The 57,671-nt window shown below is 58.2% G+C and carries 37 protein-coding genes (2 of these 37 running past the window's edge); 16 read left to right on the plus strand and 21 right to left on the minus strand.

Features of this window, described 5'->3' with window-relative positions:
• Positions 1-2,433: the 5' portion of a choice-of-anchor D domain-containing protein gene (locus tag ETAA8_RS34030; protein WP_202921442.1), read on the minus strand. Its footprint begins 306 nt before the window's first position; 2,433 of the gene's 2,739 nt are visible here — the first part of the coding sequence; its start codon is at positions 2,431-2,433; its stop codon lies beyond the left edge, outside the window.
• 458 nt (positions 2,434-2,891) lie between these two features.
• On the opposite strand from ETAA8_RS34030, the gene ETAA8_RS35120 reads away from it, so the two are divergent.
• On the plus strand, positions 2,892-4,229 hold the full coding sequence (locus ETAA8_RS35120; RefSeq protein ID WP_202921443.1) for a 3-keto-disaccharide hydrolase: 1,338 nt from the start codon (positions 2,892-2,894) through the stop codon (positions 4,227-4,229).
• A gap of 23 nt (positions 4,230-4,252) precedes the next feature.
• On the opposite strand, the gene xerD is transcribed toward ETAA8_RS35120, so the two are convergent.
• Positions 4,253-5,194, minus strand: coding sequence for a site-specific tyrosine recombinase XerD (gene xerD, locus ETAA8_RS34040; RefSeq protein ID WP_145099909.1), 942 nt, complete (start codon positions 5,192-5,194; stop codon positions 4,253-4,255).
• A 275-nt stretch (positions 5,195-5,469) separates the two neighbouring features.
• On the opposite strand from xerD, the gene galE reads away from it, so the two are divergent.
• Entirely contained in the window at positions 5,470-6,450 is a 981-nt protein-coding gene (galE, locus tag ETAA8_RS34045; RefSeq protein ID WP_145099912.1) for a UDP-glucose 4-epimerase GalE, read from the plus strand.
• Positions 6,451-6,523: 73 nt separating this feature from the next.
• Positions 6,524-7,792, plus strand: a complete 1,269-nt coding sequence (locus ETAA8_RS34050; protein ID WP_145099916.1) for a 1-acyl-sn-glycerol-3-phosphate acyltransferase — start codon at positions 6,524-6,526, stop codon at positions 7,790-7,792.
• 38 nt (positions 7,793-7,830) lie between these two features.
• Here ETAA8_RS34050 and ETAA8_RS34055 read toward each other — a convergent pair whose 3' ends face one another.
• The 8 genes from ETAA8_RS34055 to ETAA8_RS34090 all read right to left on the minus strand — a co-directional run bounded on the left by ETAA8_RS34055 (position 7,831) and on the right by ETAA8_RS34090 (position 20,169).
• Positions 7,831-10,254, minus strand: a complete 2,424-nt coding sequence (locus ETAA8_RS34055; protein ID WP_145099919.1) for an ATP-binding protein — start codon at positions 10,252-10,254, stop codon at positions 7,831-7,833.
• A gap of 216 nt (positions 10,255-10,470) precedes the next feature.
• The gene (locus ETAA8_RS34060) at positions 10,471-11,079 is read right to left on the minus strand and encodes a superoxide dismutase (protein WP_145099922.1); all 609 of its coding nucleotides are present in this window, start codon (positions 11,077-11,079) and stop codon (positions 10,471-10,473) included.
• A 304-nt stretch (positions 11,080-11,383) separates the two neighbouring features.
• Positions 11,384-15,133 (minus strand): cytochrome c biogenesis protein, encoded by a 3,750-nt coding sequence (gene ccsA / locus ETAA8_RS34065; protein ID WP_145099925.1) that lies wholly within the window; start codon positions 15,131-15,133, stop codon positions 11,384-11,386.
• A gap of 97 nt (positions 15,134-15,230) precedes the next feature.
• Complete coding sequence (locus tag ETAA8_RS34070; RefSeq protein ID WP_145099928.1) at positions 15,231-15,860, minus strand: hypothetical protein; 630 nt, start codon at positions 15,858-15,860, stop codon at positions 15,231-15,233.
• Positions 15,861-16,128: 268 nt separating this feature from the next.
• Positions 16,129-16,686 carry a hypothetical protein gene (locus ETAA8_RS34075; RefSeq protein ID WP_145099930.1) on the minus strand — a complete coding sequence of 186 codons (558 nt, stop codon included), beginning with the start codon at positions 16,684-16,686 and terminating at the stop codon, positions 16,129-16,131.
• A gap of 60 nt (positions 16,687-16,746) precedes the next feature.
• Positions 16,747-17,520, minus strand: a complete 774-nt coding sequence (gene surE, locus ETAA8_RS34080) for a 5'/3'-nucleotidase SurE (RefSeq protein ID WP_145099933.1) — start codon at positions 17,518-17,520, stop codon at positions 16,747-16,749.
• A gap of 36 nt (positions 17,521-17,556) precedes the next feature.
• Entirely contained in the window at positions 17,557-19,167 is a 1,611-nt protein-coding gene (locus tag ETAA8_RS34085; protein ID WP_145099936.1) for a hypothetical protein, read from the minus strand.
• Between the two features lie 33 nt (positions 19,168-19,200).
• Positions 19,201-20,169 (minus strand): glycosyltransferase family 2 protein, encoded by a 969-nt coding sequence (locus tag ETAA8_RS34090; protein ID WP_145099939.1) that lies wholly within the window; start codon positions 20,167-20,169, stop codon positions 19,201-19,203.
• A gap of 143 nt (positions 20,170-20,312) precedes the next feature.
• Here ETAA8_RS34090 and ETAA8_RS34095 point away from each other — a divergent pair, with 143 nt between their 5' ends.
• A complete protein-coding gene (locus ETAA8_RS34095; protein ID WP_145099942.1) occupies positions 20,313-21,446 on the plus strand; it encodes a serine hydrolase domain-containing protein in 1,134 nt (377 codons plus the stop codon).
• A gap of 33 nt (positions 21,447-21,479) precedes the next feature.
• Here the strand turns inward: ETAA8_RS34095 and ETAA8_RS34100 are convergent, their stop codons facing one another.
• From ETAA8_RS34100 to ETAA8_RS34115, 5 genes are all read right to left on the minus strand, one after another.
• The gene (locus ETAA8_RS34100) at positions 21,480-22,124 is read right to left on the minus strand and encodes a Uma2 family endonuclease (protein ID WP_145099944.1); all 645 of its coding nucleotides are present in this window, start codon (positions 22,122-22,124) and stop codon (positions 21,480-21,482) included.
• An 83-nt stretch (positions 22,125-22,207) separates the two neighbouring features.
• The gene (locus ETAA8_RS34105; protein ID WP_145099948.1) at positions 22,208-22,579 is read right to left on the minus strand and encodes a (deoxy)nucleoside triphosphate pyrophosphohydrolase; all 372 of its coding nucleotides are present in this window, start codon (positions 22,577-22,579) and stop codon (positions 22,208-22,210) included.
• Between the two features lie 19 nt (positions 22,580-22,598).
• On the minus strand, positions 22,599-24,974 hold the full coding sequence (locus ETAA8_RS34110; RefSeq protein ID WP_145099951.1) for a hypothetical protein: 2,376 nt from the start codon (positions 24,972-24,974) through the stop codon (positions 22,599-22,601).
• A 292-nt stretch (positions 24,975-25,266) separates the two neighbouring features.
• On the minus strand, positions 25,267-25,434 hold the full coding sequence (locus ETAA8_RS35125) for a hypothetical protein (protein ID WP_202921444.1): 168 nt from the start codon (positions 25,432-25,434) through the stop codon (positions 25,267-25,269).
• A gap of 560 nt (positions 25,435-25,994) precedes the next feature.
• On the minus strand, positions 25,995-27,026 hold the full coding sequence (locus tag ETAA8_RS34115; RefSeq protein ID WP_145099954.1) for a hypothetical protein: 1,032 nt from the start codon (positions 27,024-27,026) through the stop codon (positions 25,995-25,997).
• Positions 27,027-27,928: 902 nt separating this feature from the next.
• On the opposite strand from ETAA8_RS34115, the gene ETAA8_RS34120 reads away from it, so the two are divergent.
• On the plus strand, positions 27,929-28,534 hold the full coding sequence (locus ETAA8_RS34120) for a hypothetical protein (RefSeq protein ID WP_145099957.1): 606 nt from the start codon (positions 27,929-27,931) through the stop codon (positions 28,532-28,534).
• Between the two features lie 378 nt (positions 28,535-28,912).
• Positions 28,913-36,682, plus strand: a complete 7,770-nt coding sequence (locus tag ETAA8_RS34125; protein ID WP_145099959.1) for an Ig-like domain-containing protein — start codon at positions 28,913-28,915, stop codon at positions 36,680-36,682.
• A 12-nt stretch (positions 36,683-36,694) separates the two neighbouring features.
• On the opposite strand, the gene rnr is transcribed toward ETAA8_RS34125, so the two are convergent.
• Together rnr and ETAA8_RS34135 are read right to left on the minus strand one after the other, a co-directional pair.
• Positions 36,695-39,268 carry a ribonuclease R gene (gene rnr / locus ETAA8_RS34130; RefSeq protein WP_238397638.1) on the minus strand — a complete coding sequence of 858 codons (2,574 nt, stop codon included), beginning with the start codon at positions 39,266-39,268 and terminating at the stop codon, positions 36,695-36,697.
• Positions 39,269-40,339: 1,071 nt separating this feature from the next.
• A complete protein-coding gene (locus tag ETAA8_RS34135) occupies positions 40,340-43,396 on the minus strand; it encodes an LPS-assembly protein LptD (protein ID WP_145099962.1) in 3,057 nt (1,018 codons plus the stop codon).
• Between the two features lie 746 nt (positions 43,397-44,142).
• Between ETAA8_RS34135 and ETAA8_RS34140 the strand changes: the two genes are divergently transcribed.
• The 3 genes from ETAA8_RS34140 (at position 44,143) to ETAA8_RS34150 (ending at position 49,880) form a co-directional block, all read left to right on the plus strand.
• Complete coding sequence (locus ETAA8_RS34140) at positions 44,143-44,865, plus strand: ABC transporter ATP-binding protein (RefSeq protein WP_145099965.1); 723 nt, start codon at positions 44,143-44,145, stop codon at positions 44,863-44,865.
• Between the two features lie 78 nt (positions 44,866-44,943).
• A complete protein-coding gene (locus tag ETAA8_RS34145; RefSeq protein ID WP_145099968.1) occupies positions 44,944-48,063 on the plus strand; it encodes a Gldg family protein in 3,120 nt (1,039 codons plus the stop codon).
• Positions 48,064-48,134: 71 nt separating this feature from the next.
• Positions 48,135-49,880 (plus strand): DUF4340 domain-containing protein, encoded by a 1,746-nt coding sequence (locus ETAA8_RS34150; protein WP_145099971.1) that lies wholly within the window; start codon positions 48,135-48,137, stop codon positions 49,878-49,880.
• A gap of 83 nt (positions 49,881-49,963) precedes the next feature.
• Here ETAA8_RS34150 and ETAA8_RS34155 read toward each other — a convergent pair whose 3' ends face one another.
• The 3 genes from ETAA8_RS34155 to ETAA8_RS34165 form a co-directional block, all read right to left on the minus strand.
• Positions 49,964-50,365, minus strand: a complete 402-nt coding sequence (locus tag ETAA8_RS34155) for a RidA family protein (protein WP_145099974.1) — start codon at positions 50,363-50,365, stop codon at positions 49,964-49,966.
• A 112-nt stretch (positions 50,366-50,477) separates the two neighbouring features.
• Positions 50,478-50,945 (minus strand): hypothetical protein, encoded by a 468-nt coding sequence (locus tag ETAA8_RS34160; protein WP_145099977.1) that lies wholly within the window; start codon positions 50,943-50,945, stop codon positions 50,478-50,480.
• Positions 50,946-50,964: 19 nt separating this feature from the next.
• A complete protein-coding gene (locus ETAA8_RS34165) occupies positions 50,965-51,411 on the minus strand; it encodes a hypothetical protein (protein ID WP_145099980.1) in 447 nt (148 codons plus the stop codon).
• 631 nt (positions 51,412-52,042) lie between these two features.
• On the opposite strand from ETAA8_RS34165, the gene ETAA8_RS35520 reads away from it, so the two are divergent.
• The 7 genes from ETAA8_RS35520 to ETAA8_RS34200 all read left to right on the plus strand — a co-directional run bounded on the left by ETAA8_RS35520 (position 52,043) and on the right by ETAA8_RS34200 (position 57,001).
• Positions 52,043-52,312, plus strand: a complete 270-nt coding sequence (locus ETAA8_RS35520) for a hypothetical protein (RefSeq protein WP_145099983.1) — start codon at positions 52,043-52,045, stop codon at positions 52,310-52,312.
• A gap of 79 nt (positions 52,313-52,391) precedes the next feature.
• Entirely contained in the window at positions 52,392-52,583 is a 192-nt protein-coding gene (locus ETAA8_RS34175) for a hypothetical protein (protein ID WP_145099985.1), read from the plus strand.
• Positions 52,584-52,817: 234 nt separating this feature from the next.
• Positions 52,818-54,767, plus strand: a complete 1,950-nt coding sequence (acs, locus tag ETAA8_RS34180) for an acetate--CoA ligase (protein WP_145099988.1) — start codon at positions 52,818-52,820, stop codon at positions 54,765-54,767.
• Positions 54,768-54,798: 31 nt separating this feature from the next.
• Positions 54,799-55,491: a CPBP family intramembrane glutamic endopeptidase gene (locus ETAA8_RS34185; protein ID WP_145099991.1), complete on the plus strand. Its 693-nt coding sequence runs from the start codon at positions 54,799-54,801 to the stop codon at positions 55,489-55,491.
• Between the two features lie 93 nt (positions 55,492-55,584).
• Complete coding sequence (locus ETAA8_RS34190; protein ID WP_145099994.1) at positions 55,585-56,406, plus strand: 3-keto-disaccharide hydrolase; 822 nt, start codon at positions 55,585-55,587, stop codon at positions 56,404-56,406.
• A gap of 54 nt (positions 56,407-56,460) precedes the next feature.
• Entirely contained in the window at positions 56,461-56,685 is a 225-nt protein-coding gene (locus ETAA8_RS34195; protein WP_145099997.1) for a DUF433 domain-containing protein, read from the plus strand.
• Entirely contained in the window at positions 56,669-57,001 is a 333-nt protein-coding gene (locus tag ETAA8_RS34200; protein WP_145100000.1) for a hypothetical protein, read from the plus strand. Before ETAA8_RS34195 ends, ETAA8_RS34200 begins: the two co-directional genes overlap by 17 nt.
• A gap of 8 nt (positions 57,002-57,009) precedes the next feature.
• Here the strand turns inward: ETAA8_RS34200 and ETAA8_RS34205 are convergent, their stop codons facing one another.
• Positions 57,010-57,671, minus strand: the 3' end of a protein-coding gene (locus ETAA8_RS34205) for an ArnT family glycosyltransferase (protein WP_145100003.1). 1,243 nt of this gene lie beyond the right edge of the window; the window shows 662 of its 1,905 coding nt (coding positions 1,244-1,905); its start codon lies off the right edge, out of view; it ends in the stop codon at positions 57,010-57,012.

The following is a 57,671-nucleotide window of genomic DNA, read 5'->3' on the forward strand; positions in this document are numbered from 1 at the left end:
CGTGCTCTCAAACGAACTGTGGAATGAGGTTGTAGCCGAAGAGTCGACGACCGGAAGGCCGTGGAGTTCGCTCGCGGCCGCAGCAGCACCCTCAGCTTCGGGAAGATCACCGATCCGTTCGATCCGAACGGCGTCGGCCAACACGCGATCGTTGGCTGCATTAGTGAGCGTGACGCGGACCGTATCGCCCGTGATCGTGAACGTGCCGAGATTGCTCCAGGCAGTGCCGCCCCACGTGAGCCCACTTGAAGCCCGCTCTTGATTCACGCGGACGGTGCTGAGTTCAGTGGCACCATCGAAAATCGTGAACGGAGCGTTCGTCGCATAAGCCGAACTCTGAGTCCAACTGGCATGCACACGATAAATGCCGGGTGGCATGTTCGTGAAGGTCCAGGTCGCGGTGGTCGTGCCGGTTCCTTTGAGCGCCGTTTGAATGTCTTTTTCGCGTCCGACGGTCGTCGAGCGCGTCCACGTGCCTGTACTTGTGAAGCCGGTGGCACCGTTGTCGATGGCACGAATCACCGGGGCGGGCGTTGCAGTGCCATTGAGATTGATGACAAATGAACTTTCGTCAGCGTCATTCGAGAAGAGTGTGATCGACTCACTAACACTGCCGACGGCTGAAGGTGTGAAGCGAACGGTGAAGGTCGTCGACTGATTTTTCGCCAACACGGTCTTCGCCAGATTCGTGACGATGGTAAATCCGGGTGGCATCTCGGCCGCGACCAGTTTTTGCAGCGTGAGGCTCGCCGGCCCCGTGTTTTTGATCGTGATCGTCTTATTGACGTACTGACCAACTTGCAGGCTGCCGAAATTGATCGTGCCGCCCGTTTGCACAGCGGTCGTGCCGATGGCCACATTGATTTCAGGCTGTGGGGCAGGTGTGGCGGTGCCAACGAGTTGTAGCGAAAACGCACTTTCGTCAGCATCGTTCGAACCGATGTTGAGCGTTTGACTCACCGCGCCGGCAGTGGTCGGCGCAAAGCGAATGGTAAAGCTCGTCGACTGATTCGATGCCAACGTCAGGCTGCCAAAGTTACTCACCAACGTAAAGCCCGGTGGCAGGGTGCCAACGAGCGATTCGAGATTGAGCACTCCAGGTCCGGTGTTCTTGACCGTAATGACCTTGTTGACAAACTTGCCCACCTGCAAACTGCCGAAACTGATTGTGCCGCCCGATTGCACGGCGACTGTTCCGTTGAGGACGTTAATTTCGGGCTGTGGGCCGGAAGTATCTTCGCCGCCGCTCCCACCACCGCCGCCGACCGAACCACTCACGGGAACAGAGCCGGCCAGCGTGTATTGTCCCACGTTGCCATAGCCACCGGTGCTGCGAACCACGACGAAGTACGTGCCGGAGGCCAGCGTCGAAGTAAGAGTCGCGCTGAGAGAATTCGTCGGATTAGCTGTGACAAGCAGCGTGCCCGTCGCGTCGCGCAGCTCGAGGACACTATCGAGGTTCGCGCCGAACTGCGCGACGTTCAGGGTCAGGTTGAGTGCGCCCCCGGTCGTCGTGAACGAGAACCAGTCCTGGTCGGTGTTGGAGCCAATTCGCCCGGCAAAGTTTACGCTTCCCGCATTCGAGGCGAGTGCCGAGGCCTGCGCCAGCGTGCTGCCAAAATCATCGGCCCGGTAACCAAACCCGTTCGACGCATTGGCGAGAATCGCCATGTCGTCCTGATAGGCAGTTGGGCTGCTATCGGTCGCTCCGTTGTGCCAGGTCGTTCGCTGCGAGTAATAGCCCACGCCCATAATGGGAGCCCAGGCGGCATTCCCTTGCGAATACGAACTGACCAGCGTGTTGCCGTTCCACTCGCTCTGATGATAAAGGCCGAACAAGTGTCCCGCTTCGTGCGAAGCTGCTTCAGCAACAAACCGCGGCGCACCATTGCCCAGCGCATCTTCAAAGACATAGCCCACGTTGGGCGCGCCGTTATAGAAGCCACCGATGTAGGCCACACCACCGGCCGAGTGGCCGAACCAATCGGAGTAGTTACCGCCGATGGCAACCCGTGCGACGACGCGATCAGCTGAACTGCCAGGATCGATCGTGGTGACATCGATATTGAACGCGGCATAGTCTTCAGCGACACGGGCCCAGATCTCTTGAATGGAATTCAACTCGCCCGCGCTGAACGTGGTGCGATCGCCATCCTGATCGTATACGGGGGTAATGACATTCGTGTAACTTCCCCACGATGCTTGCGTATGGCCGTTGAAATCGAGAAACAACTTGGCCGTCGCGCCGGAATTGCTGCTCAGCAGCGGAATCGAACTGAGCGGACTTGTAGTGGCCAGCGTGCCGGTACCGGTGGTCGTTGTGGTGGCCGTACCAGCAAAGATTTGATTCAGCCCCTGACCGGTGCAAACGGAGCAACTGCAACCGCCGTGGCTGAGCAGGTCTTGCCAATCGCCAGTGGGCGTGGCGGTCATCAAGTATCGTGGTTCAAGGCATTCAAGGTGCGGCTTGCGGCGTTCACTCTCACCGTTGCGACGGTCCTCCGCGCGGCGAGTATGCTGCGATAACGCCTGAACCAGACTAGTGGTTCGGCGACAGGGGAATGGGCCGTCGTGATTGGCGCGCAGCATGACACAACCTTGCAGCAAGACGCTGAACCGGCGCGAACGAACTGTTCGCCACGAATGTGTTCGCCGGTAACTGGCAGAATCCGCCCCCGAGAGGCCGGTGCCATCTGAAATCTAGGTCAGGAATCGGCCAAGTCAAATCTTGCCCCAAGCTTCGCTCGTTGCGCATCAGAATGGCATCCAGCTATTCGCCGCATTACACTGACGGCGCAGCGGAGTTTGTTTTCTGCGGAATATTCCGCGGAAGCAGGGCGGCAATCACATTCGACTGGTCAATCAGCTGGCAACAGCTGCGGAGTTTTGCGATGAATATGTCAGTTGGAAGTGCACGGTTGGTGGCCTGCGGAATGATGCTCGCATGCGCGGCAATTGTCACAGCTGCCGATGAGGAAAAGTTCACGCCCCTCTTCAACGGCAAAGATCTGACGGGCTGGAAGATCGTGAACGTCGCTCCCGATACGTTCACGGTGAAGGACGGCATCATCGTCAGCACTGGCAAACCCACGGGAACGATCCGAACCGACCGGATGTACGAGAACTTCATTCTGGAACTGGAATGGCGGCATCTGAAAGCGGGCGGCAACGCCGGCGTATTCGTGTGGGGCGATCCGCTGACTGCAGTCGGAACTCCCTTCTCGCGCGGCATCGAAGTGCAAGTGCTCGATGGTCGCGAAACCGAAAGCTACACCAGTCACGGCGACGTCTTCAGCATTTGGGGGGCGAGTATGAAGCCCGATCGGCCCCATCCGAAGGGTTCACAGCGCTGCTTGCCGAGCGAGAAGCGATGCAAGCCATCGCCCGAGTGGAATCACTATCGTGTCGTTTGCAACGACGGCATCATCAAGTTGCACGTCAACGGCAAAGAGGTTTCCGGCGGCACGGAGTGCAATCCGCGCAAGGGCTATATCTGCCTGGAGTCAGAAGGTTCGGAATGTCACTTCCGCAATATTCAGATTCGCGAACTCCCTTCCACCAACGCACCACCTTCAGCAACTGCGAATGCCGCGCAAGGATTCGTCCCGCTGCTGGCCGATCCTGAACTAAGCGCTTGGCGCAAAGTCGAGGGCAACGAAGGGCATTGGAAATGGAACGACGGCCGGCTCGATTACGACGGCAAGAGCGAAGCCAAAACTCCCTACGATCAACATCTGTGGACCAAGCAAGAATTTGGCGACTTCGAACTCGTGGTTGATTGGAGATTGCCGAACAAGCCGCAGAAAAAAGAGTGGCCACTCGTGCTTCCTAGTGGCGAGGACGCCGTCGATGAAAATGGCAAGCCCAAACTGGTGGCGGTGGACGATGCTGGCAACAGCGGCATCTTGATGCGCGGCTACGAACACGCGCAGGCCAACATCTGCTGCCGCCCGGTGGGCAGTGGTGAAATCACCGAGTTCCGCACGAACAAAAAGTATTCCGCCGAAGTGCGTGCAGGAGTGACACCCAAGAAGCGGGCCGATAAGCCCAACGGGCAGTGGAATCGCTTCATCATTACGATGCAGGGGGACCGCGTGAGCGTGGTCCTCAACGGTGAACTGATTATCGACAAAGCCCAACTCCCCGATGTGCCGCAGCGCGGACCCATCGGGTTGCAGCATCATGGCGAAGCCATGCAGTTTGGGAACATCTTTGTGCGGGAACTGTAGTCGCGTGGGAAGCGAACGATAAACTAGGCCCGCGGATGATACTGCTGATGAACTTTCTTCAGGCGCGTTTGGTCGACATGGGTGTAGATCTGGGTCGTGGCAATGCTGGCGTGGCCGAGCAATTCTTGCACCTGACGCAGGTCCGCGCCGCCCGAGAGCAGGTGAGTCGCGAATGAGTGCCGCATTGTGTGCGGGCTGGCGGACGCAGGGCCGCCGACGCGCGCGACGTACCGCTTAATTAGTTCCCAGATGGCTTCGCGGCGAAGTTGTTTGCCCCGCCGCGAGAGCAATACCCAGTTCGGCGGCGTGCGAGCGGCGGCTACGAACAGGGGCCGCTCGGTTGCGAGATAGTCGCGCAGCGTATTGAGCGCACCTTCGCCGAGTGGAACAAGGCGCTGCTTGCTCCCTTTGCCATGGACCAGGCAATGACGCTCTTCCAGATGGAGGTCGCGCATTTGCAGCGACGAGACTTCGGACACGCGGCAGCCTGTGGCATATAGCAGTTCGAGCAGCGCGCGGTCGCGGCGCGGAAACGGATCGTAAGGCTGCGGCGCGCCGACCAATTCCTTCACCAGCTTGGCGGAGAGGACATCGGGCACTCGTTGCCACTGCTTTTGCGTGGCGAGTAACTCGGCCGGGTTCTCCTTCAGCACTCCTTCGACTTGCAAGAAGCGGAAGAACACCTTGAGTGCTGCCATGTGCCGGCTGATGCTCGTCGGTGCTAACTTTTTCTGCTGCAGCCAAGCCAGGTAATTGCTCAGATCGCGGACAGTCAAATTCGGCACCGCGCGATCGCCGAGCCATTCTTGCAGCCGCTTCAGGTCGCGGGTGTAGGCCGAGATGCTATTGGCCGCGAGGTGGCACTCCGTCCGCAGATAGTCGAGGCAAAGCGTGACCCAGCGCGCCGTTTGTCCCCCGGCAGCGGGTGCAGCTTGAACGACCTTGAGTGTCTTCCGCGGCGGCATGATAACAGTCGTAGCGAGTATGCGGTGCCAAAGTGAAGTTTGTGTACGGCCAGCCGCACTTGGGCCGAGTGCGGTGTATCTTTGTTGTCGGCGCTGGCTACCCGAGTTCTGCGACATTCGGGCAGCCGGCAGATTGTTCGCTACAACCGCGCGAGGGGTCAGCTCGGCGGCCGCTTTGCGGAAAAGTATCCCTTTCCGTTCAGGACTGCCGCGCTAAGATGTCAGCGAACGTCTCTGCGTGATGACACACTGACTACTTTGAAGATGGGCCGGGCATGAGAATTCTGGTAACTGGCGGTGCAGGCTACGTTGGTTCGCATGCCGTGCGTCACTTGCGGCACGCGGGACATCAGGTCTGGATCTACGACAATCTCTCCTGCGGGCATGCAGCGGCCGCGCTCGATACGCCGCTGATTCTGGGTGAACTCAGCGATACGCAAAAGTTGGTCGACTTGCTGCGCTCGCAGCAAGTCGAAGCGGTCATGCACTTCGCCGCGTTTGCGCTGGTCGGTGAATCGGTCACTAATCCCAGTAAGTACTACGAGAACAATGTCGTCGGCAGCTTGCGGTTGTTGCAGGCGATGCATGGGGCCGACGTGCGCAAGATCGTCTTCTCGAGTACGACGGCCACCTATGGCGAACCTGCGAAGTCGCCGATTGCTGAAACGACACTGCAGCAGCCCATCAATCCCTACGGCTTCAGCAAGTTGATGGTCGAACAGATCCTCGACGATTTTGCCGCAGCCTATGGCTTTGGCTTTGCCGCGCTCCGTTATTTCAACGCCTCGGGGGCAGCCGCCGATGGTCTTATTGGCGAGGATCATCGTCCTGAGTCCCACTTGATTCCGATCGTTCTGCAAGTCGCTCTGGGTCAGCGCGACCGAGTGACGATTTTCGGCGACGACTATCCCACACCCGATGGCACCTGCATTCGCGACTACATTCACGTCGACGATCTGGCGGAGGCACACCTGCGGGCGCTCGATCGGTTGCAGCCGGGTAAGGGTCTCAAACTGAATCTTGGCAGCGGCACGGGCTATAGCGTGCAGCAAGTGATTGACGTCTGCCGCCAAGTGACCGGCCATCCCATTCCCGCGATGATGGGGGCTCGACGCGCTGGTGATCCGCCGGCGCTGGTGGCCGATTCGTCCCTGGCCCAACGCACGCTCGACTGGCAATGCCGCTATTCGGACCTGCCAACCATTGTCGCCTCAGCCTGGAACTGGCATCAGGCTCATCCGCGGGGATATGCCTAGGACCTCTGTCGCATCACATGAGGATTCAGCCAGCCGTCAACGACGAACTGCTGCTGTGCTATAACTGCTGGCCATGCAGAAGATCATTGTCGAAAAACCCTACCGCTTTACCCCCGCTTTTCACAGCTGGGTGTTTCCCTGGTTCTTTCAGCTTATTCGCCTGCCGTACAACTACCTGCGGTGGAAAGAAGGGGTAGTGGAGCACGAGATTCGCGGCGTCGAATTCCTGCAGGCATCACTGGCCGCGAAGCATGCAATTTTGATCACGCCCAACCATCCGCGCACTGCCGATCCGGTGGCGATGGGCTTTTTATCAAAAGCCGCCCATTGCGAACTGTATGCGATGGCCAGCTGGCATTTGTTCCAGCACGGGTGGTTGAACTCGACGATCATCCGGATGATGGGCGCGTTCAGCGTCAATCGCGAAGGAGTCGACCGACAAGCGATCAATACCGCCATCGACTTACTAAGCAGCGGCAGAAGGCCGCTGGTGATCTTTCCCGAAGGGGCAACCAGCCGGACTGCCGATTATCTGCATGCTCTGCTCGACGGCGTGGCGTTCATCGCGCGGGCAGCGGCAAAGAAGCGTTCGAAGATGACTCCGCCCGGTAAAGTCGTGGTTCATCCGGTGGCGGTAAAGTATTTGTTTCGCGGCAATCTGGCCAGCGCTGCCGACCAGGTGCTGACGCGCATCGAGCAGCGACTCTCGTGGCAACCGCAGCGGCAACTCGACTTGATGTCGCGAGTTTCCAAGACCGGACTGGCGCTGTTGAGCTTGAAAGAGATCGAGTATTTCGGACAGACGCAAACGGGCACATTGGCCGAACGACTGCAAAAGTTGATCGATCGGCTTCTTCGACCCTTAGAAGAACATTGGCTGGGAAGTGCCCAGGAAGGAACCACCGTGCCGCGCGTACGAACGCTGCGGACCAAGATCTTGCCGGAGATGGTGGCGAATACCATTGCAGCGGATGAACGCGCGCGGCGCTGGCGCGATCTGGCCGATTTGTATCTTGCTCAACAACTGTCGAGCTATCCGCCCGAGTACCTAACTACGCGCCCGAGTGTCGATCGCATCTTAGAAACGATCGAAAAGCTGGAAGAAGACCTGACCGATAAGTGTCAGATTCATGGCCACTTGAAAGTGATCTTGGAAGTCGGTCCCGCCATTGAAGTGACTGCCGAGCGCGATCGCAAAGCCACCATCGACCCGCTGATGCTCGCTATTCAGCAGAACTTGCAAGGAATGCTCGACAAGCTTGCGCTCGAATCGCCAGTTCTCGATGAGCAGACTGCCGCTGCGATTCTGCCCAACGTACGTGCGTCAGTCGGGGTGCAGTAGGCCATGAACATGCAATGCTCGCTTCCGGCTACTTCGAGTTAGGTGGCTGGTTCGGAGCTGCCATCGGGTTTGACGAGCCACGGTTGCCAAACGAGCAGAACCTGATTCACGGCGATGTCGGTCTTTTTGGGCGTGATCTGAATTTCGCTCAAGTCGAGCGCTTGCTCCGAGAATTGCTCGGCGACTTTGTCGCTCTCGGTTTTGAACTCCGCTTCCAGATCGGCGAGTCGCTGCGCGAGCGCTTCGACCGATTCATTCGCCTGGCCGATATCTTGCCGCTCTTTGGAGATCCGCGTTGCCGCCCGCACGCTGCTGGCGGCGCGGGTCATGTTGGCGGTACTGGCCAGTTTGCGGCCGAAAATCGCGCCGAGCAGCGAAGTGCCAATGGAAATGGCAGCGTTCATGGTCTGTTGCGAGGCCTGCGCTTTTTCTTTCTCGACCCGCTGTTCCGCCTTGCGGATTTGCTCTTGAATGCTGGCGATCTTCGGTGCGTACTTGGTGCGTAACTTCTCCACCAATAAGTCCCGTTGCTCGCGGGCTCCTTGCGACAAGCGGACGCGAAAGTCAGCTTCCGTTTCGCCGGGCTGCGAACATTGCTTGAGCGCCGCGCATTTCCAAATCGATAGTTTGCGATTGCGGTAGATGAAGTCTTTGAGCGCGGTCGTGAGTGACGTGTATTGCTTGGCCCGCGTCAGTTCGGCCGGGAGCGCGTTGAACTGCGCTTTGTCCTCGGGCGTCGATTCCAGCTCGAGCGATTCGTCTTCGAGCGGTTCGCATTCGGCCCACGGTTCGGCCGGCAGTGCTTCGTCGAGCGGCACGACAAAGGTGAGTCCCTGCGCATGATCGACACCAGACGCCGACTGCACAAAATGGACCTTGGCAATGCCGACCAACTGCGGGCGATAGGTGAGTCCCACATTGGGACCGCGACTCAACCGCCGCGGCTGAAAACGCTCGATGATCTCTGGCGGCAAGACCGACCGCTGCTCGCTGGCGTTGCCCAGCAGCGCGGTGGCCCGGGCAGCACCACCAGTATCGACATGTGCAGCCTTCTTTTCCGCCATCAGCTGAGACATTTGCTCGCGCGTGAGTGGCCCGCGAAGGAAAGACAAGGCCCAACGCGATTGAAAGACAACCGGCGCGTCGTCGTGGACGTTATTCATCAAGAAGACGCGGCTGCCGAGGCCCGAGAGGATCCTTTCCATCTGGCCGCGGTCGAACGATTGACCCACCGTGGCCGAAGCACCTTCCAGGCCATCGAGCACGCGCAGCTTGTCGCGCTCGGTTTGCAGGCGACCGAGGAACCAGGTGCCGCAGTTAGATAGGCCCTTGTAATCGAGATCGACCGGATTTTGTGTTGCCAGGACCACACCCAGGCCGAACGCGCGGGCCTGCTTGAGCAGCGTGAGCATCGGCGTCTTCGAGGGTGGGTTGGCGCTGGGCGGAAAGTAGCCGAACACTTCGTCCATGTAGAGGAGAGCGCGCAAGCTCGACGTGCCCGATTGATTGCGCATCCAGGCGATCGTTTCACTGAGCAGAATGGTGACGAAGAACATCCGCTCGGCATCGGAGAGGTGCGAGATGGAGAGGATCGAGAGTCGCGGCTTCCCTTCTGGCGTGTAGAGCAGCCGCTGAATATCAAGCGGTTCGCCGGTCATCCACGCGCTGAAGCCAGGAGATGCAAGGAGGTTGTTCAACTGCATCGAGAGGGCGAAGCGCTCTTTCGCGGGAAAGAAGCTTTCGAGATCCATGACGCCGATCTTGTCGAATGGCGGCTGCTGTAAGTAACGAATGAGCGCGGGCATATCGACGCTTTGGCCGTCGCGCCAGGCGCGGTCGAGAATGTTGGCGAGCAAGATATGTTCGCGGCTGCGGAGCGGATCACCTTCGAGCCCCATCAGGCCCAGCAAGCTAGCTGCGGCTGCGGAGATGGCATCGCGAAAAGCCTCGGCATTCTGCACCGTCGACTGCGGCGGCGCTGCGAGTGAGCGGAGCACCGTCAGCGGAATACCCGCACTGCTGCCGGGTGTGTAGACGGCGATATCGACCGCGTCGCGAAACTTCGCAATCCGGTCGGGCGTTTGTCCCCACTCGGCGAGGCCGGCCTTCCATTGTTCGGCTGTTTTGGCGGCCAGTTCCTCCGGCTTCTGTCCCTTGCGCAGCGCTTCGGCCGGATCGATCCACGGGGCAAAGTCGCTAGCCTTCAAATCGGGAAACGTGAGCAGCAGGTTGCCGAGATCCCCCTTGGGATCGATGACGATCGCAGGGATGCCGTCGATGGCTGCTTCTTCCAGGAGTGAGATTGCGAGACCCGTTTTGCCGCTGCCCGTCATGCCCACAATCACGCCGTGTGTGGTCAGATCCTTCGAGTCATACAGTAGCAGTTCGTCCGTGTGCTGCTTGCGCTCGAGGTCGTATTGTTTGCCTAAATAGAAGACGCCTAAACGCTCGAAGTCTTGCATGGCAGCGGGTCCACTTCACGTTCGTGGTGATTCGACAAGGTGCGCGATAAGAGTGACCATTCTACGAATTGAAGTGGCCCGTGAGAAATGGGCGCACGAAAAAGCGGGGCCATGCTTTTAATCATTGCCCCGCTAGTTTTTTGTAGCGTGGGCTTTAGCCCACGACGAGTCGTACGATGGCTGCAACGTGGGCTAAAGCCCACGCTACGGGAGCGACTACTTGGCGGCTGCGGCAAAACGGCGGGCGACTTCATTCCAGTTCACCACGTTCCAAAACGCAGTGATGTAGTCCGGGCGACGATTCTGATAATTGAGATAATACGCGTGTTCCCACACGTCGCAGCCGAGGATGGGCGTCTTCCCTTCCATCAGCGGGCTGTCTTGATTGGCAGTGCTTTCGACCACCAACTTGCCGCCGACGACGTTCAACCAGGCCCAACCGCTGCCAAAGCGCGTGGCACCGGCCTTCGCAAAAGCTTCTTTGAACTGAGCAAAGCTGCCGCACGCGGCATTGATGGCTGCGGCCAGTTCGCCGGTCGGTTCGCCACCAGCACCGGGGCCCATCACGGTCCAGAACAAGCTATGGTTGGCATGACCGCCGCCATTGTTGCGGACGGTGGCGCGAATGTTTTCGGGAATCTTGTTCATGTCGGCAATCAGCTGTTCGACGGGGAGTTTTTCCCATTCGGTGCCGGCGATGGCCGTGTTGACGTTGTTGATATATGCCTGGTGATGCTTGGTGTGATGGATTTCCATCGTGCGGGCATCGATGTGCGGCTCAAGCGCGTTATTAGCATAAGGAAGAGCCGGAAGTGTGTAAGCCATGTGTGTTCTCCTACGATGAATTTGCCCAGTGAGACGCGAAAGAGCATCCTGAGCGCGTGAAACGTGGTGTCAGCCAGACTTGCCAGGTTTGATCGCCAAACTCCGTTGCCAACCCCCGTCGGACAACGCCGCAAGTCGTTCCGCTGACCTGAATTCTGAGATTCAATTCTGCCAATGAAGCACTGAGCGCAGCATACCGAACAGGGCCAGAGTCAGCAATTAGGGCAACTGGCCGGCATCACGCCAGCGCGTGATGCTTTGCGGGGAGTAAGACCTTGCGGCGGAGCGTGAGGAGCACTACCGGTTAAGTACTCTGCGGAGCTGCGGGACCGTTGCCGGAGTCTTGGCGCACACTCCACCAATACTTTAGTGGAATAAGGCCAATGGTGATGATGATTAGCTGCGACAGAACGAACGTCGCCAGCGTTTCCATCACGCCGAACTTCTGACCGTACGAGTGCAGGCCGACGTCCAGGCCGTTTACGCCAAACCAAGACCAGCTGGTCATGATGTTGCCGCCAATGGCCAGCAAGGCGAGACCACGATCGCCGACTAACTTGTCCCAGCGGGCATGCAGCACGAGGGCATTCCACAGCACGATGATTAGAGCGCCGTTTTCCTTGGGATCCCAGCCCCAGAACCGGCCCCAGGAATCGTCAGCCCACAAGCCGCCGAGCACGGTGCCGAAGAAGCTGAAGAAAATAGCAAAACAGGTGGTGCCATAAATCATCCGCGCGAGAATCTTGCGACTGCCGCCATCTAAGCGCGGCGTGGCAACGCCGAGAATCACATAGAGCAGGCCCATGAAGCCCGCGAAGTACGTGGCGCCATAGCCGAGCGTAATGCAGACCACGTGCGTGGCAAGCCAGAACTGCGTATCGAGCACGGCTTGCATCACGCCAATTGTGTCGCCGTCGATCCCCAGGAAGTAAGCAATGATGAGCGTCGAAAAACCGCAGAGCGTGGCCACCAGATTGCCGAGGCCAATGCGGAAGACCAGCTCGGCGACGATGCCAAAAAAGACACAAGCCCAGCCAATGAAGATCGCCGACGAATAGAGGTTCGTTACCGGCGGCCGACCCGAAATGTAAATTCGCAGCCCGAGCGCGGCCGTGTGCATGATGAACGTGAGAACCACCAGCGTGAATGCCGTCCAACTCATCGTGCGCGAAGGAATCAGCCAACCGATCATCGCAATCAGAAACGCGACGACATACAAAATCATGCCGACGTAAAACGGCGAGAAGTGGTTAAACCACGTTTCGAGTTCCAACTTATAGGCGTGATATTCCGGCGGATCGGCCTTTTGCACCAGCGCTTCGTAACGGGCGACAGCGGCGTTGAATTCGGACGGATTATCGGCGACATAGGCATCGATAATGGTGTTGAACGCAGCGAGGCGGCGATCGGGTTCGTTATTCGGATTCAGCGAGGAAATGAAGCTATCGAGCGAAGCTTCGGGGAGTAGGAGCCAATCGATCTTGTCGGTTCGCTGGCCGGTCTTCTCGTCGACCACCTGGCCCGGAATGAGCCGCGGCGGATGCTCGGTCTTGAGCATTTCGGTTTCCGACTTCCACATGCGAAACGCCGCGATCGTCCGCTCGGCCAGTTGTTGATTGGCCTTGAGTTGCTCGGGCGAGGGCAATGGCAGCGGCGTGAGCGCTTTTTTCAGCTTGATGTAATTCTGCATCCCTTGCGCGATCTTGATCAGCCCGCGCTGCTGCGCCGTCTGCTTGTCTTTGGCGGTCTTACTCGCCGCTTCGACTTGCGATTGCAACTCTTGCAACTTGGGAATGAGATCGTTGAAGGCAAAGACATGCCCCTTGGTGTCCTTCAAGCTGAGCATTTTGCGAATGTCGGGATCATCGATTTTGATCACGCGATGTTCGTTGGCCGCGTCAGCGCCGGAGATGGCATCGAGCAGCCAGCGATTCGCGGCGATCTTTTCGTACTTCTTGCCATAGGCCCATTCACGCTGGCGCATGAGAAGGAGCGCGTTGCGAGCGACAGTATCGAGCGGCTTCACGCGGCCCGATTCAGCAACTGGCAAGCGGCCGAAGGCTTCGAAGTCGAACTGGTTCGCAGCGACTCTGGGAGTTCGCAGGCCTGAGCCCACAAACATCAAAAAGATCACACTGGCGGCAATGACGCCGATGATCTTATCTCGCGATAACAAGGGCTGCTTCGGGCGCAGCACCTTGAGCTCTGCCTTCGCCGCCTTCTTGCCAGGCTTGCCCGAACTGGTTACCGGCTCGGCCAACTCAGCTGTCACAATATCGCCACTTTGCAGATCTTCCGACTCGCGCCGCCGCAAGAAGCGCACGAGTGTTTGCAGGAAGTGAGCGATCATGCCGACGGTGATAATCATCACCGCGACATAGGGAATCAAAAATCCGTTATTGCGCACAACGGCCAGGCTGGTTTGTTCGAGTCCGCCGGGCAGCGGCACGTAACCACTTTGATACAGAGTCAGCCCACTATAGCGGAGCGGGTCGTTCATCTTGATGTGGACGTCGGAGTGAATGCCGCTGCTCGTATCGGTGAGCTTGATGTCGGACGAATAGTTTTTGGGCGTCGCCGTGCCGACGTAGTCGTCCTTGCGGACGTCGATCAACTGCACGGTGAACGGCACGTACTGCCGCTTAAAGCGGAGGGCAGTCAGATAAGACTTATCACCGTCGGCAACCGCCTCTAATTTTGATAAATCATCTTGCTCGGTAATGACCTGGGCGAGGAGAAAAGTCCCGAGGTCTTTGCCCGACTTCTTGTCCTTGAATTGAACGTAGGCCGCCGCGAGATCGACGGCGCTATCTGAGTCGGTTCCCTTCGCCGCTTCTAAAACCTTGATGGTCTCTTTCAACCCGATGCCCGCCGTGGCTGGCGATTTCTCGTCCTTCGTCAGTTTGCGAGTATCGGCATTGCGTGCGTATTGCAGAACCGTGACCGAAACGGGCAGCAGACCCTGCGGGTCTTCAATCGCTTGCGGGGGCTTATTCTCTTTTGCCAGCTTCTCGTTGAGCGTGGCATTCGCCATTAGCACATCGACCGGAACCACGAAATGCTCGTCCTTTTCAGGATTCGAGCGGTCGATCAGGGCCAGTTCGGTCGAGCGAATATCGCGCAGGTAGTTGGTCGTTTGCCCTTCCACCAGTGACATGTTGAATTCGGCCACGTAGTGGGCCACGAACAATTCATTGAACATCAGCAACAGCAGGCCCTGGTGGAGTAGCACCACGCCGCCGCGCTTTTGATACACCAGCCAACAGCCCACCAACAGTACGACGCCGGCGAGCGTGCCTTGCAGCAGTTGCCACATGATGCGGAGCGCTTCGGCACCGGGGAATTCCAGCTGAAAGAGCAAGAACCACACGAGGGTCGAGTACGCCAGCAGCAGACCGCCGAACAGCCCCAGCATCGAGATGCGGACGATGGTGAGCTTGGTTTGTTGAAAGGCGGGCTGAACGCCGAGCCAGATGTACGCAAACACTGCTCCGACCCACGTGGCAATCATGGCCAGCTGAAAGCCGGTCCAGAACTGTTCCCAACTGAACGGGGGCTGAGCCTGGAAGCCGCCGCGATTATGACCATTCAAAATAATCAGCAGTGTAAACAGCCAGCCGAAAGCGACCAACCCGATGCCGGCGAGAAGCGGCGTCATCTTCGTCTTGAGCTGCAACACCCAGCGAATATGTGCAAAGGCAATGTTGAGAATCATCACCACGCCGACGACCATACCGCCCGGCATGGGAATCAGCGGAACCTTGAGGGTCTTCCACCCCGGGTAAAAGACCGAGGGAATCAGGTTGAGATCGACCCACATGATCACGGCGCGAAAATAGGCTGGCATGACTTGCCAGATATCCATTTCGGTTTGCGCGAGCGTGCCGATGAAGATCACAAAGATGCCATAGGCAAACATGGCCACGGCAATCTTCTGGGAAGCAAGCGGCGCGAGGACTCGGTCGACTTGTTCGAGCAGCGTGAGTTCGCGAGCCGATTTGCTGGTGCGAGCGGGAGCTTCCGCAAAGGCGTCGGAGGGAGAAACAGCGGACATGCGAAAAACTCCGCGGCAAACTTAGGGAGAGGGCTGAGGGGGAAGTAGCTGATATCGTCAGTAGTCAGCTACGGATCAATTCGCGGCGCGAGACTCACTACCACTTTAGGGACTTGGCAAACGCTTCGAAGTTGGCTCGTTCGCGTTCGGCCAGGGCCGTGTTGCCCCGCAGTTTGACGAACCAAGTGCGGTCTCCGTCGACCACGACCACACCTAAGATCGATTGCTTCTGCGGGGCATCTGCTGCGGAGTGCATTTCGATGAACTGACCTTCCTGGCCGTTCACTTCGATGGGTTTGTAGGCTTTGGCTAAATCCTCGGCCGTAGCTTCGGGCAAATTCACCTGGCCACGCCAACGATTCATGTTCGCGGTCAAATCACCGCCGGCAGCACTGACCGTAATGTCGATCTTTTCGTCACCGTCTTTGACTTCGAACGCTTTCAGACTGAACTGGTTGCCGGCGGTCTCGGTCCACCCTTCGGGCATTTCAAATTTCAAATCCTCGCTGCCACCACCGGCCGGTGGGCGATTCACTCCGCCCCCCATGCCAAACGGCATGGCGGGCGCGCCGGCGGGACGCTTGATCTCGGTATGAATGGTTTCGGGCTTCGGAACCGAGTAATGGGCGATTTGATCCTGCTGCGAACAGCCCGTAAAGCTAGCGAGGGCAACGAGGCCTGTCAGCGCGGCAAGGAGAATGATCGGGGAACGAAAAACCAACGTCATGAACAACCTCAAACGATTAGCTGGCAAAGACTTGCGATCATACGGGCCAGCTGGCGTGGATCTTGAGCCAGCACACGCGATGTGCTGTTCCGGCAGTGGCGACAGGTTATGCCGGAACCGCGCGAAAACGCTTGTTCCGGCCTAAGCATTCAGGCGGGCAGTCCCCGGAGGGCTGACAATCCATTATAGCGCCGCCGCGCAGCAATCGTACAGGCAAAAGCGAGTGCTCAAGCGATTTCGGCGGGGAGATTGCCGGTCGGGCGGCCAGTTATTGGGCAGGGCGGCGGACCATCAGCTCGGCCTTTTCAGGATCGTAAAGATACTCCTGACCAGCCGGGAGTTGCGGGAGCTTGATCTGGTTTTCCTGAATGATCTTCTGCATGAACTCTTCGTGCGAGTTCGGAAATCGCCCTTCGGTCCCTTGGAACAGATTCATGGCCGACGGAATGGCGATCTGAAACACGACCTTCTCGCGGACCGCAAAGTAGGTCTTGGCAGGCTGCACGAGCAGGCCGTTCTCGTTGTCCAAACTGCGACCCTTAATCCCCACGCCCACGTCGGCCTTCACCGTTTCTGTTGTGTCGGCCGCTGGATTAGTTGGCGCTGGGGCATCCGGCGGTGGTGGTGGCTCAAATCCCACACCGGGGGGCGGAACAGGCAGCGACGGCACCGGTGGCATCGGCAACGTCGGCGCAGGTGGCCCCGGCATGATCTCGGGCGCGGTGTCCGCAGGTTGAGGAGCCTGATTGTTGGAAGCAACGGGCGCGGCAGGGCCACAGCCCGCGATCAACAACAGACCAAGGCCGCAGAACCAATGCTTGCTCATGAGAGAATCCCCGCCCTGTTTAGTTTGAACTCATCACGCTCCGCGTGAGGAATACCTTCACTACACCGTTGGCACCGACAGCGTCCACTTTTCCATTTCGGCAAGCGTGGTCTGCCGAGTCATATTGTATTGCAACGGAGTGAGCGTCAGATAGCCTTTGGCAATTTCCGTGAGATCGGTCGGGTACCCTTCCGGCCGCGGCGGCGGGTCATTCGTCGCCCAATAATAGGTTCGCCCTTTGGGGTCGACCCCCTTCACATAGTCTTCGCCATAGCGCGAAACACCCATCGGCACGATCTTGAGTTCGTTGTGGTCGCGATTGGTCGCAGCCGTGGGAATGTTCAGGTTGTACAGAACCGGCTCGGGGCCTTTGCGCTCGAGAATCTGCTCGATGATGCTGCGGCACATTTTGGCCGCTTTGCGAAACTGCGCATGCTCGTGATATTCGAGCGAGCAAGCGATGCTGGTGATGCCGAAGAAGGCTCCTTCGATGGCGGCGGCCACGGTGCCCGAATAGAGAACGTTGATCCCCGCGTTCAGTCCGCCATTAATTCCGCTGACGACGATATCGGGCGGGCGCTGGCAGAATTCAAAGATGCCAAGCTTCACGCAGTCAGCTGGGCTGCCGTCAACGGCCCAGCCGCGTAGGCGATCGTTGGCGTCGTAGACTTCCTTGGGGACCAGAGGTCGCAAGAACGTGATCGAATGGCCGACGCCGCTCTGCTCGGTCGCCGGCGCAACCACGCGGACCTCGGCAATTTGCCGCAACTCTTCTTCTAAGGCCCGTAAGCCGGGGGCGTAAATTCCATCGTCATTTGTCAGCAAGATCAACACGTTCAGTCAGCTCCTGCGTTGCCCTGTTCGATTCCGTTATTCGTAATTGATCCAACCCAAGTGCTGCCAGTACTCGAACAGCCACGGCTGCGACCAGGGATTGAGCGTGGCGTAGTTGGCCGAGAAGACGCTGATGGTAAACAGCACCAGCGCGATGTTCCGCTGCCAACGCGAATTGGCAATCGCATCGGCCGCGGGAATCATCGCCAGTAGCCAGAGCGGAATCAGCCAGAAGAGCCACCGCAGCCCGCTGGTTACACCACCATAGTTGCGGTCGATCAAGGGACGGCTGAGATAAAAGGCGAGCACGACCACCGTCAATAGCGTGACAGTTGTCGCAAACCACCACTGCGCGTTGCGCGCTCCACGCAGCCAGAGGTAAAGGCCCCAGGCACTTAGCAGCCACACGGGAGTGAGCGAGAACAGTCCGTGATGGCCGACGAGCACATGCAGCGCGTAGACGGCGACGGAAGGCTCTCCTTTATCCACTCCCTGCAAGCGGTCTGCGGTCCAATAGGTCCCTTCGTAGTCGTACCAATCGTCCCACTGGCGAATTTCGAGTCGGTCGTTATCGACCAACTGCACCGCGAGTCGGTCATGACCATCGGCGTCCCAAATCACCCAGCGTTCCCCTTTGGTACGCGGCTCGATGACAGTTTGCGGCGACAGGTCGATTGCTTTGTTCTTTAGTTCCACTCGCGCGACTGGCGGCAACTGGCCATCGTCAAAAGCTCGCGCCAGATGCGGCGCGAGCGTCATCAGCATGGGGCCGTCCTGATAGCGATGGGCATAAGCGGGCCGTAGACTCTCGTGCGCTAGCCAGTTCGTACCGAGCGCGGCAGCAAACACCAGGGCGGCTGCAGGCACAAACGCAACAACGGTTTTGGCCGGCGATTTCCAGAGCGAAGCTAAGCCTACGAGACCAAAGAAGGCCAAGGCGGGCAATTCGCAAGTGACTGCGAACGCGCTGGCCAGACCACCGACAGCCAATCGCCACCAGCTTTGCTTGTCGCTATTCCAAATCGGCCAGAGCACGATCAGCGTGACGACAACGGCGACAGCTGCGATCACATGATTGTTGAGCGTGATCGCGAACGTACTGAGAAAGGTCGCCTGAGTGGCGCAGGCGACAACAAAGATTCTTCCCCAGTTACTCTGGCCCAACTGCTCGACCAGATAAGTCAGCAGCCACATCGCCCCGGCCAAAGGCAGAACCTGGCTGAGGAGGAGCATGATGCGCGCGAGATAGAAGGCTTTGTACTTGTCGGCGAAGGTGGTGCCGGTGACTTGCTTGAGCACCCAGTATTCGCCGGCGAGGAGCGTCGGCAGCAATGTCGGCTTGCTGGAGTAGTAGTGTTCTTGGCCATCGGCGCCGCGATGCTTCACCAGATCGATGGTGTGCCAGGCGCGCGCGCGATTTCCTTTTTCATCGAAGATGACGTCGTCGATGGCATAAGTGCCATGATCGACCAGCGAACGGATGGTGCACCAGCGGCTCCGATCGTTCGCACTCAGAAATGGCGACGGATCTTTCAAACTCGAAGAACGTACCTGCATCAACCGCGCGGTCATCGACGCCAGCGAAATCGCAATCAGCAGCGCATAAACGCTCCAGCGGAGAGTTCGTCCTTCGTCGGATGGCGTCATCGACTCCATTGCGCTTTGCTCAAGTTCAGTCAATTAGGTTTTGTCGGTCGCACGCGGCCCAATTCGCTCTTTCACCGAGTACTGCATTACGTTTTTGCCGTAGTAGGCGGTGATTAGTTCGGCCAGAAAGCCCATCGAAATCAGCTGTGCGCCGAGGAGCAACAGACCCATCGAATAAATGACAGCGGGCCGATTGTGCAGGTCTTCGAGTTGCCAACCCGGAACCAATTCCTTCACCACCCAATAGACGGCCAGATACGTAAGTCCAAGGCCACCGAGAAAAAATGATAGAATCCCCAGCGTGCCCAGCAGGTGCTGCGGGCGCTCTTTGAAGCCGGTGAGAAAATAAACTGTCAAGAGATCGAGGAACCCCTTGATGATTCGCGAGACACCGTACTTGCTGCGGCCGAATTGCCGGGCGCGGTGATTGACGATCACTTCGCTGACGCCCCAACCCTTCGAGGCAGCCAGGACCGGAATGAAGCGATGCAGTTCGCCGTAGATACGAACTTCTTCCAGCACTTCGCGGCGGTAACACTTGAAGCCGCAGTTGTGATCGTGCAACTTTACGCCGGTTAGTTGTCCGACCAGCCAGTTGAACACGCGCGACGGGCCGACCTTGTGCCACGGATCGTGCCGCACTTGTTTCCAGCCGCTGACGACGTCGAACCCTTTGTCCATCTCGGCGAGAAAGCGCGGGATCTCGTGCGGGTCGTCTTGCAGGTCAGCATCGAGCGTAAAGACGTAGTCGCCTTGCGCCGCTTCGAAGCCGGCGCTCAGGGCTGCTGCTTTGCCGAAGTTGCGGCGAAATCGAATGCCGCGCACCCGCGGGTCGGCAGCTGCGAGCCGTTTGATCTCGTCCCACGAGCCGTCTTTGGAGCCGTCGTCGATCAGGATGAGTTCCATCTCATACTGATTGGCTGCCGAGACTTCGCAGATCTCTTGATGCAAAGCCTGCAAGCTTTCGACTTCGTTGTAAACCGGAATAACAAACGTCAGCATGGCGGCGCCGGTGTTGCGAACGGGGTGAAATCAGTTGTCAGTGTGTCGCTGCAGATACCATAATCCAAAACCGCCCCGTTCGTCAGGGCGAATGCCCGCCCGACGCCTGCCTGCCGTCTCCTTTCTGCTGCGGAGAATCTCGAATGCTTGAGTATGTCTCGCCCGGTTCAATCGGCATGGATGCCGCACAGTTGCAGCGAGCGTACGACCTGGCGACCGCTTGGACGACTGCCGAGGGAGCCGAGCCGGCAATCATGCCCGCCGCCGCGATCATGGTGGGGCGCAACGGAAAGGCCGTGGAGCCGAAGTTCTTCGGCAGGCAAGGGACTGGCAAGGACGCGCCGCCGATTCGCCGCGATGCGCTCTTTTTGATTGCCTCGCTGACGAAGCCAATCACGTACCTCGGCGCGATGATCCTCGTAGAGCGCGGGCTGTTAGGTTTGAGCGACCCCGTGACGAAGTATATTCCCGACTTTGCCGCGCATCACAAAGAGAATACGCTCGTCCAGCATCTGTTCACGCATACCTCGGGCCTGCCCGACATGCTCGAGAACAACACCGAACTCCGCCGGCAACACGCTCCGCTCAGCAAGTTCATCGACGGCGCGATTCGCGATACGGTTCCCAAGTTCCCGGCCGGCACCGACTACAGCTATCAAAGCATGGGCACACTGGTGGTCGCCGAGATTGTGCAACGAATCAGCGGGCTGTCGATCAGCGATTTTCTGCAGAAGGAAATCTTCACACCGCTGGGGCTCAAGTCGAGCGCGCTGGGGGTGAGAGACCTCAATCGTGAACGGCTGACGCAGTTGCAAACGCCCGAGTTCGCTGGAGTCGAACAGTTTGGCTGGAACAGCCCTTATTGGCGTGAACTGGGCGCGCCGTGGGGCGGCATGTTCAGCACGCCCGACGATTACGCCGTGCTGTGCCAGTTGATGCTCAATGGCGGCAGCTATGGCAACGTGCGAATCGTCTCGTCGGCCACGGTGGAAAAAATGACCACTAATCGGCTGAATGACTTTCCGGATTTGCCGGAACCGATTCGCCGTACCAAGCCCTGGGGACTCGGTTGGCAGTTGAATCATCCGGCCACCGAAGGAACGCTGGGCGATCTGCTGCCGAGTGCGGCATATGGCCACCTCGGCGCGACGGGCACTCTGTTTTGGATTGATCCTCAGCGGCAAGCCTTCTGCATCATTTTCACCACGATGGAGCGCGACCGCGCACCGTGGCGACTGGTGCATTTATCGAACGCGGTGGCCGCGGCGATGGAGTAAATGTCGGCTAAGCAACTGTAAATAAACCGATAATCACTTCGCGATGTTCATCGGCCCTTGCGCCGGTGCATACCAGGTCTGACCATCACCACTGTGTTTGATCTCAATCGTCGGCCACTGATTGCGGCTGACGAGGCGAAAGCTGAAGGGAATTGCCCGGGAGGTCAGTTCCTGACCATTGCTACTGTTCGAACGCCCAACCTCGACCAGTTTGCCAGCGACCAAACGCAGCAGTGTTAGTTCCCAGGGATCACGGTCGATGATGAGCAGTTCTCGCGTCTGCACCTTGGCATAAAACTCCAACTTATCCCAAGTACGATCATTCGAGCTGACAACTTCAATCGCAAAGTCGGGGCCCCCTTCCCAGTGCGTGCCGTGAAACTTGGCAGTCGTGCCGTTGAGATAGACCACAACATCGGGACAGCGGTAGTTCTTCGTCCAATCATCTTTCCGGTCGCTGACGTTGCAACCAGGAACCACTCGCCCTAGCCCCTGCAGCCGCAACACCAGCGCCAGACAGGTTTGCAAATCGCCAACGATCTCTTGATGGTAATACTCGGGCAACGGCGACATCACGTAAACTCCATCCCACACTTCGTCGAACCGATCCAGACCTTTCGCGCGACGATCGGCGATCATTGCCTCTTCGGTGAAGGCGTCGAGAACGATTAGTGTCATGTGAGTTCCTCTCCCCAGGCAGTTGCCTTCGAGTAGTTGCGTACCCGATTATACCTCACTCGATGCAATAACCGCAGCAGCAACTACTGCGCAAGGATTGCCAAGAGTTCGCGATTGCCGGCGGGAAACTCGAAGTTGCTTAGCTCCTGACGAGCAATCCAGCGAAACGGCGCGAGTGGGACGGCGCTGGGGTCCGACGGTTCGCAGGCAACAAAGTGGAGTTGAACGGCGTCGTGCGCATAAACGTGCGCGCGGTCAGGATAGCGAAACTTCGCGGCGACAACGAGCCCGGTTTCTTCCAGGCATTCGCGCACGGCCGCCTGCTCGGGCGTTTCGGTGGCGTGCATTTTGCCGCCGGGAAATTCCCATAGCCCGGCAAGCGCAACACCGGCAGGCCGCTGGCCGATGAGGAAGCGGTCTTGATGTTCGACCACCGCAATCGCGATCTGCTTCATCGAAGGCAAGTTTTCCAACTCAAGGCTGCAATAGCAGCGTCAGCAGTGCTTCGGCCACCACCGGCTTGCCGTTCCGCTCACTGGTGGTGCGAATGGTGACCGGCATGTTCAGCGGGCCGGGATTGTCGCCGCAGCGCAGCACCAGCTGGGCCGCTTTGTCGTGCGGCTTCACTTCGACGGGCTGAGCCGAGAGCCCTTGCATGTGCTCGGGAACGATCAGTTCGATCTTCAGATTCTGCCGCACCGTCTGATCGCAGGTCACTTGCAGCGGAATCGTAATCTCGGCCCCCTTGCTGATCAGCAGGCTGCTCCGCTCTGGTTGCACGCGAATCGGCCCTGGCGAAACGATGGCTATTAGCTGATCGTTCTGGCCATTGGCGGTGAAGACGACCTTGTGCAATTTGCCGGCGGCATCTGGCACCTCGCCCACAATCATCAGCTGGCTGCGACTGGTGCGACCCAGCTCCATCCACGGCGGCAACATCACTTCAAACTCAAACTCGTTCACGCCGGGCGGAATGTTCTGCCGCTCGGCAACCACTCCTTGCAAATGTCGACCTTGCTTATCGGCCAGTTCGACCCACAAGGGTCCTTCGAAGCCGCCGCGCTCCACTTCAAATCGCTTGCGCATGGTCGAGCCGCGGGCGATGAACTGCGTATCGAACGGCGCGATGAATTTGAATGGCGTGGGGAGCGAAGTGACGAGCAATAGATGATCGACCTCGACCAGCCCGAGCGCGACGGGCTGATTCTGATTGGGATTCTGCGGCGCTACGATGCTGGCGACATGCTCTTTTGTGGCACCATCGATTTCAGCTTTACCAAGAATGCGAATCGGCGTGCGGGTCACGGGGACGGTTGCGTCAACGGTGAAGACCAGGTCCGCCTTGCTCTGGTTCCCCTTCACTTCGACAGCTGGCGCGGTGACTCCGCTAGGCAGCCCTTCGGCCGCAAGGGTGATGACGCCATTGAAACCGCCGATGCGAGTAATCACGACGGGCAGCTTTTTGGTGCCAGCGATATCAGCCGCCAGCGAGTCGACATTAATCTCCAGGGCAAAATCGGCGGCCGCTTTCATGCAGCGCAGGCGATAAGCAAAACTTGGTCCGCCGCGCGAAGTGAACTTTTCGCTAAGAATGACCTGGTAGCTACCATCCGCTGGGGCGATGAATTTCAGTTCGCAATCGGGCGAGCCACTGGGCAAGTCTTCGCCGCGGGCCAACTCTTTGCTGGTGTCGTCTTGTACGCTCAGCACCGCATCGAGGGGCGAGCCTAACCGCGCGGCGCGGACTTCAAATTGCACCGCGTCACCCTTCTTCAGTTCGAGCGACCAGTGGTCTTTATCGCCCGCTTGCTGAATGCGGCCATTGGCGACCGTGCCAAGCGAAACGCTCTGTGCCTGCTCGGGCGTGTCGTTGGGCTCTTGTTCGCGCAGTTCGGGCAGATCGTCGAGTTCCAGTTGCACGGCATTCAAGGGCTCGCCTTGGCGCGTGAAGTGATGCGTGATAACTCGCGCTGCGGAGGTGGGGAGTGTCTCTTCAATCGCCTCGACCCCTTGACCCAGCAGAGAGAACTTCGTCGAACTGCCGCGCTGACCGCCGAGCGGGTAGATCGCGTCGATCCACGGCCCAGTTGTGATGGTCAGGCGATAGACATAGTTCTGCAGTCCTTCGGCGCGGGTGTCGGTGATTCGCACCGAATACTGTCCGCTGGTGGGAACCTTGAACCGCAGCTGCGGGTCGCGGTTGAGCGTGCCGGTACTTTCGGCCAGGACTTCGCCGGTGGGTGAGCGGACTTCGATTAACGCTTCAAGCGGCGAACCAATCTGCTTGGCCACAACGGCCACGGTGAGCGACTCCCCAGCTTCGGCCGCAAAGCTCCACTGGTCGAGGTCTTCGCGGGGGAAGATGCGGCCGTTGATGGTCACTGGCAACGTCACGGCCACCGGCAGCGGATCGCCGTCGGTTTCGTTCTCGACCACTTCGGGCAACATGCCGACGATGAAGGGGCGAATCGGCGTGGCTCCTTGGCCACCCCACGAACGCCAGCCATGCGCGCCGAGCGGAGCATCGGGGGCAATGGTCAGTTCGGCGGCATAGTCCTTGGGATAGTCTTCTTTTCGCTGACTGGCGGGCTGCTTGATCAACGGTCCTTCAAACCAACGGACGGCGGTTCGCTCGATTTCGGCCGGGCCCGAGATTCCCTGACCGAGCCATTCGAGCGGCGCTCGTTCGTGCAAATAAAAGCCGCCAATGCGGGCTTGGACTTTGGTTCCGCGCTGGGCACCGGCCGGAAAGATGTACGACGTATCTGGCGGCTCAGCCTCCGTTCGTGCGGGCTGGCTCAGTGCGATCACGACACAAGCCCAAAGCGAGATCGGGAGCAGGCGCGGCATGGCAACGTTCGCAGGTGGGTAAGGGAGGGAACCAACTCAGGCGGGAATACGTTTTAGAATGGCGCTCCGCCCCGCCGGATGCAAGGGGAAATTGGTGCTGTCCCGCGACACCAGAGACTTTTTCAGCCGGCTACTGGTCCAGACGAAATAGCGATGGCCACTACTGGCCTCGCAGTTCACGCTCACGAAACGCCCGCTGAAGTTTGATATCAATCCAATCGTCTAGGCGTACGGTTCGATGCGCCTGCTCTATTGGCCAAAAGAACTGCTGGCCCCAGCGAATCTCAAAACGTTAGTAGTCAGTCCTTCCCAAGGATTTCGTGACAATCCAGCCCGGCTCCTCGGGGCTAAAAATGTCAATACCGCTCGGCACAACCAGCGCGAAGTAGCTGGCAACATACAGCACTGGGAGCAGCAGCAAACAGGCTGCGATAATTGGCAGGGCTGGGCGGTTAGTCATGGCTTGTTTCATTGACCAAATCGACACGCCATCGGCCGGGCATATTGACTGCGAAATTCCCTGCGAACGTGATTTTGCTCCGACGCAATATGCTCGTTCAGTTGGTGGAGCCACCAAGTTACGACAGTTGCGAATAGCAGCATCAGCCACATCGCGTGCAATGCGAGTATCTTCATACAGTCCATTCTATCCACGTACAAGAAATCCCCACCAGTGTGACGGCGATGGCTTATCAGCGGCCAATCATAGAGAGGCCCAGTTCAGCCAGACGAGCGATTTGAACGGGCGGTAATGTTCGACTAGAACCACACGCGGAATCTAACTCCTGAAATTGTCGGGTTATGGGCTAACTTCAGATTTCCGAAGCGTGACTAGCTGGGCAGTGCCCCAACGTGGAGAACTGAAAGTGAACGAGATTAAGATAGAAGATTCGCTACCTGCCTTGGAAGGAACGCGCGAGCGATGTAGAGGTCGAGGCACCCACCTTTATGACGAGCGTCTCGGCTGCGACGGAACCGGGTTAGCTCCGACTGAACTAGGATGGCGCGTTTTCGCGTTAGTTAAGCGACACCTTTCTCGTCGTCGCGACGAGCCGTAATCAGCCAGTCATTTACAGCTGCCAAGAGTCTATTTCCGCATTCAAGTGGAGGGGCGACAAGCGACTCAACCAATTCACCGTCTATTGGGATACGAATGCCAAAGTACAGAGCTGGTGCATTGGGGGCGTCCGGTTGCTTGTCGATGTAGTCAACATCCGCAATCCCAGATTTGTGAACAAGCAAATTGCGAACAAGCGAAAGCGAGTTTAGGGATTTGTTTGCGAGGCAGTCGTCGATTGCAGAGGAATTTCGATCAAACGCCTTGCTGTAAGCTTCGCGAATACCAGTAAGCGTCGAGAACTTAAAAGAATGCTTTAGAAGCGTGCCCCACTTGTTGTCGAGGTCAAAGCTCCCTTGAGTGACCCGATGAATGTCTCCAAGCTGCACGGCCTTGCTTGGGCCATCGTTACCGAATGAACCCGTATCAACATCGCTTGTCTTTGCTCCGCCAAGCATCTTGTTGATTCGTTTTCCATTGCCGCGCAAATCTGCAAGGTGGCGTGGGTTGGCGTTAATTGCGGCTTCCCATAAATCTGAAGCTAGAACCTCAAACGCAGTCCAGCCAGCCGTTATTATTGCCTCCATCACCGCGGTTAGGCCGTTTTCAATTTCCTTCCTTTCTCTGGCAAGCAGGTCAATGTGAGTAGCTGATGTTTCAATGGCATTGCTGTTCCCGAGGTGACTGTAATTCCGTTGCGCCCTAACTTTTGCCATTTCCGCTTTTATCTTGGCATTTGCCAATTCCATTTCTTCGCTGGAAACATCCATCGTTCCGTACAAATTCACCAGCGCAATATCGCCAACATGCTGCATCATTCGAGTTATTGATTCGATGCGTATTCCGAAGCCTGCAAGATTATGGAGTTGAGAAATGTTTTCAAAATACGCAAGTTTTGTTTCCGCAAGTTCGCTGATAACGTGGGACGGGAAAGTTTGAACCGGGCCGTTGTTTGTTAGCCAACGAATCAATTGGAGGTACTTTAGATCAGCCATTTCGCGCTAGCCGTGAACCGAGGGTTGTGGAATGTTGTCTCATCTGAATACGCCCACCATACATTCAACCCCGCCAGCTGCAATCTCTTGAATCGGAGAGCAGCCCGCGCATTGGCCGCGCAGCCGACTTATAACCCACGATCTGGTACGGTTTGCCCGTTGGGTTCTATTCCCCTCCTCTCCGAATAGGCCTTTTTGCGTGCTAACGCCCTTAGCAGCTGTTACGTGTGAGCAATCGGCAGGCAAGGTTATGATGGGCTGTGTGGGTTTGGTTGGGCAGTACCGAGCGGGCGGGGATTCATCAAGGGGAATGGGTCTATTTTCGCGTTGGCAGCCTGGGATGGATTTATTGGCCACTCGAACGGGTTGACCGGAAATTACGGCCGGGTGCGTGGGCTGTTGGGCCAGCAGACCGGGAGAGCTAGTGATTAGATCAGAATTGGGGCATGGCAAGGCAAATTGTTATTTACAACTACAAAACATGTTGTTATAAATTACTGGATTGTGTCTGACGAATGGGCCGCGCGTAGGCGAGTGTCTGGCGATTCAGACGGCGGTCGCGAGGGTGGAAGGTGGTTTGAAAACGGAATGGTGCTGGTTGGAAGTCGGGGGTTTATCAACAAACAGGATGATTTCGAAGTTGTACATTTGGGCGCAAGTTGTTGGTAAAGAGAGACTTCAAGCAATGACGGCAAAAGGGGGGTGTTGATAAACTCAGCCGATTTGGACGGGGCCGGCCGGCAAGCGAGAGATGTGAATACTGGTGAGTTGCGCGGGGACCGGGGGAAGTTGGTGGGGTGGTTGGGCTGCTGGTCACCGCCCTGCTCAAGGCTGGGGGCCCAAGTTAGAATGGGCGAGACCACGACCTCACTCTCACCCGCCTCGGCCGAAGGATATTTGTTATGGGAACGTCCGCCTCGAACACGCAGTACTACCCTGTTCTCGCTGGGGTGTTCGCCATTGTGACCGCTCTCTTCTGGGGCTGTTATGGTCCGGTGCTGCACAAGGGTGCGGTGTACATGGGGGAGATTGGGCCCAACATGGGTTCCGGTCGGTTGCGGCCGTTTCTGTGCGTCGGGCTGGCTTACTTTCTGATTTCGATCGTCGGCCCGATTGTGATGATGCAAGTTGCCGGCATGGAAAAAGGAAACGGCTTGCTGCACGGCTGGACGTTCTCGGGAATCGTCTGGAGCGTCGGTGGTGGTGCAGCTGGTGCGCTGGGTGCTTTCGCGCTGATCATGGCGCTGAACTATGGCGGACCGACGAGCCCGACGTTTGTGATGCCGATGGTGTTTGGAGCGGCACCGGTGGTGAGTACCTGCGTGGCGATGTACTTCAACAAGACGTATAGTCAGGTCAGCCCGTTCTTTTTGGTGGGGCTGCTGCTGGTGATTCTCGGGGCGGTCACGATTCTGGTCACGGCACCCAAGCCGGGCAAACCGAAAGCAGCTGTCGAGAAGACGAATTCGGAAACTTCCACCAAGGCCGAACTGGAAAAAGCCAAGTAGCGGCACTTTCCTGGAAATTGACTGCCGAAGTTACGAATCGCTTATGCACTTTGTGCGGTTCGTAGCGGCCGATGCCAAGTGTTGCCCGCGGGCCGAACGGGCGGGTTTTACGGCCGAGAGCAGCCTGCCGCTGTTGGCGCTGGTGAATTTGCCATGCGGCGCGTGAGAATTGCTTGACTCAAACCGCAGCAGTGCCCATGATCGGGATTCCCAAGCCGAGTTAGGGCAAGGGTTTGCACTCTGGTTTGCCGCAGTCCGCCCGTTACTTTTCTTAGCGGCTACTGCCACCGCTTCTGCGTCCAGCTGGTTGCAATTGACGTTTGAGTTCAGCATTTGCCTTCCACAAGCAATTATTCAATTGCCGGGAGCCATCGGTCTATGTTGTTCGATCGGGATCGCGCCCAGCCAGCACGTGCTGCCGCTTCGTCGGCACGGCGCGGTCGCGCGCGGCGCAAGACCGAGCGACTGGAGACAGCGAGGCGGTACTTTCGGGCAAGCCTCGAGTCGCTGGAAGAGCGGCGATTGATGGCGATCGACTTTCTCGCCGACTTCAATACCTATCAAGGTTTGGGGTTTCAACCCGAACCAACCGCCGGGCAACTGGACTCGGACAACTGGTCGATCGGCCCCTTTAGCGAGGGAAGCCTTGCCTTTGGTGACACGCGGACTAGTGGCGACTTTGCCCGCGGGCTGGCAACCAACAATGTGACTACATCCGGTTTGTATGCCTTTCAAACCAGCCCCGAAAATCGAATTTTTGGGATCCAGCCCAACGATACGGAGTGGGCCAATGGGTATGCGACGTTGCGGATCCCAACCGGGCCGTCCATTGTTACCGATCCGGTAATCTCCTTTGAGTACTGGGTGCGTAACAACATGGATGCCAGTACGCAACTCAGTTTTTCCTATTCAGTCGACAGGGCACCATTCATTCCCGTCCCTGCGCTCGATTACACGACACCGGCCACGAGTACTTCGATCGACTTCGTCCTTGCCGAAACGAAGACCATTACTTTGACCGGAGTGACGCTGCCCGCCGGCACAACCTTTGAGCTTCGCTGGCGCGGGTCTGAAGTTGAAGTGAGCGGTGGGGGCGGTCGCGATGAGATCGGCCTCGATAACATTCGCGTCGTGGCGGGAGTGCCGAACACTGCGCCGACCATCTCGCTGATGGCGGATCAAGCGACCACGCTGCTCACACCGAAGACGGTGAACTTTGCTGTGGGGGATGGCCAGACGTTGGCAGGCTTGCTGAATGTGAGTGCGACCTCGAGCAATCAGGCGGTGCTACCGAACGCAAACATCTCGCTAGGCGGCAGCGGAGCCAATCGGACGTTGACGGCCCTGCCAACGGCGACCACTGGTTCGACCATCGTGACGGTCACAGTAACCGACCCCGCTGGCTTGACGCACACGGAAGATTTCACGCTGAACGTCGCGCAGGGCTGGACCATCAGCATTCCGCAGAACCTGTCGGCCGCGCAAGGGCAGTACGACCTGGTCGAGATTCCGGTGCGAATCAATTCGAACGGAACACCTGCCAGTCCACTTTTTTCGCTTGATGTGGTGCTCACGTACGATTCAGCCGTGCTGGAAATTGAAGGGGTCACGCTGGGTGGCCTACTCACTCCCCCCGCGATGATGTCGTCCCTGTTTGCCAACTTTAGCGAGCAGGGGAAGCTGTTCATCGGGCTGCTGACACCAGTGGGACTATCGACAGCCGTCAATGGCGATGTGGCAATCGTCCGAGCGCGCATCAAGCCGACCGCGGCCGTGGGCAATACTTGGCTCAATTTGCGGAACTCGCTCGCGGCCGATTCAGGCCTGACCATTCCGACCGCGATTAATGAAGGTTCAGCACCGCTGGCTCCGCCGCCCACTGCTGCGAGCAACGATTCGACTGATGGCCTGTTGAACATCCTGGCCAATAGCCCGCCTACACTGAATCAAACTCCGACGACCACCATTGATGAAGATGCAGCCCTGCAAACGGTGACACTCACTGGCATCACTACTGGCGGCGAAAGCCAGAGCATTTCGGTAACTGCAGTCACCACCAATGGGCTCGGTGTTCCCGATACCTCGCTCATTCCGAATCCGATCGTCAGTTACGCTTCGCCGAACAACACAGCCACGCTACAGTTCCAGCCAACGGCAAGTTCCAGCGGCACCGCTGTGGTTCACGTGCTGGTGCGCGATGCGGGACCAGACGGTGTTTTGCTGACGGGTGATGACGGCTATGTGCGGCAACAGTTCACGGTGAACGTAACTCCGGTCAATGACGCACCGACGCTCAACGCGCTTGATCCGCGTACGATCATTGAAGACGCCGCTCAGCAAACAGTCAGCCTCTCGGGCATCACTGCCGGTGATGGAGAAACGCAGACACTGAGTGTGACGGCGGCTAGTAGCAACCCAGCATTGATCCCGAATCCACTCGTAAGTTACTCGCCCAATAGTCCAACTGGCTCGCTGCAATTCACACCAGCAACCGATCGGTTTGGGACGGCGACAATTACTGTAACGGTGCGCGATGCGGGTTTCGATGGCATTCCGGGCAACGCGGACGATGCTTCGTTCAATCAGCAATTCCAAGTGACGGTCGATCCTGCGAATGACCTTCCCACCCTCGCCGTGATTGATCCCGTGTCAGCGGCAGAAGATGCCGGCACCCAGACGGTGAACCTGAGCGGCATCACGGCTGGCATGTTCGAAACGCAAGTATTACTACTGACAGCTGTCAGTAGTAATTCGGCGCTGATTCCGAACCCGGCCGTTTCCTACACTTCGCCCAGCAGTACCGCGACGCTGCACTACTCGCCGAATGCCAACCAATCGGGCATCTCCACCATCACCGTAACGGTGCGCGACGCGGGACTCGATGGCGCACTCGACACGCCGGACGATGCCACCTTCGAGCGCGCGTTCGTCATTACGGTCACTGCGGTCAACGACGTTCCCACGCTCGACGCACTCAGCCCAATAACCATCGACGAAGATGCCGGGTCACAGATGATCGGTTTGGCGGGAATCACCACTGGTGGCGGCGAGTCACAAACATTGAGCGTGACGGCCACCAGCAGTAATCCCGCGCTGATTCCGACACCTAATGCGACGTACACTTCGCCCAACACCACGGCCTCGCTGCAGTTCTCACCTGTCGCGAACCAATCGGGAACAGCGACGATCACGGTCACCGTGCGGGATGCCGGTTTCGACGGAATTCTGAATACTGGCGATGATGAAACGGTCGCGCGGCAGTTCGTCGTCACGGTGAATCCTGTCAACGACCTGCCCACTCTGGATCCACTGAGTGGACTCGTCATTGATGAAGACGCATTGCAGCAGACCATCAACCTCAGTGGCATTACGGCGGGCCCAAGCGAATCGCAAACACTCAGTGTGACGGCCGTCAGCAGCGACCCCACACTGATTCCAACGCCGGGCATTTCTTATTCGTCGCCCAACAGTTCGGCAGTGTTAACGTTCACGCCGGTGGCAAATCGCAGCGGCACAGCCACAATTACGGTAACGGTGCGCGACGCGGGACTCGACTTGATCGCCGGCAATGCTGACGATGCAACCTTCGACCGGCAGTTCACGGTGACGGTAAACTCCGTGAACGACGCACCGACCCTCGGTGCAATTAGTCCGGTAACGGTTGACGAAGACGCTTTGCAGCAGACCATCAGCCTCAGTGGTATCAGCGCCGGAGGTGGTGAGACCCAAACACTGAGTATTACGGCCGTCAGCAGTAACCCAAGCCTGATTCCGACTCCTACGATTCCTTACTCTTCACCAAGCAGTACGGCGACCCTGCAGTTCACACCAGCCGCGAACCAAGCGGGGACATCGACGATTACCGTCACCCTGCGCGATGCCGGTTTCGATGGCGTGCTAAACACCAGCGATGATGCCACTTCGTTTCAGCAATTTGTCATTACCGTGAACCCGGTGAACGACGCGCCAACGCTCGATGAGTTGATCCCGTTAACAATTATCGAAGATGCTTTGCCGCTGACAGTGAACTTGAGTGACATCACCGCAGGCCCGAATGAAACGCAACTGCTGAGCGTAACCGCTGTCAGCAGTGATCCAACCCTGATCGCGAATCCGACCATTCCCTACAGTTCGCCGAGCAGCACCGCGTCCTTCCAATTCGCACCAATCGCCAATCGATCCGGTAGTGCCACAATCACCGTCACCGTGCGCGATGCGGGACTCGATGGGATCGCTGGCAATGGCGACGATGCGTCGTTCAGCCGGCAGTATCTGGTAACGGTGAATCCGGTCAATGACTTGCCGACACTGGACGCGATCAGCCCGCTGACTATTAACGAAGATGCCGGACTGCAAACCATTAACCTAACCGGCATTTCTGCGGGGGGCGGCGAGAATCAGCCGCTGCGAGTCACCGCCGTCAGCCTCGATCCCGCGGTCGTGCCGACTCCCACTATCAACTACACACAGGGAGCCAGCACGGCAACGCTCAGCTTTACGCCAGGGACCAATCTCAACGGCAGCATCACGGACGTGATCGTTTCGGTGCGCGACCCCGGCAGCGATGGAGTATTCGATACCGCCGACGACGGCGTCATCGTGCGACCACTATCGGTCAGCATCCTGCCAGTGAACGATGCGCCGACATTCGTCCCCGGAACAAATGTGACAGTGCTGGAAGATTCGGGGGCTACCACCATCGGCAACTGGGCGACAACGATTTCGCCGGGGCCATTGGAGTCCGGAAGCGTAACCTTCAACATCCGCTCGAATTCACGACCCGACCTGTTTGCGTCCGGACCGGTCATTCTGACCAATGGCAGCTTGACCTTCACACCTGCTGCCAACGCGCACGGTACGGCGACGATCACATATGACCTGTCGGATGACGGCGGGACCGATAGGGGTGGCGTTGATACAAGTCCGCTCCAGTCGTTCACCATCACCATCACACCGGTCAACGATGCACCAACCTTTGGCATCAGCGCCAGTCCCGTTGTTCCCTATAACTCGGGCGCTCAAAGCTTGAGCAGTTGGGCAACGTCGATTTCGCCAGGCGCAACGAATGAATCAGGGCAGGTACTGAACTTCACCGTAGCGGTCCTGTCGAATGCCGGCTTGTTCGCCGTCGCCCCGGCGATCTCGAACACCGGCGCGCTGACTTTCACTCCTTTGAACGGCCAAAGTGGCGTAGCGACGTTGAGTGTAGTCTTGCGGGACGATGCAGGCACAGACGCTGGCGGCAGCGATACCAGCGCGACTCAGACCTTTACCATCACCGTGAATCCGCAGGCGCCCAATGCACCGCCAACGATCAACGACCTTGCTCCACTTACTATCAACGAAGACGCGAGTCTGCAAACCGTCGGCTTTAGTGGCGTTACCGCAGGGGGCGAAACACAACTGCTCCGCGTGACGGCCAGCAGCAGCAATCCTACGCTCATTGCCGATCCAGTCGTTGCTTACACTTCGGCGAATACCTCTGGCAGCTTGAGTTTCATACCGACCGCGAACCAGAGTGGCACGAGCACCATCATTGTCACCCTTCGCGATGCCGGACACGACGGCGTCCTCGATACTGCCGATGACGGCTTGAAGTCCACTAGCTTTCTAGTGACGGTGAATCCGGTTAATGATGCACCGAGCTTCACCATCGGCGCGGATCGTACCGTACTGGAAGATTCCGGATCGCAGTCGTTTAGCAATTGGGCGACGTCGATCTCTTCCGGGCCCAATGAAACCGATGACCTAACGTTCAATATTCGGACGAACTCGCGCCCCGACCTGTTTGCCGCAGGACCGACGATTTCGAACAGCGGGACGTTAGCCTTCACGCCAGCTGCCAACGCCTATGGCACGGCAACGATCACGGTCGATCTGTCTGACAATGGCGGCACGGCCAACAGTGGCGTAAACACCAGCAACACGCAGTCGTTCACAATCACGATCACGTCTGTCAACGATGCCCCCAGCTTTGCAGTGGGAGCAAATCCGACTGTGCTGGAAGACGCCGGGCCGCAAACGCTGACAGGCTGGGCGACCGCAGTTTCTCCGGGCCCTAACGAAGGCGACGTGATCGCGTTTGTCATTATAGGCAATACACGCACTGACTTGTTTTCTGCCCAGCCCACGATTGCAGCCAATGGCACGCTCACTTTCACACCTGCTGCGAACGCCCATGGCAGCGCGACCATCAGCGTCAAGCTCACCGACCTCGGCGGCACGACCGATGGCGGTGTTAATGAAAGCGCCGTACAGACCTTTGTCATTCAAGTGACGAGTGTGAACGACGCCCCCAGTTTTGCGAAGGGGGCCGATCAAACAATTGACGAAGATGCCGGCGCGCAGTCGATCACCAACTGGGCGACCAGCATTTCCCCCGGAAACGGTGAAGCAGGCACGGTGGCCTTCATCATCGATAGCAACAGCAACCCGGCTCTCTTTGCCGTACAGCCATCAATCAATGCAACTGGCACACTGTCGTATGCACCCGCCGCCCAGGCCCACGGCAGTGCGACGATTGTCATTCGCCTGGTCGATGACGGCGGCACCGCCAGTGGGGGCAGCGATACGAGCGCGACGCAAGCGTTCATCATTACCGTCACTCCCGAGAATGACTCGCCAACCATCGCAACTCCCGCCGATCTATCGATCGTAGAGAACTCCGGGCCGCAGTTCGTCGAGCTCGGCGGCATCACCGCCGGTGGAGGAGAGACTCAAGCGCTGCGAGTGACTGCCACCAGTAGCAATCCAACATTAGTCGCCGCACCCATCGTTTCGTATGTTTCTCCGGCCAGCACTGGCACTCTGCAATTTGCTTCTGCGGTCGACCAGATCGGCAGCAGCACGATCAGCGTGACGGTGCGCGACGCTGGGCTCAATGGCGTCTTCGACGATGCCGACGACGGCCTGACGACTACCACCTTCACGGTGGCAGTGACTCGTTTCAACCATGCACCGGTTGCCCTCAATGGCAGCGTCACAGCACGCTATAACTCTCCCGTGAGCGGGCAACTTCAAGCCACCGACCCCGATGGTCCGGCACTAACTTTTGCGATTATCGCGGCTCCCTTTAACGGTACGCTCACGTCGTTCAATGCAGCGACCGGCGAGTTTACCTATCAGCCGCAAACGGGCTCCGCAGGAGTCGATCTATTCCGGTTCCGCGTCTCAGATGGAGCAAAGAGCGATACCGGCACCATGCGCGTTGTAACGAGCGGAGCAGCGGCGATTGTACAGATGACGCTCGAGCATCTCTCGATTGAAGGAACGCCCGGTGATGACCTGGTGATCGTAACGCCCATCAATGCCGGCTCGGTGCGCGTCCGCACCGGGGCAGTTGTGGGCATTTATCCCTTGGCTGCTGGTGACGGCACCATTCCCATCGAGACCGGCGACGGTAACGACTACATCGTTGTTCGTAACGTAACCAACCGCGCAATCATCTCGGCTGGCAACGGCGACGATGTTGTTTTCACCGGCAGTGCCGACGATCACATCTACGGCGGCTTGGGCAACGACTCGATCGCTGCGGGTGACGGGAACAACATTGTCTGGGGCGATGACCAGGCGGGAGGCGTCGATTCTGCCAGCGGTGGCAACGACATCATCAGCACAGGCAGCGGCGACGATACCATCTATGCCGGGGCCGGCAATGACAAGTTAATGGGTGGCGCAGGTAGCGATGTCCTTCATGCAGGTGTGGGCAACGATTCCGTCTTCGGCGGCGACGGCAATGATCTGCTCTATGGCAGTCTGGGCGACGATACACTTGATGGCGAAGCTGGAGATGACATCGTTGTCGGCAACTCGGGGAACGATTACCTCGTTGGCAGTACCGGCAATGATATCGTCATTGGCGGCGCTGGCAGTGACAAACTTAACGGCGACGAAGATCACGACTTGCTGATTGGCGGTGAGTCCAATACTTCTGCCACACTGAACGACAATGCACTGTTTCAAATGCTTAGTCGCTGGGTCAACGAACATCGCCTCGACGTGACCATCGATCCACTCAGTTCGGATGACAACGCAGTCGATACGATGTTCGGCCTGTCTGGCGACGATGACTTCTATCTCGGCAGCGGCGATCTGATTCCCGACTATTTGGCGAGCCCGCAACACGGGAACGATCGTCGATTCCCTTAGTCGCTAAGGCGCCTAATCGCGTCGTCGCTTTCCTTTGGGCTTTGGCTTTCCAGCGCCACCTCCCTTGCTGCGGAAGGGTCGACGTTGGTCTTTGATTGCGTCATCGTGTTTCGGTCGGCGACCGCCACCGAGTGACGGACCACCGCGCCGCGGCACATCGCTCTCGACTCGCTTGGCCACGCGGAAGTCAAGTTCACGGCGATCAACATCGACATGCGCCACTTGCACCTCAATGCGATCACCCAAGCGGAAACGATTCCCCGCGCGATAGCCGACCAGGCTATGCGTGGCAGCGTCGTAACGATAGAAGTCGTCTCCCAACGTTTCCAGGCGAATCATCCCTTCGGCGGGCATGTCGATCCCTTGGGCGAAGAGTCCATACTCTTCGACGCCAGTGATCACCGCTGGCATTCGCATGCCGATCTTCTTGGCCAGGAACGTGAGTAACTTCATCTTGGTCAGTTCGCGCTCGGCCTTCTCGGCCCGCTGTTCGCGCTCACTGCAATGTTCGCCCAGCAACATCTGCCGGTCGAAATCGGCGAGTGGCTTTTTGCCCAGGCAAATCGCCTCGATCATGCGATGGATGGTCAAGTCGGGATAGCGCCGAATGGGCGAAGTGAAGTGGCAATAGTGATCGCTGTTCAGCGCGTAGTGCCCTTCTTCCACCGGACTATAAACGGCCTTCTGCATGCTTCGCAGCACAGCATAGTTCACGGCGTGTTCTTCGGCATGGCCGGCAACTTCGCCGATCACGCGCTTGATCTCGAACCGGCTGTGCAAGTCTTCGCACTCAATTCCTAGCTCCTTGATGAAGCCGTTGAGCGCTTGCAATTTGCGCAGGTCGGGTTGTTCGTGAATGCGGCGGAGGAACGGCAACTCGCGATCGAAGAGCAATCGCGCGGTCGCTTCGTTTGCGGCGAGCATGAACTCTTCGATGATTTGATGGCTGACCGTGTTCACCACCTTGTGCGCACCAACCACTTCGCCGCGTCGATCCAAATCGATCTTCACTTCAGGCAGGGTGAGTTCGATAGCTCCGGCGTCGAGGCGTCGCTTGCGCAGGATCATCGCCAGTTCGTGCATGCGTCCGAGCAGTTCGAACACGGCAGGCGTCAACTTGGTCCGCCATGGTTCGGGGTTGGCGAGATACTCGTCGACCTCTTCATAGGCAAACCGCCGACAACTCTTAATCGCACTGCGGTGGAACTCCGCATGCACGGGCACGCCCACCGCATTGAACTCAATCATGGCAGTTTGCGTGTAGCGGACTTTGTTCGGCTGCAAGCTGGCCAGATTGTTGCTGATGACTTCGGGCAGCATAGGAATGACGCGATCAGGCAAGTACACGCTCGTTGCTCGTTCGCGGGCTTCGCGATCAAGTGGCGAGCGCGGCTGCACGAAGTGCGACACATCGGCGATGTGCACGCCCAGTTGCCAATGATCGTTGTCGAGCTTGGTGAGCGAAATTGCGTCGTCGAAGTCGCGGGCATCGACCGGGTCGATAGTGACAATCGTGGTCTCGGTCAGGTCGAGGCGATCCCCGATTGCTTCGTCGAATTTCTCGGCCTCTTCACGGGCCGCCACAATCACTTCCTCGGGAAATGCTTCCGGCAGGGCGAACTCACGGAGGATCGAGAGGGTATCGATGCCGGGATCGCCGCGCTTGCCGAGGACTTCGGTAATCACCGCTTCGCCATCGTCGTAGTGCGACGGGAACTGCACCATCTCGATGACGACCTTGTCGCCAGGAGCAGCGCCTTTCGCGCCGGGATCACCGACGGGAACTGCATTCGCAAAGATCTTCGCGTCGACATCGACCAGCGCGACATCACCGTCTTCTTTATAAACGCCGACGAACTGATGCGTGCTTCGTTCGGCGACCTTGATGATTTCGCCGCTGATCTTCGGTTGCTTTTCTTCTTCGTAGCTATCGCGATTTCGACTGATCCGCACAATCACCGTGTCACCGGTGGCTGCGTCAGCTGTGTTCTTCAGCGGTATGAAAATGTCGTGAGTTCGCTCGGCACTGCGTGGCGTACCCAGGGGCCGGACAAAGCCGAATCCTTTGGCTGCCCGGCGAAACTTGCCGGTGACCAGCCCGCGCTCGGGCTGCTTCGCCTTTTCGTGTTTTGGTTTCGCCTTTAACTCGCGCGTTTGCGTCGCGATCTCGTCGATCGACTTGACCACCACCGGCGCGGGGCCAGTCTTGGTCTGGCTCACTGGCGGGCGAACGATATGCCCCGAACCATACGACAACTTGCCAGCCTTCACGAGCCGGCGAATGCAAATCTTGAGCGCCTGGTGCTGTTCGGTGGGCAACTTGAGTTGCTTCGCAATCACGCGCGGCTTGACCGGTTGATACTGCGGCCGCAGTACATGCGCGAGCACAAGTGGCTCTAACTTGCGGGCGGCCGGCGAGGCCTTCTCGCGAACCGGCTCCCCGGCCTGGTCGGCATCCTCGTCGGACTCGGTCTCGTCGAGATTCGTCTCTTCAAGATCCGCTGTGTGCGCGGACAACTCCTCAGCCTCTTCATGCTGATCGGCTGGAGTGGGGAGGGTAACATCTTCTTCTTCTGGATTCATCATTTCTACAGTCTACAAAACCATCCTGCTAATTGTGCAAATAACATCCGGCAGCCGCGGGCAGGATAACGTCGCGGTGGGGAAGGTCGCCGTGACTTCAGCAACGGCAAAGGGGGGCCAGCGATACAACGCGTCCAGGCTTTGACTGGATTTGGGCCCAAAACAAGCGAGACAGAACTCGCTTTCGTCCAACCACTGTTGGACGGGTGATTGAGAACAGGGACAGAAGTGGGGCGGAAAAAGTTCGAGCCGGCACCTATCATTTTTTCGATCACTGCTTGAAGTATAGCACGCTCTGGAGAAAAACAAGGGGGTTCCGCTCCCAAAGTCCGCCCCCCAATTCCACGGAGCGGCACTCTGACTTGAAACAGGAAATTTCCGTTATTCGCATTCGCTCGCATTTTCTTCATCACCTTATAACGAGTTGCACGCCAACGACTTCCGCCGTTTGTCATAGTCGCAAGTCCTTGCCGCGTGCAAAAAAGTTCCAAAATCGATTTCCGGAATTTCCATCTCCTTCGAATCTGCTCTCCGGCCAACCGCGAAACAGGAAATTTCCGTTATTCACATGCACACGCAAAGTTTCCGCTATCGCCGAACGGCTTGAACGGCAGGCACTTAGGTGCCAACGATGCGTCTCAAGTCCTTACCACAGTGAAATAACTTCCTGATTCACTTTCCATTATTCGTTCCGATCTATGTGAACACTCACCGCGCAGTTACGTCGTCCAATCGGCCGCCAAATCACCATCAACGGTCGCCAATATTTTCATCGTTGATTTGCAACAAGTCGCATATTTCATGCGCACTTACTGCCAACTTACGAGAGACCGCACAGCCACCATTAGACGCTCAGCCTGTGACACGTCTGGTCACGGCGGGCAAGATTTGTAGCCGTTCACCCTAGCAGCCGCCTTGGGAGGGCGAGGCTCCTGCCGAGCCGTGGTAGCGATGAACTCGCCGTCGACGAAAAGATCCCATTCCCAAAATCGATTGACTTGGCCGATGCGAAGCGACGGCCAACGGTTAGCGGCTCGGCAGGAGCCTCGCCCTCCCGAATTGCAGAAGCCAGGGCTATTCCAGACCCAAGGCACCGGCAGGAGGTATCTGCACGCCGCCAACACGGCCCAGGCGGCTGCTGGGGAGGAACCGCGGCTCGAGCCCAAAGTTCACGCTGAAGTTGTCGCGGCTGGCATCGAAGCTCATGCCGACCTTAATCAGGAACGATTCGCCGACCCGCGTGAATGCAAGGTTCTGCCCCAGGTTGCCCGCCTGCGAAAAGTCGATGCTCGTGCCAGCCGTGGCGATCCACTTTTCGCTCATCCGATAGCTGGTCGAAGCGGCCAGCACATTACTGCTGATCGGCCCTTCGGTCGAACGCAGACCAATGTACAGGTTCCCCGCTTCCGGCCGGCTGAGGAGCGCGCCCACGGTCACTTGCCGCAAACCCTGATCGAAGATGTCGAAGAAGCCGTCGGAGAGGAACGTCAGGCGATCCCCCACGTGCCACTGGAAGTCGTAATCGACCAACCCCAAGTTCTCGCCGAAGTTATCACGATCGGCCTGCGGGAACAACACTGCATCGACGTCGAGCACGATCCAATCGACGATCCGCTCTTGTCCCGGCAAGCCCCGCTTCGTTTGCCAACGTTGCTTGATGCCGAGTCGCACTTCGGTCAGGTCGTCGGCAATTTCGGCCGAGGGAGACGCGACGTTGCTCTGCAGCGCTTGCCGCAACGCGAAATAGCGGGCATCGAACTGCTTGGGAATCTGGTCGCCAAACGTCAGTCCGAACGTGTTGAAGAGCATGCGGCGGCGAAACGCTTCGGTCGAATCGTCGTCGATGGCATCGTAGAGGGGCAACTGATCGAGGTTCTGACTCGCTTGGGCAAAAAAGTACTCGGCTTCAAACGTCACTTTGTGGGCCAGGCCGTTCAAGTTGAATAGTTCACTCTGCACGTTCGGGTCGGCGGTCCACATTGGCAAGCTCGCCCGCACACCACCTTGACCATAGACGCGACTCAGCTCTTGCTGGTTGATATCGCTTCCCCAATAGGCCGCTTCGCCCAGCAGATAGGGCACGACCTTCAACGCACCAAGTTCGACAGGCAGATCGATCTCCTGACGCGAGAACGCCTTCAAGCCGCCTCCTTGCACTTCCCACGGCAGCAATTGGAACTTCGCCAGGTCGACAGGGTTGGTCGGCGTGCTGGCGACTTGCATATCGGCATAGCCCACGCTGGAGTGTTCGTACCAGGTTAGGCGATCGAACAGGAGCGACTGACCCATCGTGAAGTGATCGAGCCGGGCACCCTGCGTCTGCGTGAAGAAGGCATTCAAGCGAACATCGGCGGCGATGCTCCATGAGGCATTATCCAGGTATTGCTTCAGTTCAAAGCCAGTGTCTTGATCCTTAAGCGTGTCCCATTCCAACTCGTAGTACTGCTCCAGGAAGTTTCGGTCGCTAATCACGCCGAACTCAGCCGTCAGCTGAAAATCGTTGGGGAGGAACTGCCGATGGTTGGCCAGCGCGCGGCCGCGCCAAGTGGTCTCGGGTTCGATGACGCGGCGATCGCGCCCCAGGTTGTCGGTGCCATCGTCCTTCAAGCCCCAAGCATCAAAGAAGCCGCGATACGCGCCAGGCACGCCGAACAAGTTCTCATTGTCATAGCGATAGTTCGTCCCCAGCGCGAACCCGCGCTGGCTGAGGTAGTCGGTCGAAAGGGACCACTTCGAGTTTTCGGGCGCGTTTTGAATGCCCAGCAGTTGATACAGATCCCAATCGATCAGCAGTTGCTGGCCGAAGACCTGGTCGCTCTTCACGCGAATGTTTTCGAAGTAATACGTGGGACTGGTCAGATCGGTCGAGATGGTGGGCCAATAGAAAACCGGGGTCTCGAACAGGTAGATGTAGTTATCGCGCGCCGTCGCCAGCATGCGATGCTCGACCGCGGGCTGTCCGTTGGCCGGATTCACGGCGGGCAGGCCAGTCACCGGATCGATGGCCTGGCTCTGCATATCGATGACGTTGACGTTTTGCGATTGGAGCCAGTACCGCGGCACACCGAGGCGACTGCTGGTGAGGGCTGCGTTATAGGCCTGGAACTGCTGGCGATTCACTTGCTGCAATACGTCGGCCTTGATTCGCAGCAGTCCTTGAAACTGCGGCACCGGTGTGAGCATTTCGGCTTCGAGCACGATGCCCGACTCTTGCCGCACGTTGTAGAAGAGGCGATCGGCATAGATCACCCGGTCTCCTTGGCGGAAGACAATGTTCCCTTCCAGATACAACTCGAGCGGGCCGTCGTTCAAGTCCATCTGTTGCCCGGCGGGATTGGTCAGCCCCGTGTTGGCACTCCAGACGACGAAGCGATCGGTTTCAATCGAGACCGAACCGAGTTGATCGAGACCATCAATCAGAATCTGCACGCCGGAGGTGCCGGTGGTGATCCGTTCGTTCGTGTTCGGATCGGCAGCCGAGTTCAAATTCCAACGGCCACCGCTGCGGGGCACAAACCGCACGCGTCGACCTTGGGGTGCCACAGCTTGACCGACGGGCGCAGCCAATTCTTCCTGGCGGATCAACTGCGCGGGCTGCACGCCAAAGCGAGCCGGGTCGCGCGCTTCGAGACCGCGCTCAAAGATCGCCGGTTTGACGTTCGGGTCTTCGGCCGGCACGGGCACACTCAGTTCGATGCCCGACTGCGTGTAGAACCAGCCGAGCCAGGTGCGATCGACGAGTGTTTGCGATTTGCTGCCGGTGAGTGCATGAGGATCGCCACCGCGACCGAAGTCGACACGCACGCTATTGCGCGGACCTTCGAGGTAGGCAATGACTTTGCTCGAGCGGCCCGTGTAAGGCTCCGCGCGATCGAGCCAGAGAACACCTTCGGGCGCGCGAGCGACGGTTTCGCCTTGGCGAATCTCGACATCACCGCGCAGCACGTACACATCGTAGGAGCCTTGCTTCCAGTGTGCAGCTTCACCCGCGCGAATGCTCACGGGATGATTCACGTCCTCCTGCGGCAGTTCAATTCCCGCACCCCAAGCTTGAACGGCGAGCGCGATCAAGACGAGCGGCGCAAGGAGCGCTGGAATAGCGCGGCGCAGAAGTGCGCAACTTTGACTCAAGAACCGGTTCGCGTTCTGCCGAAATCCGAGCGCAGCGTGTGCGCTGCCACGCGCGATCGAGAGCGCGTTGCCTAACGGACAACGTCGTGGGGCATGAACGGTTTTCAGCGCTCGGCTTCCTTGCCAGGCACAAAGGACACCCCGCGAAGCGAAAACTTCGCGGTCAATTCGGAATAAGCTCCGCTTTCAAAAGACCTTACGACAAGCGGGCGGGATTCTAGTAAGCCTTCGCAGAGAGGGCAAGGCATGTCTTCATGAAGGTCTAAATGACTGCTAGCTTGCAGTTCTTTGACCCAGCCAGACGGTTTTTGAGCCGGAAGCGTCAGCGCCCGGAGCGCATTTCGAGTTTTCTTCCGGCGTGTTCTCCGGGCGCTGACGCTTCCGGCTCCTCGGCAATTCAGGGCTCGATCTGCCAGCGAACCATCTGCCGGCTGGTTGCGTAGCGAAGCTACCAACACGAATTGGCAAGCTAGGCGAAGCGGGAGAGTTTATCCCTCTGTGCCGGTTGAGTGGCCACAGCAAGCCGTTATACTGTGGGGCTTTACCGCCAAGCGCAGGGACTGCGACAGGGCCGATTCTTCGGCCCGGATAGTTGCCTCGGCAGCTAGCCGCGTCGCTTCCTCCAGCCAGTGCTGGCTGCTTGCCAAGTTCGATTCTGAAATTTCCCTCCCAGGATTGCCAGGTAAAGGTCTATGACTGACCCCCAACCCAGAAGCGAAAAACCGAGTCGCACCTCCGAGCCTGCGATGATCGAGGCCATTGGACTGTGCAAGTTCTACGGCGCGTTCGCTGCGGTCAACGATGTTTCGTTCCGCGTGAACAAAGGTGAACTGGTCGCTTTTCTCGGGCCCAACGGCGCCGGCAAAAGCACGACCATGAAACTGCTGACCGGCTATCTTTCGCCCTCGGCAGGTGTCGCCCGCGTGGCCGGGCACGATATGGCCACCGACCGTCTGGCCGGCAGCGAGAAGCTTGGCTATTTGCCAGAAAACGGCCCGCTCTACCCGGACATGACGCCCCATTCGCTGCTCGAATTCTTTGCCGATGCCCGCGGGCTGACCGGCAGTAAGAAAAAAGAGCGTATCGAAACCGTCATCGACCTCTGCATTCTGTCGAGCGTGGTCTACAAGCCGATCAGCAAGTTGTCGAAGGGGTTTCGCCAGCGCGTGGGCATGGCCCAGGCCCTGCTGCACGAGCCCGATGTGCTGATTATGGACGAACCGACCGCCGGTCTCGATCCGAATCAAATTGCCGAGGTTCGGCGGACCCTGCGGCGCATCAGCGAAGAGAAGACGATTCTCCTCTCGACGCACATCTTGCAGGAAGTCGAAGCGATCGCCAGTCGCGTGGTCATGATCAACGAAGGCCGGCTGGTCTACGACGGCTCGGTCAAAAATCTGGATGCCGATGGCCAGGGGCTCGATGCTGCCTTCCATCGTCTCACGCGGGCCTCGGTCGCCGAAACCTAATTCGTTTCTGCCTTGCGATCGACGCCACCAACCTACCAACGCACAAATCAACGCACGGTTTGAGAACGGGAAGAGACAATGGGCGAAATACTCGGGCAACTGCTCAAGCTGCTGGTCATCGATGTCTTATTTATTGGCGTGCTCGGTGCGCTCCTCGTACCGCTCGCGCTCTATAAGCCGGCCTCGTTCGCGCTGGTCAAGCGAAACGTCATCGGCTACTTCAGCAATCCCACGGGCTACGTCTTTCTCTGCGTGTTCGTGCTCCTCACTTCGCTGGCCGCGGTTTGGCCGCCGCAATTTTTCACAGCGAACCTGGCCAATCTCGATCAGCTTAGCTTCTGGATGCCCCTCATCCTCTTGCTGTTCGTTCCCGCCATTACCATGAGCCTGTGGTCGGAAGAGCGTCGTCAGGGAACAGACGAACTCCTCCTCACGCTGCCTGCGACCGACTTCGATATCGTGGTCGGCAAGTACCTGGCAGCGGCGGCCATTTTCACGTTTTCGCTCTTGTTTTCGCAGTTTGCCAGCTTCACCGTCCTGACGCTGCTATCGCTTGGCGACCTGGACGTCGGGCTGATTTTCTCGACTTATCTCGGCTACTGGCTGATGGGCCTGGCGATGCTGTCGCTCGGCATGGTGGCCTCGTTCCTCACCAACAACGGCACTGTCAGCTTTGTGCTCGGCATGATTCTGAACCTGTTCCTCGTCAGCTTGGGTTACGCCGATCAGTTCCTGGCGATGTCGACCATTTCGAGCCAGGTGATGCAATGGAGCCTCGCGGCCCAGTTCGACGATTTCGGTCGCGGCGTCATCAGCTTGTCGTCGGTGCTCTACTTTCTCGCCATCATCACAGCTGGCATTTACATCAGCATTGTGCTGATCGGGCGGCGACACTGGTCGGGTCGTGGCAAGGACCAGGTTCAGTCGGAACTAACGACGCTCACGATCGGCGTCTCGCTGTTTTTGTTGGTCTTGGCATTGATCTGCTTCCTGATGACGGCCCTGACGAGTCACCCGCGGTTCCTGCTCGCCCTGCAATGGTCGGGGGGCGTGTTGCTGATTTTGGCGCTCATCGCGATTAACTTCAGTGCCATCGTCAATGCCATGCAAGGCGGCATGCTCGGGCATTACATGCTGCGGGTCGAGTGTCTGCTGATTGCGATGCTCGGGGCTTGCTTCTTTCTGTCGCGGCACGAACTGTTCCGCCAGGACCTGACCGCCGGCGGCGTCAGCTCGCTCGCGCCGGCGTCCATCGAACTGGTGTCGGGGCTCGATCCGAAGCGGCCGGTGACCATCGACGCCTTCATCAGCGCGGAGGTGCCGAAGGAGTTCATCAAGACCAAGTACAACTTGATCTCGAGCCTGAAGGAACTTTCGCAGCGGAGCGGCGGCAAGATCACCGTCCGCATGCACGACAATCTCGAACCCTTCTCCGAAGAGGCGGCCCGGGCCGAAAGTCGCTTCGGCATTCGGAAGCAAACGGTGCTCAGCCGGGCCAACGACAAGATGCGGCAAGAAGAACTGATCATGGGTGCCGCCTTTACCTCCGGTCTCGAAAAAGTGGTCGTTCCCTTCTTCGGCAACGGCATTCCAGTCGAATACGAACTGGTCCGCTCGATTGCGACAGTCGCCAAAGGAGAGCGCAAAAAGTTGGGTGTGGTCACCACCGATGCTCAGATGTTTGGCGGCTTCAGCATGCAAGGAATGCAGCCCCGGCAAATTCCGAAGCAGGCCATCATCGAAGAACTCGAAAAGCAATATCGGGTAGAACAAGTCGATCCCGAAGCGCCCATCGAACTCGGCAAGTACGACGTCCTGCTGGTCGTTCAGCCCTCGAGCCTCGGCCCACAGGCTTTATCGAACGTGGTCGAAGCCATCAAGGCTGGCCAGCCAGCTGCGATCTTCGAAGATCCCGCCCCCATCGTCCTCGGTGGCGGCTCAGTGGTCGGCACCAATCAAGAGAAGCCGCCGCAAGGTGGTTTTATGGGCATGGGTGGTGGACCGCCGCCCCCCAAGGGTGACATTCGCGCCCTCTGGAGCGCCCTGGGCATCAAGCCACTCGGCGACGCCGGCCCGGCCTCACCAGCGCCCGGCGTGATCGTCTGGCAGAAGTACAATCCTTACCCGCGCTTTCAAATGCCGGGCATCGGACCCGAGTTGGTCTTCATTCGCGAAGAAGCTCCTGGCGCCAAGAACGTCTTCAACTCTTCGGAAAAGGCCGTTGCTGGCTTCGAGGAACTGCTGCTGCCGTTCCCGGGGGGCATCGAGCAGGCCATCGGTTCGAAGATGAAGTTCAACGAACTGGTAACCACTGCTTCACAAGGAACCGGTACGCTCGACGTGAACAAGTGGATGATGAACCGCGGCAACCTGCGCGAGATGCAAAAGGAATACTCGACCGGCGAAACCGGCCGGCGTTATGTCCTCGCCGCCGAGATCATCGGGCCACCTCCTGCCGGTACGGAAGGGGACGCGAAGAAAAGCGACGACACCAAGTCAGCTGACAAGAAGGATGACGAAGCGAAGAAGCCGCAAGGAATTCACGTCGTCTATGTTGCCGATATCGACCTGCTCGATAGCCAGTTCCTGCAACTCCGCAACATGCCCGACGCCGAGAACAACTTCCGCTTCGATAACGTCGCCTTCGCGCTGAATGTCATCGACCAGGTCGCTGGCGACGAGCGCTTCCTACCGATTCGCTCGCGCAAACCGCGGCACAGCACCCTGCGTCTGATCGAAGACAAAGTTGCTCAAACTCGCAGTGAAGAAGTGCTGTCGCTCAAAAAGCATCAAGACGCTTTCGCCAAGGCCATTGAAGAAAACGAAGAGAACGTCCGCAAAGCCACGGCCGAAATGCAGAAGAAGACTGAAGAACTGCAAAAGCTGAGCGACGAAGGCAAGCTCGATCCGGCTCAGGTAGCCGAGTTCCAAGAACAGAAGGAACAGTTCGAACGGCTCAAGGCCATCGAAGAGCAGCGGGCCAAAGTAAAGAAAGAACAGGCAGAGAAGAACCTGGAATCGGAACAGGCCAAGATCCGCCGCGAAGGAGATCGCAAGATCGAATCGACGCAAAACTCGATCAAGATTGCCGCGACCACGCTGCCGCTCATCTTCCCGCTGATCATCGGCCTGATCGTCCTCGCCCAGCGGCGCGTCCGCGAACGCGAAGGTGTGTCGAAGTCGCGGTTACGTTACTAACGCCGGGTGTTGCTCGTTTGGTCCTCCACGATTTGCCTTAGCCCTTCCACTCCCCTCGGGAGATTGAACGTATGAACGAAAAGACTCGCACTCTGATCCATGTGGCCATCGCTGGTTTCATTGCCGTGGTGGTCGGCATCGAGATCGCCCGCACGCGGCCAGTCGATACCACCGGCGATCCGACCAAGACGGCTTTCTTCCCCGACTTTAAAGATCCCCTCACGGCCAAAAGCCTGGAGATTTTGAAGTTCGACGAGAAGTTGGCGCAGATGACCCCCTTCAAAGTGGCCGATGTGAAAGGCCGCTGGGCGATTCCTTCGCGCGACAATTATCCCGCCGATGCTCAGGATCGCCTCCGCGATGCTTCGTTGGCGCTGATCGATCTGAAGCCCCTCGATGTTGCCAGCGAGATTCCTGAAGATCATCAGGAATATGGTGTCATCGAGCCGGTGAAGGGCAAAACGAAAGCGGGCGACGAAGGTGTGGGTACGCTCATCACCGTGCAAGACACCAAGGGGAACGACCTGTTCCGTTTGATCGTCGGCAAAGCAGCCAGCGCCGAAGGGGATAATCTTGGCGGCCTGCGCTTCGTGCGCAAACCGGGCGAAGACATTGTCTACGTCGCCAAGATCGATCTGACTAAACTGCCGACCGAGTTCGATCAATGGATCGAGAAGGATCTGCTCAAGCTCAACGCGCTCGATGTGGCCAAGGTCACACTCAAGGATTACAACGTGCTGCCCAGCGGCAACGGCCGGTATAGCCGCTTCCCGCGAATGGACGCTGTCGTCTCTTGGAACACCGAGAAGGGCGAATGGAAGCTCGACGAGCTCACTCGCTTCTCGCGCAATCAACCCGTGGCCGATGGCCTGGGCGAACAAGAAGAACTGAACAAGCAAAAGCTCGACGATCTGAAGACCGCGCTCGACGACCTGAAGATTGTCGATGTGCAACGAAAGCCTGCCGGTCTCGATGCTGAACTAAAACTCAGCCCCGAGTTGATGGCCAATCGCGAAGGGCTCGTCTCGCTGCAAGAGTTGGGCTTTTATCCGGTCGGTCGCAATGCCGAAGAAAACACGCTCGAACTCGCTTCGGCCAATGGCGAAGTCATCATCGACATGAAGGATGGCGTGCAATACAAGCTGCGGTTCGGTAACGTCGCCAGCGAAGTCGCCACGGCCGACGGCACGATGAATCGTCACCTGTTCGTCTCGGCTCAGGTCGCGCCGGACGTGCTGACTCCTCCCAAGCTCGAAGCTGAACCCGCTGGTCCCGAACCGGCCCCGGCCGAGAAGCCTGCCCCAACTGATAAGCCAGCTGACCCCAAGGGTGACGAGAAGAAGTCAGGTGGTGGCGGCGACGATCCGTCCAGCTGCCAGGAAGAGCCCAAGGTCGATGACAAGCCAGCGGCCAAAGACCCCGCAGCTGCCGACGATGCAGGCAAGCCCGGCCCAGCACCGGTGGTCGATCCGAACAAGGCCGAGATCGAGCGAATTCGCAAAGAGAATCGCCGCAAGATGGAAGATTGGGAAGAGCGGAAGAAGAAGGCCACGGGCCGCGTCGCCGAACTGAACGCCCGTTTTTCTGATTGGTATTATGTTATCTCGGAAGACGTCTATAAGAAGATCCATCTCAGCCGGGCCGACATCGTGAAAGAAACGACCGGCTCGAAGGACGAAGGTTTCGGCATCGAATCGTTCCGCAAGCTCGAGACCGAAGGCATCAAGACGATCCAGCCCAGCCCGCCTCCCGGTGGTCCAGGCGGCCCTGGTGGTTTCCCCGGCGGCGGATTCAATCCCGGTGGCTTCAACCCTTAATCGCTTCCCTGCGAAGTGACTCGCCTCGTCAACCTCTGCCAGCTCGCGCAAAACGCGAGCTGGTTTTGTTTTGTCCGCAAGACTTACTCCGGCAGGACCGCGACCGCTTCAATTTCGATTAGCCACTCGGTGCCGACCAGCGCACTCACGCCCACGAGCGTGCTGGTGGGTGGAGTCGTGGCGGAGACATAGCGGGCCCGAACTTCGCGAATGGCGGGGACGTGTTCGGGCTTGAGTCCAACGACGAACAGACTGGTCTTTACCACGTCCGCGAATGTCGCTCCAGCTGCGGTGAGGGCAATCTGCACATTGCGAAAGGCCTGCTCGGCCTGGGCTCGCATGTCTCCTTTGCCCACGACCTGCCCCTGGGCATCGACGGCCACCTGGCCCGAAATGTAGATCGTCCGCTGCCCGCTCGTCACCGCCACATGAGTCCAGCCAAACGTGGGGCAGAGCTCTTTGGGATTGAGATAGTTCGTCGTCATAAGAGTGCCGAAACGCCTTCCGCCAGTTGGAGTGGATTGCTACGCGATGCCCGTGAGCCTCCAACTGTAGCAATCCCAGCAAGGCAATTCGATAGTGCGCAGCTGGGGTCACTCAGAACGACAACTGCAGAGCTTCGCCGGCTGGCAAGTGCAAAATGGCGTCGGTAAAGCGAGCGGGCCGGTCGTGGCCGTCGTCGACTTCACCGCTGATGAGAGCGCTCCCTTTGCTCCCCTTAATGTCGAAGACGATCGTCTTCTTGCCGACTTTGCCTTCGTTAAGCGCCGCCGACTCCCCCAGGTTCATCCCCAAGCTGCTGATCGTCCCAATATGCTCTTGAATCAGCGGGTGGGGCTGCAACTGTTCGATCAATTCCACTTTCGATTGCTGCAGCCCATTCCAGACGTACATCGAGGCAACGCCGCCGCATCCAAGGCAAAGGAGCACCAGGAGTGCCCCCACTCCGCCGAGCACACAGAGCAGCGTGTTCGACTTTTTCTTGGGCGGCGCACGATAGGCGTGCTGCTGCGGAGCCTGCCCCGGCAAATCGCGCCAGTTCGGATCGTGGGGATCAAACGACATGGCAGCGGGCTCGAACTGGCTACGGAGTCAACGGGAACGATTGGCCATCGGCCATACGCAGTTCCCCCTCGGCCAAGCGTGCTTGCTGCGGATTCGTCTGATCGACGCGACCCATGACAATGCCGCTTCCCTTTTCACCCTTGATGTCGAACACCAGGAAACCTTGCTTTTTGTTTTGCTCCGCCTCGGAGACAGACTTTGTCATGTTCATCGAGAGGGTATCGATCGTGCCGATATGTTCCTGAATGACTGGATCGGTCTGCAGCTGGGGCTTAATCTGCTGGGCCACCATTCCGAGTGCTTGGTTAAAGCCAAAATAGCCAATGCCACCGCAACTGCAGCAAACCAGCAGAGCGACACCGCCGATACCCAGCAGGACGTACAGCAGCACGTTCGACTTTTTGGGAGCGACGGGTTGGGTCGAGGCTGGGGCGTACGGATTGGTAGATTTCGGATCAAACGACATACGAGGAATCCTTTACTGTGCGTGCGATTGTGCCGCCTGAGAGAAGCCTGGCTCGCTGCTAATGATAGCCGCTCCACTGTAATGTTCGCCAGCGGACGAGGGAGATTGGGCGGCGAGGATTAGAAGTCGGGAATCGAGGGTCGGGTGTCAGGAGCCGAGGGTCGGGGAGGGTCAGAGGTCAGAGGTCAGATAGACACGCACTTACGCCCCAGCGGTTCAATGGCTTTTGCAAATGCTCCGTTGAGACGCCCGTTGCTTTAAGCACTTCGGGTGCGTTCGGTACACGCCACTGAACAAGGCGGATTTCCCAGCACGAAGAGCTCCGGTTAACAACTCGTGCAGACTGTGCGGCACGAGTGGAGCGCCCAAGTTTGACACCGCCTTGCACGCAGGCCTAGAATTCGCGCTTCCTCGGCTGCGCGGCGGGCACAAGGAGGAGAACTGCATGACGGGCGATACGACGGTTAAGACGCCTTGGCGCTACCGCCTCATACTAACAGCGGCAATTTTAGTTGCCGTAACGGCTGTCGTCTCCAGTTGGTGGATCGCACGACCGCGAAGGGCGGCTGACCAGTTTATTGAGTTGGTTTCCCAGGGACGTTGGCAAGCAGCCGACGCATTACTTACTGGCTTGTCCTCCATCCGTGCAGACTCCGCTGGCGGAGTTGTGATTACCGACAACGGTGGCACTGCGTCGGCCCTTAGCCCCACAGAACTGCCGCTCAAAGGAATGGAACGCTTCTACTTTCAGCCCCGGCCTACCAGCTTCGACTATCTGGCGGGGCGCTATCATTTTCCGCTAGTCACCTCCGGGCCGGACACACGCGGCGAACTGAAGGAACCGGTCCATGTCTCGGCTGTCGCCACAAGTCGTGGGATTATCATCATCTCCGTTCAATGATGCCCGGCTGCGGCGCTTGGCAAATTGGATACGGCAGCGCAGTAGTTCATCGCCACCCATTCTGAAGGATGAGTTCATCATGTACGTGCAATTCAAGGTCTTTCGTTCGGATTGGCATTCCTGGGAAGTATTGTTTCAACAAGCGGCCGACTTTCTCACGGAGATTGGGCCAGAGCGAACCATCAGTGTTTCCCATTCGCAAGAGGGTTCGGTTGGTGTGGTCTCGGCCTGGTACTGGACTGACCAGCCACCCAGCAAACCGGCCGCGTAATCAGAACACCGTTCGAAACCGCAAAACCGAAGGCGACCACGTCTCGCTCCACCCTAAGTTTGACATCGCAAGGCACGCGAGCCTAGAATTTGCGATTCGTTTGGAGTCGCGGTGCGCGGACGATTACGGCGCCAGAACCACCTTAACGACGGCGGAACGCAGGATCGCGAACCGCAAAAAAGCCTCTTCACGGACTTGTTCGGAATTTTTCAGCAACAGCTAGGGCGGTTGGCGATGAGTGGTGGTCAGATCGATTCGGTAATGCAGGAAGATCGGCAGTTTCCTCCTAGTGCAGAGTTTCAGGCCCAGGCCAGCATCGGCTCGCTCGCCGCGTACGAAAAGCTCTATGACGAGTCCATCCAGAATCCCGAGAAGTTCTGGGGCGATTTCGCCGAGAAGGAACTTCACTGGTTCAAGCCCTATGACAAGGTGCTCGATTGGCAGCCGCCGTTTGCCCAGTGGTTCGTCGGCGGGCAAACCAACATCAGCTACAACTGCCTCGATAAGCACCTGACCACCTGGCGCAAAAACAAAGCTGCCATCATTTGGGAAGGTGAACCAGGCGAACAGAGGACAATCACCTATTCGCAGCTGCATCGCGAAGTCTGCAAGTTCGCCAGCGCGCTCAAGGGGCTGGGGCTGAACAAGGGGGACGTTGCGACCATCTACATGCCGATGGTTCCCGAACTGGCAATCGCCATGCTCGCCTGCGCACGGATTGGCGTGGTCCATAGCGTCGTGTTCGGCGGCTTCTCGGCCGAAGCGATTGCCGATCGTAACAACGACGCGAAAGCCAAGGTCGTCATCACCGCCGATGGCGGCTGGCGGCGCGGCAAGTTGCTGCCGCTGAAGGAGACGGTCGACGTCGCACTCGATAAATCACCCACGGTCGAACACTGTGTGGTCCTCAAGCGAGCCGGCAACAATCCACCAATGAAGTCGTGGCGCGATCGCTGGTGGCACGACCTGGTCGAAACAGCTTCGGCCGACTGCCCCGCCGAGCCTCTTGATAGTGAACATCCGCTGTTCATCCTCTACACCAGCGGCTCGACCGGCAAACCCAAGGGGATTCGCCACACCACGGCCGGTTACAACCTGTATGTGAAAAAGACCTTCGAATGGGTCTTCGATCATCGCGACGAAGACGTCTATTGGTGTACGGCCGACTGCGGCTGGGTGACCGGTCACAGCTACATCGTGTATGGTCCGCTGGCCGCTGGTGCGACCACGGTCATGTATGAAGGGGCTCCGAACTGGCCCCAAGAAGATCGCTTTTGGGACATCATCGAGCGCCATCGTGTGACGATTCTCTACACCGCGCCAACGGCGATTCGCGCTTTCATCAAGTGGGGCGATCACCACGTCGATAAGCACGACCTGAGCAGCCTGCGATTGCTCGGCAGCGTGGGCGAAGGGATCAATCCCGAAGCGTGGATGTGGTACTACAACAAGATTGGTGGCGGCCGCTGCCCGATTGTCGATACGTGGTGGCAGACCGAAACGGGCGGCATCATGATGTCTCCCCTGCCCGGCGCCATCGCCACGAAGCCTGGCAGTTGCACCAAACCAATGCCGGGCATTGTCCCAGCCATACTCGACGAGAATCTGCACGAGGTCGGCAAGAACCAGGGTGGCATGCTTTGCATCAGTCAGCCTTGGCCGGGCATGCTTCGCGGCCTGTGGGGCGACGACGATCGCTACGTGCAGCAATACTGGACGAAGGTGCCCGGCAAATATCTGACTGGCGACAACAGCCGGCAAGATAGCGACGGCTACTACTGGATCATGGGCCGTATCGACGACGTGATTAACGTCAGCGGGCACCGCCTCAGCACCATCGAGGTCGAGAGCGCGCTCGTCAGTCACCCTAACGTGGCTGAAGCAGCGGCTGTCGGTCGCCCCGATGAACTGAAGGGGCAATCGGTCGTCGTGTTCGTCACGCTCAAGAGTGGCGAGGCCAACGACGCCCTGAAGCAGGCCATGAAGCAGCACGTGCGCAAAGAAATCGGCGCGCTGGCTGTCCCGGACGATATTCGCTTCACCAATTCGTTGCCAAAGACTCGCAGCGGCAAGATCATGCGCCGCCTGCTTCGCGACATTGCCGCCGGCAAAGAATCGGTGCAAGACACCAGCACGCTTGAAGATTACACCGTGCTGGCGAAGATCCGCGGGGATGAGGAGTAATCCGTCGCCAGGAAAGTGAGCGAGGCAACCTGTGACCGAAGCTGTATCCAGTCCACACCCAAACGCGTGGACGAAACTGCCTCGGTGGCAATTGCTCACCATCATGGTGGGCTTCCCATTGGCGTACTGGATCAATGGCCTGATGCCATGGTGCTACGGTCTGTTTGTGAAGCGCGACCACAGCTTCTTCATTCCGTTTGGCTTGTCGGTGTGCCTGCTTCACTGGGCTTCGCTACTGGCGGCATTGTATTTTCTCAGGCAGGCCGGCGGCCGACCGAGTGATCTCGGCTTCCACATGCGGGTGGGGGGCATGGTGGCGCTGGTCGTGACGGTAGTTGTCGTCGGTGGCTTGCTGATTGCCGTGCGTCGCGCCTGGCCGATTTTCGAAGCGCCGCCGAACGATGTCAGGTTCTACTATCCGTTCACGCTGGCCGAGCGATGTTTCTTCATTTTCATGGCCTTGTCGGCGGGAATCTGCGAAGAGATCGTCTACCGCGGCTTCGCCATCTCAGCCCTCCAAGGGCGCGGTTGGCGAACTTGGCAAGCGGTCGTTCTGTCCACGCTCTCGTTCGTTTTCATTCATGGCATTGCTTCCATTTTCATGTTTCCGTTTTTGTTCCTAGCGGGACTGCTGTATGCCGGCATCTTTCTCTGGCGAAAAGATTTGACCTTGGCCATCTGGCTGCACGCCCTGTTTGACGTAATGGCAGTCATGGCCATCTAGTCGACTATACTCAAAGTAAGGTGAGGAGATGGTCCATCGATCATTGGCTCGCCGGATTCATTAACATCTCTCTGCACTTCGTTTGGAACCGATATGAGACTTCGACTTTTGGCTGCTGCGTTCTTCGCTTCCTTCACCCTCGCTGCCGGTGCCATGTGGATCGACGAATACAAGAGTGGCATCATTTGGCCGATGCCGCCGATTGTCGATGCGCAGCCCGATAAAGCGCCCAGCGACGCCATCGTGCTGTTCGATGGCACGAATCTCGACGCGTTCAATGGCGGCGATAAGTGGGAAATCGCCGATGGTGCTGCGACGGCGAAAGGTGGCGGCCTAACCACCAAGGAGAAGTTCGGCGACTGCCAGATTCACGTCGAGTTTGCCACGCCGGCCGAAGTGAAGGGCAAGGGGCAAGGCCGCGGCAACAGCGGCATTTATCTGATGGGCCGCTACGAAGTGCAAGTGCTCGATTCGTACGAAAACGAAACCTATTTCGACGGCCAGTGCGGCAGCGTCTACAAGCAACAACCGCCGATGGTCAACGCCAGTCGCAAGCCAGGTGAATGGCAGACGATGGACATCATCTTCACCGCTCCCAAGTTCAACGACGACGGCAGCGTCGCTTCGCCCGCCTATGTGACCGTGCTGCATAACGGCGTCTTGTTGCACAACCATTTCGAACTTCACGGCGGGACGTCCTACGTCGAAGCGCCCAAGTATAAGAAACACGCCGACAAGGAAGCGCTGAACATTCAATTCCACGGCAACCCTGTCCGCTTCCGCAATATCTGGCTGCGCGAAAACATTCACCCGCTCGTCGGCCAGCCACCAACGGCGAAGGAAGAAAAGAAGGACGACGAACCCAAGGGGGAAGAGAAGAAGCCGGAAGACAAAAAATCGGAAGACAAGAAGTAATTAGGGGAAGCACGCTCGGCGGGTATAATGGAACGAATGAAAGGAGTTCAATTCATGGAAACAATCTCCCCGTTCGTTCAGAGCGATCCGGAGCTCCTTGGTGGCACACCAGTTTTCCGTGGCACTCGTGTTCCTGTGCGCGCGCTGCTCGATTACCTGGCCGCTGGCTCCACCGTGGACGAGTTTCTCGATCATTTCCCAACCGTAACTCGCGAGCAGGCAAACGGCTCGCTGGGTCAAGCTATGGATTTGCTGGTGTCGCATGCGCATTCTGGTTGACGAGTGTGTGCCCAGACCGTTCGCGCGACAGTTTCCGGAGCATGTGGTCAGCACCATTGTCGAACAGGGATGGGCCGGGAAGAAGAACGGTGAGTTACTCGGGCTGATGGCCGCAGCTGGCTGGGAAGCACTGATAACTGTCGATCAGAATCTGCGCTATCAACAGAATTTGACCGGAACACCAGTCGCGGTCTTAGTATTGCTGGCCCTTAGTAATCGCTTAACTGACTTGTTGCCACTGGTAGGATCAGCAAAGGGTGTGCTGCAAGTGATTCAGCCGGGACAAGTCATCGAAGTCATCGCCCCCACTGGATAAAGTAGCAGCTACCGCTTCTCTTTCACCGCTGGGGTTTGCGCAACCACATTGGCCTTTTGCCGCCCGAGGACGACGAGCTTTTTGTCCTTGAGGAACAGCGGCTGTTCGGCAATGACAGTCACGTCGGCAGGCAGGTGAGGCTGCAACACTTCAAACTGCTCACGCGTGGTGATCATATACGCAGCGGGATCCTTGCTGAGGAATCGCACGGCCTGCTTATTGTCGTTCATCTTCGCGAAAACTTGATTCTGCTTGGTGGCCTGGTTCGCAGCTGGGTCGACCTTGGGCAATTCCAGAATCGGCTGCTTCGCATAATAGACCCAGCTGGGCTCGAGAATGCGGAACGAGGCCAGCTTGGGCTTGGCTTCACGGGCGAAGATCGCCGTGACGAGTTGCTGATCTTGGCGATGGGCATCCACTCGCTGAGCGGCGAGGGCAAAGACGAGCGTCGTCATCGCCACGCAGCAAACAGTAACGAAGCCCGCCGTCCAGCGGCGATCGAAGTTGAACAGGTTTCGCCCAATGGCAATCAATCCCGCAGCAATCGGCAAAATGCCAATGAGCCCCAGCTGTTGTTCGCCTGGAAGCAATTTATCGCCAACGGCGTAGCCGCCGATCAGCATTCCTACGCCAACCAGCGCGAGCGCTGCAAAAGCCACAGCGGGCCACC

It is taken from the genome of Anatilimnocola aggregata, from assembly GCF_007747655.1.
Classification (GTDB): Bacteria; Planctomycetota; Planctomycetia; order Pirellulales; family Pirellulaceae; genus Anatilimnocola; species Anatilimnocola aggregata.

Excerpts from the sequence above, each read along its gene's own strand:
- ETAA8_RS34075 (WP_145099930.1), bottom strand. The coding sequence starts at position 16,686 with ATGAGCAAGCATTGGTTCTGCGGCCTTGGTCTGTTGTTGATCGCGGGC.
- ETAA8_RS34150 (WP_145099971.1), top strand. The coding sequence starts at position 48,135 with ATGAACGAAAAGACTCGCACTCTGATCCATGTGGCCATCGCTGGTTTC.
- ETAA8_RS34140 (WP_145099965.1), top strand. The coding sequence starts at position 44,143 with ATGATCGAGGCCATTGGACTGTGCAAGTTCTACGGCGCGTTCGCTGCG.
- ETAA8_RS34085 (WP_145099936.1), bottom strand. The coding sequence starts at position 19,167 with ATGACGCCATCCGACGAAGGACGAACTCTCCGCTGGAGCGTTTATGCG.
- ETAA8_RS34125 (WP_145099959.1), top strand. The coding sequence starts at position 28,913 with ATGTTGTTCGATCGGGATCGCGCCCAGCCAGCACGTGCTGCCGCTTCG.
- ETAA8_RS34095 (WP_145099942.1), top strand. The coding sequence starts at position 20,313 with ATGCTTGAGTATGTCTCGCCCGGTTCAATCGGCATGGATGCCGCACAG.
- ETAA8_RS34165 (WP_145099980.1), bottom strand. The coding sequence starts at position 51,411 with ATGTCGTTTGATCCGAAATCTACCAATCCGTACGCCCCAGCCTCGACC.
- ETAA8_RS34105 (WP_145099948.1), bottom strand. The coding sequence starts at position 22,579 with ATGAAGCAGATCGCGATTGCGGTGGTCGAACATCAAGACCGCTTCCTC.
- ETAA8_RS34090 (WP_145099939.1), bottom strand. The coding sequence starts at position 20,169 with ATGCTGACGTTTGTTATTCCGGTTTACAACGAAGTCGAAAGCTTGCAG.
- ETAA8_RS34190 (WP_145099994.1), top strand. The coding sequence starts at position 55,585 with ATGAGACTTCGACTTTTGGCTGCTGCGTTCTTCGCTTCCTTCACCCTC.
- ETAA8_RS34195 (WP_145099997.1), top strand. The coding sequence starts at position 56,461 with ATGGAAACAATCTCCCCGTTCGTTCAGAGCGATCCGGAGCTCCTTGGT.
- ETAA8_RS35120 (WP_202921443.1), top strand. The coding sequence starts at position 2,892 with ATGAATATGTCAGTTGGAAGTGCACGGTTGGTGGCCTGCGGAATGATG.
- ETAA8_RS35125 (WP_202921444.1), bottom strand. The coding sequence starts at position 25,434 with ATGACTAACCGCCCAGCCCTGCCAATTATCGCAGCCTGTTTGCTGCTG.
- acs (WP_145099988.1), top strand. The coding sequence starts at position 52,818 with ATGAGTGGTGGTCAGATCGATTCGGTAATGCAGGAAGATCGGCAGTTT.
- ETAA8_RS34070 (WP_145099928.1), bottom strand. The coding sequence starts at position 15,860 with ATGACGTTGGTTTTTCGTTCCCCGATCATTCTCCTTGCCGCGCTGACA.
- ETAA8_RS34060 (WP_145099922.1), bottom strand. The coding sequence starts at position 11,079 with ATGGCTTACACACTTCCGGCTCTTCCTTATGCTAATAACGCGCTTGAG.
- ETAA8_RS34145 (WP_145099968.1), top strand. The coding sequence starts at position 44,944 with ATGGGCGAAATACTCGGGCAACTGCTCAAGCTGCTGGTCATCGATGTC.
- ETAA8_RS34115 (WP_145099954.1), bottom strand. The coding sequence starts at position 27,026 with ATGGCTGATCTAAAGTACCTCCAATTGATTCGTTGGCTAACAAACAAC.
- ETAA8_RS34175 (WP_145099985.1), top strand. The coding sequence starts at position 52,392 with ATGTACGTGCAATTCAAGGTCTTTCGTTCGGATTGGCATTCCTGGGAA.
- galE (WP_145099912.1), top strand. The coding sequence starts at position 5,470 with ATGAGAATTCTGGTAACTGGCGGTGCAGGCTACGTTGGTTCGCATGCC.
- ETAA8_RS34050 (WP_145099916.1), top strand. The coding sequence starts at position 6,524 with ATGCAGAAGATCATTGTCGAAAAACCCTACCGCTTTACCCCCGCTTTT.
- ETAA8_RS34110 (WP_145099951.1), bottom strand. The coding sequence starts at position 24,974 with ATGCCGCGCCTGCTCCCGATCTCGCTTTGGGCTTGTGTCGTGATCGCA.
- ccsA (WP_145099925.1), bottom strand. The coding sequence starts at position 15,133 with ATGTCCGCTGTTTCTCCCTCCGACGCCTTTGCGGAAGCTCCCGCTCGC.
- ETAA8_RS34155 (WP_145099974.1), bottom strand. The coding sequence starts at position 50,365 with ATGACGACGAACTATCTCAATCCCAAAGAGCTCTGCCCCACGTTTGGC.
- ETAA8_RS34200 (WP_145100000.1), top strand. The coding sequence starts at position 56,669 with ATGCGCATTCTGGTTGACGAGTGTGTGCCCAGACCGTTCGCGCGACAG.
- ETAA8_RS34120 (WP_145099957.1), top strand. The coding sequence starts at position 27,929 with ATGGGAACGTCCGCCTCGAACACGCAGTACTACCCTGTTCTCGCTGGG.
- ETAA8_RS34100 (WP_145099944.1), bottom strand. The coding sequence starts at position 22,124 with ATGACACTAATCGTTCTCGACGCCTTCACCGAAGAGGCAATGATCGCC.
- ETAA8_RS34160 (WP_145099977.1), bottom strand. The coding sequence starts at position 50,945 with ATGTCGTTTGATCCCCACGATCCGAACTGGCGCGATTTGCCGGGGCAG.
- rnr (WP_238397638.1), bottom strand. The coding sequence starts at position 39,268 with ATGATGAATCCAGAAGAAGAAGATGTTACCCTCCCCACTCCAGCCGAT.
- xerD (WP_145099909.1), bottom strand. The coding sequence starts at position 5,194 with ATGCCGCCGCGGAAGACACTCAAGGTCGTTCAAGCTGCACCCGCTGCC.
- ETAA8_RS34055 (WP_145099919.1), bottom strand. The coding sequence starts at position 10,254 with ATGCAAGACTTCGAGCGTTTAGGCGTCTTCTATTTAGGCAAACAATAC.